We start from the raw sequence: 56,296 nt of genomic DNA, 5'->3' as shown, positions 1-56,296 counted from the left end.
CGGACTTGATCCGGCCCGGGACGAGCTGGCTTCTCGCTCCCGACCGGCACGGCCGCCGCTGCCCCCGGCATCCCCATTCCGCGCGAGCCCGTTCCATGGACTGCCCCCAGGCCGCCGGCCGGGCCCGCCCGACGGCCGCGGCCGACCCAAGGACCACGCAAAGTCCCCACGGGACCGCCCCGGCATATTCGCGCTGGCTCGATCCTTGTGGCTACTGTGTCGCCGCGAAGCCCATGTGGTCTCGTGGAAGAGGACCAGATCCGCACGGCGCACATCGTCGCCGAGGACGAGCACGGAGCCCGATAGCCATGCGAGCACTCTGGTGACGCCGGGGACGGACGGCGAAGACCACCTGCCGATCGGACACCGCGTCACCGGATGGCGAACCCGCCGCGGCATCACGACGACCGAGCTGGCGTCGAACTGCGGGCTCGAGGACCAGCTGATCCGCGACATCGAGGCCGGAGCCGACTGGGTCGACCGGCACCGCATCCTGTACTCCCTTGCGGCCGGGCTCCATCTCGATCCGGTCGACCTGACCGGCCAGCCCTACGAGCCCCACGGGGCGCAGCACGGCGCTGTCCGTGCCGCTGCCTGGCACCTGCGCCGCCATCTTGTCCACGCCGGCCCCCGCACACCGGAACCCTCCTCCCGGGTCCGGGCTGAGCTGCGGACCGGCGTCGAAGAGGTCCGGTCCGCGCAGGCAGCCGGTGACGAGCACGCGCTGGCGTTGCGCCTGCCCGCGCTGCTCGAACTGGCCGACCGGGCAGTGGCCGAGGAGGACGGGCAGTGCGATGCGAGGGCCGCGCGGACGGCCGTCTACGTGGCCGCAGTCGGCCTGCTGCGCCGCCTGGGGTACCGGGACCTGGCGTGGAGTCTTCTCCACCAGGCCGGTCCGGCCGCCGTCGGGGACCAGGTCGCGGCGACCGAGGGGATACGGCTGCTGACGGGCATGGGGCTACCCGGGATGGCTGGCGACCGCGCCGCACAGCACGTCGCCACGACGCCGTCCGTCGAGCTGTTGTGCGCCGCAGCGCTCGCCCACGCGACGGCGGGCCGGCGGCGGCAGGCCGAGGCCCTCCTCGGCGAGGCGGCCGGACGCGCAGGTAGTGAGGCGGAAGCTGCGGACGTCGCGGTGGCGACGGCGGGCAGCGCGATGCAGTTCGGTCTCGTGGACCAGGTCCTGGAGCTGGCCGAGGCCGCCGTCCCGATGCCGCCGGCTCGGCGGGCCGACCTGCTGCTGCTCGGGGCGGCGGCATCGGCCAGAGGAGCCGACGCGAATCGGGCCGCCGAGCGCCTGGCAGCGGCCGAAGAGGCGGCCCCGCTCTACATCCGGCTCGACCCCCTGGCCCGCGAACTCCTCCACGCTCTGCGGCTGCGGGCCGGGGACACGGACGGCGCGGGGTTGCTCGCTCGGATGGCCGGCAGCTTCGGGTTGCGGTGACGCCGCCACTTTCGGGGAATGCCCGCACACGGCGGGCCGACCTGGCCTAACCTGTTGATCTTCTGGACGTGGGGCGGGCGGTCATGGACGAGCAGCAGTTACACCGGGCCGCGGCGATCGGCGCCAATCTGCGGGCCATGCGGCGCCAGCGCGGGGTGAGCCTGAAGAGCCTGGCGCGGCAGACCGGGATCTCCCAGGGGTACCTGTCCATGGTGGAGAACGGGCACCGGCTGCTCGACAGCCAGGTGTTCATCGACTCCATCGCCGACGTCCTGCGCATCTCGCCCGCGGAACTCACCGGCCAGCCGGCCGCGCCGATGGACCCGGCCAGCGGCGCCGCCCACGCGGCGATCCCCGCGCTCAGGCTCGCCCTCATGGGACTCGCCCTCCCGACGGCACACGGGGAGCGGCTTGCCGAGGACCCCTTCCCACTGCTGACGGCCCGCGTCGCCCGCGCCAACAACCTCTACCACGCCTCCGAGTACGCGACGCTCGCCGTCGAACTGCCCGCCCTGCTGTCCGACCTGCGCGCAGCGGCCGACGCCCGGCACGGCTACGCCCGGCGCCGGCTGCTGCAGTTGCTGGCCGGCGCCTACCACCCGGCGTGCGTCCTGCTGCTGAAGTACCTGGGCTACCCCGATCTCGCCTACGTCGCGGTCACCCGCGCCGGCGAGGTGATCGCCGAACTCGAGGACCCGCACTACACGGCCCTGTCGGAGTTCTTCACCGCCCACGTGCTGCTGTCGGTCGGCAGCCCGGAGCAGGCCCTGCTGCGCACGGCCGCCGCCATCGCGTCCCTGGAGGCGCAGTCGGGGGCCGGGCGCGCCCCGCACGCGCTGCTCGGCGAGCTCCACCTGATCTCGGCCACGGCCATCACCCGCGACAAGACCCGGGCCGGCGAGGCCCGGCGCCTGGACGCGGCAACCCACCTCGCCGAGGCCGAGCGGCTCGCCCGGCGGACCGGCGAGACCCGCGACTGGCACCTCAACTTCGGTCTGACCAACGTCGCCATCCACCGCGTGAGCCTGAACACCGCGCTGGGCCGGCACAGCGACGCGGCCGATGCCGGTGAGGGCCTGCACCCCGAGACGATCACCGCTCCCGGGCGCAGGACGGCCTACCACGCCGACCTGGGTCGAGCCCTGGCGCATCTGCGCGGCCGCGAGGGCGACGCGACCCGCCACCTGCTGCTGGCCGAGCAGGCCGGAGCGCAGCGGGTGCGGGTGGATCCGCTGGTGCGGGACTGCGTCACCTACCTCCTGGGGCGGCCGATGACCGCGCACGCCCGCCGCGACCTGCGCGGTCTCGCCCACCGGGTCGGCGCCCTGAACTGAGCTCCCGGCCCCGCTGGTGAGGGGCTGCCAGTCCCGGGTTCTGCGTGGGTTCACAGCGGTGAACCCCGAGCGTGCACGCGCGGCTACGTTCAGTTCCTGCCCCGGACGGGGCCGAAAGGTTAAGGCGCTCTTCCCGCGCGCCTGATCTCCCGGTCTCCTAGGGGTTCGTGACGGCTGCGCCGCGTCTCCGGTCCGCGCGCGTGTCCGGCCTGGCGACCGGGGACCGAAGGGGGAACTCCATGCCTGAGCACACGCTCGACGAAGCGCCGGCGCCGGTGACGGACCTGCGGCGGCGGATCGGTGACCTGTCCCTGCGGCTGCGGACCTCCGGGCCGGTGAAGGCGGCCGAGCCGCGGTTCACCGACTTCGACAAGATCCGGCTGCCCGGCGGTGAGCTGGTCGGCCGCAAGAAGGTCATCATCATGTCCGGCGGCTGCAGCGTGCCGACGTGCACGATGTGCCCCTTCACCAACTTCAACAACTACGGCATCGACGGCGCCGCCTCGGCCGAGAGCCTCCTGGACCAGGTCCGGCGCACCCTGGCGCGGACCGAGGACGAGCCCGACTACGAGGTGCTCTGCCTCTACAACGACGGGTCCTTCTTCGCGCCGCGCGAGATCCCGCGCGACGTCCAGGTGGAGATCGCCCGCCTGGTCGCGGCGGCCGGGGTCAAGCGCCTGGTGGTCGAGTCGCTGCCGCAGTTCGTCACCGAGCAGGTGCTGGCCCCGTTCGTGACCGCGCTGGGCGGTGTGCGGCTGGAGATCGGCATCGGCCTGCAGTCCGCGAACCAGCTGGTGCGCGAGACGCTGGTGAACACCCGCATCTCGCAGAAGTCCTTCGAACGGGCCCTGGCGGTGATGGCAGGCCTGGGGGTGGACCCGAAGATCTACCTGATGGTCAAGCCGCCGTTCCTGACCGACGGCGAGGCGGTCACCGACGTCGTGGAGTCGGTCGACTACCTGACCGGGCTCGGCGTGCGGGGCATGACGCTGTGCCCGACCCGGGTCTCGCCCCACACGGTGGCGTGGGAGCTGTGGCAGGCCGGACAGTACACCCCGCCGAACCTGTGGACGGTCGTGGACGCGGTGCGCCGGGTCCACGAGCGGCTCGCGGTGCGGGTGGCGTGCGTGAACCTGCGCGGCAGCGACTTCGAGTCGGTCTTCCCCGACGCCTGCCCGGCGTGCGCGGACGGGGTGGTGGATGCGCTGATGCGCTTCGGGGAGACCGGTCAGGCCACGGACCTTCCCGCCGACTGCTCCTGCCGGCCGCAGCTGAAGGCGGCCGCGCTCGACCACGGAACCATCGTCGCCCGCGCGGCGCAGCAGCTGAACGTCCTGGAGCGCTCCGGTGTCTGAGCACACCGCGGCGCCGCCCGCCGCGCAGTTACCCCCACGGCACCCGGAGTGGGGTTTCGCCACCGACCCGCTCGGTGTCCTCCAGGAAGGGCACCGTCGCCACGGTCCGGTGTTCCGGATGCCGGTCGACGGCGTGGAGACGGTCCTGGTGGGCACCTGGGGCGGTCTGGGCGAGCTGTTCGCGGCCGAGCGCGGCCGCCTGGAGGTGCTCAACACCGCGCTGGTGCGGGACCTGTTCGGCCGGGCGCTGTTCAACCTCACCGGCGATGCGCACGGGCAGGCCCGGCAGCGGCTGCGACCCGCCCTGTCCGGGCGGGCCCTGCCCGGCTACGTGCCCGCCCTGCTGGAGGCGGCCGAACCCGCGGCGGCCCGCTGGGCCCGGCACGGCACCGGCGATCTGCACCGTGAGGTGCGGGAGATGACCGGCGCGATGAGCGCCCGCGTCCTGCTGGGCATCGGCCCGGGGGAGCAGGACGCGGCACGGTTCGCCGCCGACTTCGAGACGTTCGTCGCGGCGACCGGCGCCCCGCCCGGTACGGCCCGGTTCGCGAGCGCGCGGTACTGGGCCGGTCGCGCCGCCCGGCGCCGGCTGCACGCGCTGTTCGCCCGCCGGGCCGCCGCCGTCCGGCAGGAGGAATCCGCCGGATCGGCCCTCGCCGCCCTGGTGGCCGCGTTCGCCGACGCCCCGGCGCAGGTGGGGCCGCTGGAGGACCATCTGCTGGCGCTGCTGATCGCCGCACGGGAGACGACGGCGAGCCTGGTCACCTGGTGCCTGGTGGAGCTGGCCGGCCACGGCGAGCACGCCCGAGCCGCACAGCAGGAGGCCCGCGCGGCGGCCGGCGCACCGGAGCTGCTGGTGCGCCGCGAAGCCCTGCCGGTGCTGCGGGCGGTCCTCGCCGAGAGCCAGCGCCTGCACGCGCCGAACCTGCTGTCGGTACGGGAGGCGCTCTGCCCCGTGACGCTGGGCGGCCACACGGTCCCGGCGGGGACGCGGGTGGCCTACTCCCCGTCGGCCGGGCACTTCGACCCCGAGGTCTTCCCCCTCCCCGGCGACTTCCGGCCGGAGCGCTTCGGGTCCGGGCAGGCCAACGCGTCCCGGCTGTGGGCGTTCGGCGGCGGCGCGCACGCCTGCCTGGGCCGGCCGCTCGCCGAGCTCATGGCCCTCACCGCCGTAACGGCCGCCCTGGACCAGGGTCTGCCGCAGCTGCCCGCCGGCCCGCCGCACCGGATCCGCTACCGGCCCGCCAAGGCCCCGATCGACCCGCTGCCGTTCGCCCTCGACCGCCAGGAGCCCGCTTCGTGAACCGCACCCCGCCGGACGCGCTCGCCGTCCTGCGTACGGCCGCCGCCCACCACGACACCGGCCTGCGCCGACTGCACCTGGTGCCCAGCGAGAACGGCCTGTCCCTGGCCGCCCGGATCCCGCACCTGATGGACGCCGCCGTCCGCTACGCCTTCCCCGGCGGCGGGGGCGAGAACTGGGGGTGGCCCGGCCGCCAGGACCTCGTCGCCATCGAACAGGCGGCCGCGCAGCGGCTCGGAGCGCAGTTGGGCACCGAGCACGTGAACCTCAAGCCGACCTCCGGGGTGTCGGCGCTGAGCGTCGCGCTGTCCGCGCTGGCGGGCCTTGGCGCGACGGCGTTCAACCTGGCGGAGCGCGACGGAGGCCACGGCTCGACCCGGTTCATCGGCACCCGCCTGGGACTGGCGATGCACGACCTGCCCGTCGACCCGGCCACCAGCACCCTCGACCTGGACGCCCTCGCCGACCTGCTCGCCACCGGGCCCCGGCCCGAGCTGGTGTACCTGGACAGCTTCATGTGCCTGTTCCCCGTGGACCTGAGCGGCCTGCGGGAGGTCGTCGGCCCCGACACGGTGATCCACTACGACGCCTCCCACACCCTGGGCCTGATCGCCGGCGGAGCCTGGCAGAACCCGCTCGCCGAGGGCGCCGACAGCCTCGGCGGCTCAACCCACAAGACCTACCCGGGCCCGCACAAGGGCCTGCTGGCCACCAACGACGCCGGCCTCGCGGCCCGGCTGGACGAGCACGCCTCCCACTTCGTCTCCCACCACCACCCGGCCGACGTCCTCGCCCTGGCCGTCGCCGCCGCCGAGATGGACGCCCGCGGAGCCCAGTACGCGCACGCCACCGTGGCCAACGCCCGCCGACTGGGCGTGGCGCTGGCCGAACGCGGGTTCACGGTGTGCGGGGAGAAGGCCGGGTTCACCGACTGCCACCAGCTGTGGATCGACATCGCCCCGCTGATGGACGCCGAGCAGGCATCCCGCCGCCTGTTCGAGGCCGGGATCGTCGTCAACGCGATCCCGGTGCCGCACCTCACCGCCCCAGCCGGGCTGCGCCTGGGCCTGCAGGAGGTCACCTGGGCCGGGATGCGCGAGGACGGCGTCGACGAGCTGGCCGAGATCCTCACCGCCGTGCTGCGCGACGGCCAGGGCCCGGCCGCCGCCGCGGTGCGCACCCGGGCCCTGGCCGAAGCGCTGCGGCCGGGCGAGGACGCGGGCGAGCAGGTGCTGCGCGTCGCGCTCGCCGCGGCCGGGATCGGAGGCCCGGCGTGATCCCCGGCAAGGGCACCTTCCTCGGGCCCGTCCACACCACCGCCACGTTCGAGATCCATCAGGACTGCCGGCACTTCGCGGGCGGGATGCCGTGCCGGTTCTGGCGGCCGTGCCACGGCTGCCCGCACCACGACCCGGTCTACCACCGGGTGCTGATCGTGATGCTCGGCCTGCTCGGCGACATGCTCATCGCCTCACCCCTGCCCAAGCGGATCCGCGACGACCACCCGAACGCGCACGTCACCTGGCTCGTCGACGAGGCGAACGCCCCGATCCTGCGGATGAACCCCTTCGTCGACGAGGTCCTCGTCCACGACTGGCAGGCCGCCGCCCAACTGCCCTCGCGCCGCTTCGACGCCGTGTACTCCTTCGAGCGCACCCCCTCGGCCGCGGCCCTGGTCGACCGGATCGACGCCGACCACAAGGCCGGCCTCGCCTACGGCGGACCCCACCACACCCTGTACCCGATGGGGGAGGCCGCGCTCCAGTTCTTCCGGCAGAACACCTGGAACGACTACCGCACCACCACCAACACCCAGACGTGGACGGAGCTGTACTTCGCCGTCGCCGGATACCAGTACGCCGGCGAGCCGTACGTCCTCGAGGTCCCGGAAGCGGCGCGGCGGCGGGTGACCGGGCTGCTCGGCGAGCGCACCGGACCGCGGGTGTGCCTGAACCTGGGCGGCTCGCTGAGCACGAAGCTGTGGCCGGCCCGGCACTGGGCCGACCTCGCCGACGCGCTGCTGGAGTACGGCGCGCAGCTGGCGATCCTGGGAGGGCCGACCGACCGGGAGGCCTGCGAGGCGCTGGTGCGGCACCTGCGGATGCGCGGCGCCGACGAATCCCGCGCCGCGTACGCGCCGCTGTCCCTTCAGGAGGCGTCCGCGCTTCCGGGCCTGGTCGACGTAGTCGTCACCGGCGACTCCTTCGGCTTCCACCTCGCGCTCGCCCACGACAAGCCGACCGTGCTGCTCCTGGGCCCCTCCAACGGCGCCGAGGTCATCCCCAAGCACGCCACGAAGGTGACCGCGCTGCGCTCGTCGCTGGCGTGCTCGCCGTGCGCCCACCAGGTCGCCTGCGGCGGCGTCGGCGGCTGCATGGACACCATCGACCCGCCGGCCGTCCTCAAGGCGACCCTCAACCACCTCACCTGACCTGACCTGACCACCGGCTGAACCCGCCGCCCGGCCCCGAGCGCCGGGTAGCGGGCAGCAACAGCGAGAAGGAGCCCACGTTGGCCACCGTGCTGGGCCTTGGCGGCCCGTACTACCACGACGCCTCCGCCTGTCTGGTCGTCGACGGCCAGGTCGTCGCCTTCGCCGAGGAGGAGCGCTTCTCCCGGCGCAAGCACCACAAGGACTCGCGCAGCTGCGCGGTGGCCGCGGCGTACTGCCTGTCCGAGGCCGGGATCACCCTGGCCGAGGTGGACGAGATCGCGATCGCGTTCAACCCCGCATGGCCCGAGCCGAGCGAGACGTGCACCGACGCCGAGCTGATCGCCGAGCTCCTCGACCCCACCCTGTTCGGCCACCACCGGCCCCGGCAGGTCACCGTGATCGAGCACCACCTCGCGCACGCCGCCTCCGCCTTCCACCCCTCCGGCTTCCAGGAGGCCGCCGTCCTGGTGGTCGACGGCTCCGGCGACGGCGTCTCCGCCACCCTCGCCCACGGCACCCCCGGCGGCCTCAAGGTCCTGCGGCAGTTCCCCTTCTCCCAGTCCCTGGGCTGGTTCTACGAGACGGTCGCCGAACACCTCGGGCTGGGCGACTGGACCAGCTCCGGCAAGCTCATGGGCCTGGCCGGCTACGGCAACCCCGACCGCTACCGGCTCGACTTCCTCACCCCCCGCGCCGGCGGCTACCACCTCGACCTGTCCCGCTACGGCATCCGCCCCGACGAGAGCGTCGAGGACCAGTACACCGACCTGCGCTACTACCGCCGCCTGAAGAGCGCGTACGCCACCGCGTACACCGACCTCGGCATCCCGGCCCACCGCCGCGCCCGCACCTACACCGGCGGCCGGATCATTCCCGACACCGGCTTCCGCCCCGAGCACGCCGACCTCGCCGCCTCCGCGCAGCGCCTGCTGGAGCAGTGCCTGACCGAACTGGCCCGCGAAGCCCTCACCGCCACCGGCACCACCCGCCTGTGCATCGCGGGCGGCGTCGGCCTGAACTGCTCCGCCAACGGCCGCCTGGCCGCCCTGCGCGGCGTGGAGGAGCTGTTCGTCCAGCCGGCCGCGGGGGACGCCGGCTGCGCCATCGGCGCGGCGCTCGAGGTCGCGCTGCGCCGCGGCGACCTCACCCTCCCCGGTCCGGCGATGACCACCGCCGCCCTCGGGCCCGCCTTCACCCCGGGTGTCATCCGCACCGTCCTGGACGACTTCGGCCTGCCCTACCGCGACCTGGGCCAGGACCTGCCGACGGCGGCCGCCGGGCAGATCGCGCTCGGGCGCACCATCGGCTGGTTCCAGGGCCACATGGAAGCCGGGCCCCGCGCGCTCGGCCGGCGCAGCATCCTCGCCGACGCCCACACCCCCCAGGCCCGCGACCACATCAACGACCACGTCAAGAACCGCGAGCCCTGGCGCCCCCTGGCCCCGGTCCTGCTGGCCGAGGCCGCACCCGACCTGATCGGCACCGGAACCCCGCACCCGTTCATGATCGTCGCCCGGCCCGCGACCGAGACCGCCCGCCACCTGATCCCGGCCGCCGTGCACACCGACGGCACGCTGCGCCCGCAGACCGTCGCCCGCGACGACACCGATCCCTACGCGGCGCTGCTGGCCTCGTTCGCCGAGCAGACCGGCCGCCCGCCGGCGCTGCTGAACACCTCCTTCAACCACGAGGCCGAGCCGATCGTGTGCACCCCGCGCGACGCGGTCGCCACCTTCGCCGCCGGGCCGCTCGACGCCCTCGCGATCGGCCCGTTTCTCGTCCGCAAGGACCGCCCAAGCTGACTGTCCGACACCGGACGCTCACAGCCGGTACGTTGAGCCCGGCCCTGGCCATCATCCGCAGCAAGCGAAGGACCATCCCGCGATGACCAGCACGACCTCCCCCGCCCCCAGCACCGCCGAGCGGCTGCGCGCCGAGCACGGCCCGGCGCTCACCCTCGGCGACGACTGCGACCTTCCCGACGACCTCAAGGTCGAGATCGACCACGGCGCCCACCTGACGATCGGCGACCGGGTCTCCATCCGGCGCGGATCCACCATCCAGGTCCACCGCGGCGCCACCGTCGCCATCGGCCACGACGTCGCCATAGGAGAGCACACCTTCATCTCCGCCATGACCGGCATCCGCATCGGCGACGGCGCGGCCCTGTCCAACATGGTCGACCTGCACGACCACAACCACCGCGACCGCACCGCCGCGAACGTGCCCACCGGGCAGCTCCTGCCGTGGGCGTCCGGGTTCGAGGCCGCCCCGATCGTCATCGAGGCCGGAGCGATCCTCTCCAACAAGGTCACCGTTACCGCCGGGGTGCGCATCGGGGCCAACGCTCTGGTCGGCGCGAACGCGGTCGTCTCCCACAGCATCGCCCCCGACACCGTCGCCGCCGGCGTCCCGGCCACCCCCCGGCGCACCTTCGACGGCGCCCCCGCGCCGCGCGGGGACCGGCGCACCCTGACCGTCGGCTTCTTCGGGACCTCGATCATGGAGCACCTGGAGGCGGTCAACGCGCAGATGACCGACCAGGCGAACCTGCCCGAGGTCGGCTCCAAGGTCACCGTCGAGGCATGGCACCAGCGCGGCTGGGTCCACCGCCTCGTCCTGTCCCTGCGCGCCGCCCGGCCGCACCTCGGCTTCGACGTCCGCAACTTGGGCGAGGGCGGCGCCACCAGCCGCGACATCGCCGCCATCGTGGAGGCCGACCGGGCCACCACCGGTACCGACTACGACCTGGCGTTCCTCGGCTGCGGGATCAACGACGTGTGGCGCCGCTTCCAGGGTCGGCTGTCGGAGGCGGTCGACCTCGACGAGTACACCCGCCACGTCAACGCGATGCTGGAGCAGCTCGGCGGCTATACCCGCACGATCGTCGTCGTGAGCGAGACGCCGTTCGGGCCCGTCGAGGACCCGGGCACCGTCGTCGCGATGAACACCGAGCTTGCCCGGTACAACGAGGCGGCCCGCGCGGCGGCCGCCGCGCACGGCGCGCTGTTCCTGGACGTGTGGGCCCCCTTCACCGCTGCCGCCCGCCACCTCGCGCCCGCCGACGGCGATGACCGGGGCGGCCTGTGGAGCGACGGGGTGCACCTGACCGAGCTCGGCGACACCGTCCTGCTCCAGCAGGCCGAACGCCTCCTCGCCGAGCACCGGATCGTCGACAAGCTCCTCGACTACCCGCTCCTGGAGCGCGACGCGGCCCTCGCCGCGTACGGCCCGCTGTTCACCCGCTACCGGCCCGCCGCGGCCGGTTCCTGAACCGCCGGGGCGTCCGGCGCTGGTCGGCCACCGCCGGGCGCCCCGGCACCGCCCTGCCTCTCCCGCCCCTCTCCCGCCCGTCTTCTCCTTCGAAGGAGCCGCCCTGTGACCCCGTCGGGCCGCGCACACATACAGGCGCTCACCACCGCACTGCCCCGGCTCGACACCGGCCGCCTGGGGTCCTGGGGCCGCGAACTCGCCGACCGGCTGCCCGCCGGGGCCCGGCTGCTGGTCGCGGGCAACGGCGGCAGCGCGGCCGAGGCCCAGCACCTCACCTCCGAACTCGTCGGCCGCTACCGTGCCGAGCGCGCACCGCTGTCCGCGATCGCGCTGCACGCCGACTCCTCCTCGGTCACCGCCATCACCAACGACTACGGACCCGAGCAGGTCTTCGCCCGCCAGGTCCGCGCCCACGGCCGCCCCGGTGACGTCCTGCTGCTGCTCTCCACCTCCGGCACCAGCCCCAACGTCCTCGCCGCCGCCCAGGCCGGCCGCGAGATGGGCCTCACCGTCTGGGCCCTGACCGGACCGGCCCCCAACCCGCTCGCCGCCGCGGCCGACCAGGCCGTGTGCGTGGACGCCGACCAGGTCGCCACCGTCCAGGAATGCCACCTCGTCGCCGTCCACCTCCTGTGCGCGGCCCTCGACGCCCACCTCACCCAACCCGCCGCCGCACAACCGGAAGGCGGGCGGCGGCTCGTCGTGGTCGGCGACGCGCTGCTGGACCGCGACATCACCGGCACCGCCGACCGGCTCTCCCCCGAAGCCCCCGTACCTGTCGTCGCCGACGCCCGCTCCACCGACCGGCCGGGCGGCGCCGCACTGGCCGCCCTCCTCGCCGCCCGCGAGCCGGGCTGGCACGTCACCCTGGTGTGCGGTCTGGGCCAGGACGGTCCGGGCGTACGAGTCGGCACCCTGCTGGAGGAGGCAGGCGTCGAGGTCATCAACCTCGCCGCCAGCGGCACCACCCCGGTCAAGACCCGCGTCCGGGTAGCCGACCGCACCCTGCTGCGCTTCGACGCCCCCACCGCCCCGCTGCCGCTCGGCCCCCTCCCCGACCCGGTCCACCGACGGCTGGACGAGGCCGCGGCGGTGCTCGTCTGCGACTACGGGCGTGGCATCACCTCCCACGACGAGCTCCGCCAGGCCCTGACCGACGCGGCCGCCGGCCGCCCGCTGGTGTGGGACCCGCACCCCAAGGGCACCCCGCCGGTGCCGGGGACGGCCCTGGCCGTCCCGAACGCAGACGAGGCCCTACTGTTCACCGCGGACACCGGGCCCCGGGGCCTCGCGGGCGACACCGAGCGGGCCGCCCGACTGCTGGCCGCCTGGTCCGTCACTCAGGTCGCCGTCACCCGGGGCCCGCACGGCGCGGTCCTGGTCACCGACCCCGAAGGCCACCCCCAGGTCGTCCCGGCCCGCCCGGCCGCCGGGGACACCTGCGGCGCCGGCGACCAACTCGCCGTCACCGCCGCCCTCCTCCTCGGCACCCGCCGCCTGCCCTCCCACGCCCTGGCCCAAGCGGTCGACGCCGCCACCGCCTACGTCCACGCAGGCGGCCCCGCCTCCCTGACCACCCCGTCGGCCACCGGACGCCCGGGCCCGTTGGACCTGGCCACGCGCGTACGGGCACGCGGCGGGAAGGTCGTCGGCGCGGGCGGCGTCTTCGACCTCCTGCACGCCGGCCACCTCTCCCTCCTGGAACAGGCAAGCCGCCTGGGAGACGCCCTGATCGTGTGCATCAACGCCGACACCTCCGTCCAACGCCTCAAGGGCGACGACCGCCCGGTCGTCGGCGAGCAGGAACGAGCCGCCTTGATCGACGCCCTGGACTGCGTGGACGGTGTCCTCGTCTTCGCCGAGGACACCCCCGAGAAGATCCTGGCCGAGCTGCGCCCCGACATCTGGGTCAAGGGCGGCGACTACGCGGGCCGACGCGTCCCCGAGGCCGGCCTCGTGGAGAGCTGGGGCGGCACCGTCGTCACCGTGCCTTACCTGGACGGCAACTCCACCACCGCCCGCATCGACCGGCTCATCCAGCAGGCAGGAGCCCGATGACCCCCCGATCCCACGTCCTGGTCACCGGCGCGGCCGGCTTCATCGGCCGCCACACCGTCGCCGCACTCCACCACGCCGGACACCAGGTCACCGCCGTCGACCTGCGCCCCGCTCCCACCCACCTCACCGGCACCGCCCGCTGGCTGCGCGGCGACTTCGCCGACCCCGCCCTCCTCGCCGAGATCGCCGCCGGCCGCTACCGCACGGTCGTCCACCAGGCCGGCATCAGCGACACCCGCGCCCCGGCCGGCACCGAGCTGGACGAGACGAACACCACCGGGCCGCTGCGCCTGGCCGACGCCAGCCGCACCGGCCGGGCCCGCCTGATCTACGCCTCCTCCCACGCTGTCTACGGCACCCTCCACCGCCACGACCCGATCGCCGAGGACGCGGACACCGACATCACCCGCTGCTCCGGGCCCCTCAACCCGTACGCGGCATCGAAGCTCGCCCTCGACCGGCAGATGCGCACCCTCCACGCCACCGGCCTCCAGTGGGCGGGGCTGCGCTACACCAACGTCTTCGGCCCCGACGAGACCGACAAGGGCCCGATGGCCTCGATCCTCACCCAGCTCCTGCGCCAAGCCGCCCGCACCGGGCAGATCCGCGTCTTCGGCGACTCTCTGACCGCCGCCCGCGACTACATCCCCGTCGAGAGCGTCACCGCCACCATCGTCCGCCTCGCCGAGCAGCGGGACCTTCCGTCCGCGGTCTACAACCTCGGCGCCGGCACCGCCGTCTCCTTCGCCGACATCGCCCAGTGGTGCGCCCGCCTCCACCACCGGGCGACCGGCCGGCCGCTCATCGTGGAACTCGTGCCGAACCCGGTCGCCGCCGCCTACCAGTACTTCACCTGTGCGGACATGACCGCACTCGACAAGGTCCTACCCGAGCGGCCGACCACCTCGACGGCCTCCGTCGAAGCCCGTGCCGCCGAGCTGTTCGAGACCTTCCGCGGCCGTGCGACCGGCTGAACCGCTGGTCCCCGCCCCGCGCGCCGACGCCGACCGGCCGCTGCGGCGCGCGGTGTTCCTCGACCGCGACGGCACCCTCACCGAGCCCCGCCACTACCCCACCCACCCCGACGACTTGGTCCTCCAACCAGGCATCGGCGCACCACTGCGCTCCCTCCAGCGCGAGGGCTTCGCCCTGATCGTCGTGACCAACCAGAGCGCACTGGCCCGAGGACTGCTCGACGAAGACGGTCTGGCCGCCATGCACGACCGGCTCCGCGCGCTCCTCGACCACCACGGGGTGCACCTCGACGGGATCTACGCCTGCCCCCACCACCCCGAAGGCACGGTGGCCCGCTACCGCAGCACCTGCCAGTGCCGCAAGCCCGAACCCGGCATGCTCCACCAGGCCGCCCACGACTTCGGGATCGACCTCACCCGCTCGTGGACCATCGGCGACTCGCCCTGCGACATCGGAGCCGGCCGCCGGGCCGGGACCCGCACCGCGCTCGTCACCGACCAGCCACTGCACCACGACACTCCGGACGTTCACCGTGCGACGACGCCAGAAGCCCTCTCCCAGGTGCTGCGCCACCACCTCGCCACGCAGCGGAGCCGGTCGTAGCGAGGGATCCGAGACCCGGCCCGCTCGCTCGCGCTGGAGTACGACGGCGCAGGCACACTGGGACAGATCCGTTACCAACGAACACAGGCCCGAGAAGCTGCCCGCACCCGCCCGCGCGTGCCAGCACCTGCCGGTGACCGCGAAACCGCTCTTGGCCGGGCCTAGTGTTCTCGCGCCTACGCGTACTCGGAAAGGTCAACCACCTGGGCAACCTCGGCCCAGGGCCCGGCTGTCAGCAGTTCCAGACCAGCAGCGGTCAGTTCCGCGGTAGACGTGTTCGCGCCCGATGAGACGAGGCCGGCGCAGAGCAGCTCCGGTACGGCCCTCGCGTCGAGGGGATCCGCACCCAACCGTCCGGTGTCGTGCCATCCGTCGCGGCGCCGGACGATCCGGCCCTCACGCACCGCAGCGAGTAACGCCCGGTCCCGCTCGTCAACCGGGCGCACAGACACAGCGCGTACGGCGACGTTGCGACACCCTGGCGCATCGAGCTGTTCGGCCGCGATGCCTCCGGCCCGCAGCAACTGGCGGATCTGATCGTGGTAAAGCCCCTCACTGACCTCGTCGCCTTCGTGATGGACATAGCTGATCCGCCAGCTGTCGGGCCGCTCGTCGGGGACGACGGCGAAGCCGGAGCGCCGATGGACCACGGCTCCGGCGGCGTCACGTCCGGGCTCCTGGCAGGGCGTCAGGCCAGCTGCAGCAAGGACCGTCAAAACCCTGCTCTTCGCCGGGCGGCTGCGGATCATGATGGCGACTTCATCCGGCACTTCGACTCCCGGCTCGGCAGCGCGCGGCCTGGGCGCGCATGTACGAGGTGCCCGCCGATCCATTGGCAGGGCTGCCTTCGACTCTAAGGACTGCCAGCTGCCGACCCGGGGCAGTCATGCCGAGGATGCACCCGATCGAGTGACGGAGGCCCTGTCCTGCTCTGCTGTTGGGATGCCGTCCCTCAGGTGGAGATCTTGCGGTGCCGGCCGGTCCCCGGCCCCAACGGGTTGAATCCGGGCACCGGCACCGCGACGGCCGCGTCCAGCGTGGAGACGGCCCGGCAAGCGGCGGCGTAGTCGTCGGTCATGGAGACGGGCTGCCAGCTGTGTCCGTCCCACTCCTCGACGATCCGGGGAGCCTGTGGATCGACGTGCGCGCCCCGGGCCGGGCCGGCGTGCAGGCTGACGAGGCGGCGCTCGCCGATCGGCCGACGCTTCGCCTCCCGGCGCGCGTACCAGGCGCTCAAGGGCTCCTCGTCGTCTGGCATCCCTGCTCCCAACGTCGCTCACTTCAGCCGGACCGCGCCCCGGACCTTACCCAAGGCCCACCGCCGTCGGCCATCGAGCACCAGTTCCACGGCGGCTCAGCAGACGCCAACACCGTGTCCGGCGGGGCATGTTGTCCCCGACGCGCTGTCGGAAAGCACCACCGGCCCGGACGGGTACCGTGAAGCTCACATCTCGTCAGATCCCCGGGAGCCGGTGTGCCCATCCTTGTCGGTTCGCGGGGCAGCGACCTCGCCCGCACCCAGGTCCGCCAGTACCTGGACCTGCTCGCCCCGCTCTGCCCCGGCGTCGAGTTCAGACGCCGGGTGATCACGGAGGCGGGCGACCGCGACCGCGTCTCACTCCTCGCCGACGTCGCCGGGCGCAGCACGGGAGGCGCGTTCTCCAGCCGCCTGGAGGCGGCCCTGGCCGCCGGCGAGATCGACGTCGCGGTCCACTCCCTGAAGGACCTGCCGACCAGCATGCCGCCCGGCCTGGTGCTGCTCGCCCCGCCGGGGAGGGAGGCGGTGGAGGACGCCTTGTGCGGCTCGACACTGGCCGAGCTGCCCGACGGCGCCCGGGTCGGCACCGGAGCCCCCCGCCGGGCCGCACTGCTGCGGGCGGTGCGACCCGACCTGGAACTGGTGCCGATCCGGGGCAACGTCCCCGGACGGCTGGCGGCACTCAAGGGCCGCAGCCGGGTGCACGCCGTCGTCCTCGCGGTCGCGGGCCTGCGGCGGCTTGGCCTGGAGGAGCACATCGCCGAGGTGCTGCCGCTGGACCGGTTCCCCGCCTCGCCCGGCCAGGGCGCTCTGGGCATCCAGATCCGCAGCGGCCAGCAGGAGTTGCGGACGCTGCTGGAACGGGCGGCCGACCATACGGTCCACGCGGCGGTGCGGGCCGAGCGGAGCATGCTCGCCGAACTCCACGGCGGGTGCAGCGTCCCGGTGGGCGCCTACGTGAGCCAGGAGCCGGGAGGCCGCTTGCGCCTCACCGGGCAGGTCGTGTCCCTGGACGGAGCCGTCCGGCTCACCGCCGCCTCCACCGGCCGTGCCGACGACCCGGAGAAACTCGGCGCAGCGGTCGCACAGGACCTCCTCGACCAGGGGGCGCAGGACATCCTCGCGGCGATCCGCCCTGCAGTCGCCGGCGCACGGTAGGCCACCGAGAGGACGGGCAGACGCGGTCAGCCGGTGTCGGACGCGGAGTCCGCGTGCTCGGTTGCGGCCTGCCGCCGCGGCATCGTGGTGACGAACACCGCGAGGGCCGCGAGCACGATCAGGACGACCAGCACGGTCGACACAGTGCCGTGCGGGCGAATCACCCACGCGGCGACCAGGGCGACGGCCGCGCTGGGCAGCCCGAAGACGAACGCCCAACGCCTCCACCGCGCGGACTGCGAAGGCCCGTGAGCGGAGGATGAGTTCAGGGGCGGGTTGGGCACGAGCTTGTCTCCTGTCGGACGGGCGGCAACACCCCGAACCTAGAGCGCGGGGCGGCCGCTGCGGAATCACTCGAAAGCGTGACATCGGCAGAGCGACAGTAGCGGTCCTACTCTCCTTCTCCGTAGGTTCCGCGGATGGTGCATCGCCTACGCTGGTCGGTCGCCGAGGGCGAACCGGGTAGGGGCGGGAAGAGGAAGAGGGGCACAGTCGTGGGGGAGACGGATATCGACTGGGGGCGGGCCGCCTGCCGGGGGGTGGATCCGGACGAGCTGTTCGTCGACGGTGCCGCGCAGAACAGGGCCAAGAGCGTGTGCGTCGGATGCCCCATCCGCACCGAATGCCTGGCGGACGCGCTCGACCGGCGGGTCGAGTTCGGCATCTGGGGCGGCATGACCGAGAGGGAGCGTCGCGCACTGCTCAAGCGCCGGCCGACGGTGGTCTCGTGGCGGCGCCTGCTGGAGGCCGCCCGGGCCGAACACGCGCAGCGCGGCGGCGCAGAGCCGCTGACGCTCGCCGGCTGACGCCGTTCCCCGCAGCGCGCCTCCGCGCCCGGACGCACGCCCGGTGGCGCTGCGCCGGCCGGGAGCCGGAGGAGGGCACCTTCCAACCCGGGACGGGCGGAAACAGCTGCTTGTTCGCTCGTTCGGGGGACGGCCTTGCGCCGCCCGGCGGGGATTGGCGAGGATGGGTGGACAGGCCGCGCCCACGGTGCGCGGGCCCGCCGGTCATCCCCACCGTTGACCGTCCCCGGGTGAACTGAGCAAACGCTCGAACCGGCACGATGAGCATGATCGACATGATGACGGCGTCCTGACCTGTTGGCTTGGCGTCGCACCGAGGTGGGGCGGTGCGCCACGCGAAGCCTGGTTCAAGGAGCCCCCATGTCCACCAGCACCCGGCCCTCCGCCGACAAGCAGCGGCGCGCCCAGCGCACCCAGCCGACCCGGCTCGCACGCCTCCTGGATGCCGAGACGCAGATCGGCTACCAAAAGGCCGTCCAGGAAGTCGCCGGCGCCAGCCAGGCCGGCCGGCTCCCGGGCCGCCTCGACCACTACGGCCTCGACCTGGCCCTGCGGATCCTGATGCAGCAGGACTACGCGATGTGGAGCCCGCTCGCCGCCGGACACCTGTGGCCGGACGTCTACCAGCCGCTGACGCAGGCACTGCCCGGCACGCGGGCCAAGCTCGCCCTGGCCGCCCTGGAGCGGGCGCACCTCGCCGGCGCGCACGAAGCGGCCCAGGAGGGCGACTTCCACCCAGGCGACGTCCTCGACGCCTACGACGAGGACGACCTCGAGGACACGCAGGCGGACAGCGCCGACGCCCACGACGACGGCCCGGAGCCGGACGCCGAGGAACTCGGGATCGCCCCGGGCCCTCAGAAGGACGCCGAGATCGCCGCACGGTGGTGGCTGGACCGGCTCGCCGAGGACGGCGTGCTGCCCCGCTACCGGATGCCGCACCCCTACCCCGGCCGTACCGAAGTGCCCCTCGACGCCGCGCTGGACACCCTGCGGGCCACCGCGGACGTGGAAGGCTACGAGGACGAGTTGCTCCGCATCGTGGCCGCCGAGTCCCGCGACGTCGACGCCTACGCCCACCTCGGCAGCCTGGCCCTCCAGCGCCACGACGGGGAGTTCGGCGACCTCATCTCCTACGTCGGCCCCACCGCCGCCGACCGCCGCCGCCACCTGAAGGAGGCACTGGCCTGGTACGAGGCCGCCGTCGCCGTCGGCGAGGCGTCCCTCCCGACGATCTTCCACGGCCGGCTGCCCTGGTCCCAGACGGACAACCGGCCGTTCCTCCGCGCCGTCCACGGCCTGGCCCTGACCCTGTGGCGCCTGGGCCGCTTCAACTCCGCCGAACTCGTCCTGGTCAGCCTGCTCTACCTCAACCCCACCGACAACCAAGGCGCGCGCGAGCTGCTGGCCGACGTCCGCGCCCACCGCCGCTGGCACCCCGGCATCACCGAGACCGACGACCAGCGCATCCGCAACGACGTCCTGGTCGTCGCCCGCCGACCGGTCCACACCCGCCCCGACAGCCTGCGCACCCTGATCACCGGCGCCAAGCCGCCCACGCCCGACGCCCTCGCGGGCATCGTCCGCCGCGCCGCCGCCCAGGCCCTGGGTGCCACCTGGGACGGCCGGTCCTCCCACGTCGTCGTCGGCCACCCGCGTACCGGCATCAAGGTGACGATCGTGGCCCGGCACCAGCGCGGCCACAGCCTGACCCCGGACGAGTACTGGTGGGACGCGCACAACGCCGGCAGCGAGATGGACGGCCCCGTCCTGTTCACCCTGGTCACCGACCGCGGCTACATCGCCGTCGCCCAACTCCTGCGCGCCGACCACCTGGCCGCCTACCGCGCTGCTGATCTCCCCCGGCGCGAGCGCACCGCCTTCACCACCACGTTCATCCACGGCGACACCCGGTACGGCACCGACCTGGCCTCGCTGGTCGACCACGCACTCGACGTCCTCCCGGCACAGCCCGTCCGGAAGTGACCACCCCGGCCCGGCCTGGTGCGACACACCGGGCCGGGCAGGCCACAACCGTCGAACCCGGGCAGCCGATCACGCCGAACGAAGGGAGAGCGCCGTACTGCACGACCGGCCACCCCAGCTCCCGCATGTGCGGTGATCTGGCCACGTGCGCCCGTCCGGCACTGCCATCCTGGACTGATGGAGTCCGTTGAATCCGCTCTCACCCGCCTCTGGCCGGCCGTCCTTCGCGCCGAACGCGTCGTCCTGCGCCCGGTCACGGCCCAGGACGCGCCGGCCGTGCGGTCCCTGTTGACCGACACCCGGGTTCGCACCTTCCTGGGCGGCCCGGCCAGCGAGGCGCGCGTCGAGACCCGGCAACGCGATTACCCGGCCACACCCGGCATGTGGGCGGTCGCCCCCGCCGCTGGAGGTGAGGCGGTCGGCCTGGTCAGCATCACCGCCGACAGCCGCAGCGCGCACAGGGCCGAGATCTCCTACCAACTGCTGCCCTCAGCCTGGGGCCAGGGCCTGGGGCGCGAGGCCGTGCGCGCTGCCGTCGACTGGTGGACCGCGGCGGTGCCCGACGGCGGCCCGCTCATCGCGGTCACTCAGGAGCGCAACACCGCTTCAAGGCGCCTGCTGGAGTCGCTGGGCATGACCGTGCTCGACACGCTCCTCGAGTTCGGTGAACGGCAGTGCCTCTACACCCCGGGCGGTGAGGACACCGCGCTGCGCTGGGCCCGGGTGCTGGACGCACGCCGTGAGGACGTCGAACGCCGACGGGGAGCCGAAGCGCGGGCGACCGCCGTCGGCCGCACGTTGCCGGAAGACCTGTCCGTCCTGACCTTTGATCAGATGGCCCGGCGCTGTCCTGCCCGGCATGGCGCCCACGGGCGCATCTGCGCGCACGAGAAGGACCACATCCCCGACCTCCACCTCGGCAGAGCCGCGGACGGGGGCTGGATCGCCTGGCTGGACCGTGCCGAGCCGGAGCCCCCGGCCGGGCACGCGGTGTCGGTAGATCGGGGTACCACTCGGTCATGACCGACGAACTGGGCACCGCGGGCATTCACCGTGCCGGGCTGTGCACACCTGCAAGGGAGGAGGTGTAGTCCCGGACGTGGCTTCCTCGCGCCCGATGCCCAGGCCGGACCCGGGGGAGACGGCAGGCTGTCTCGTCGGACCTGCGCAGCGTGGGTGACCGCCGGCTGGTGCGGTACGTCCCCTGCCCAGCTGCCGGGGGCCCTCGGTCGGTGTCAGTGCCCGCGTGCATAGTTGTCCCTGGCTGACCGTGGCCTGGAGAAGAGAGCGAGCAGGTCGATGACCATCCCGAGGCGTTCCCGTGAGCGAGCGGCCGCAGTGGTGGACCCGGGGCTTCCCGCGTCGGTCGCTTCGACCATTCACCGCCTCGCCCGTCAGCATCCCGAAGTGCTCCGAAACCCGGAGGGGCCGCTGCCCAGGTGGGCCGGTATGGATCTTGCTGAGCTGGCTCGCGGAGCCAGGATTCAAGCGATCGTCGTTGCCGCCATGGTCGTCGTGGTTCCGCTCGTGGTGTGGATGCAGCGCGAGGTGCAGCGGGAACTCGACGGCACCGTGCCGCCCGACATCATGGTGATCATCATGGTGGTGATTATCGGCGCTGCGCTGGCTATCAACTTGCTGCGGGAGTGGAACGGGGCACGCACACCCGGCGGGCGGAAGACCGTCGCCCGGGAACTGGCCGAGGCCCGGGGCCGGTACCTGCTGCGCGGCACCGATCTGACCGACGAAGCCTGGGCGGCCGTCGTGCGGGCGCAGCAGGCGATGAACTTGGTGCTGGCCTCGACGTGGCTGGTGTCACCGGTGGGGACAGTGGACAGGGACGCCTTCGCTCAGGCGATCTGGACGATGGCCCGGACAATGGCGAAGGACCGGAGCGCGGCGGTCGGAGAGACCTTCGCCGCCGCGATCGAGGTGTACGGCCAGCTGATCGACGAGGCCAACAAGATCAACCTGGCCGAGCTTGAGGCCCGCACCCGCCCGCCGGCCGGAACCCGGTCCCCGGCCCTGGCCAAGGCCGTGGAGCGGGCCGACAACGCAGGTTCCCACGCACTGGCGCTGTCCCGGCTCTGACCCCCACCGGCTTGATCGCTCCGGACCGCCGTCCGGCACGCCGAGGCGAGCGCCTCTCCCCGCTTGCATGCGCGCGTCCTCCCGTCGCCAGCACCGACCTCGCCCGTCCCGGCCGGTCGGGCCCCGCGGGCGGGGTCGCGCGAGTTTCCTGAACCTCCCCGGTGAGGGTCTTCCGCAGTGCACGATGTGATCGTGACGAACGGTGACGTGAAAACCCCCGAGGTGCCGCTCAGCAGAGATGCCGCGATGGCTGCCCTCGACGAGGCTGCTCAGTGGTGGGGCTGCGAGGTGCCGGACGATCCCGGGACCAGCGAACTCACCGCTCTCCTTGACGAGCTGGTCGAGCGCCTGCGCGCCGACCGGAGAGACGAGCGGCTACGCAGAGCCGCAGTGGACCTGGCGGGGGTCGCCGAAGCGCTGGGGGCCGCATCCCGGCTCGGCGGCCTGCTGCCCGTCATCTCGCTGTGGCACCTGCGTACTGCCGTGGAGAAGGAAGCGCAGGCCCGCCGCCGCCTCGGGCGGGCAGCCACTCCCCAGCCGGACGGACAGCCGGTGTCCGCGGCGGCGTCCTGAGCGCCGACGGCCCGGTGCACTCCGTCGGCGCCCAGACCGGCGTGCTCCCTGCGTCAGTCCTCATCGCCGACGTCGGCAGGCAGAGCCTGCCGGTGATCGTCGCTCCAGGACACCCTGTTCCACCAGCTCGTGTGCAGCGGGATTCCGCGTCGCGCGTGCCCCGGCGCCTTGTCGCACTGCACCCAGATCTCGGTCTCCGCATCGACGTTGTAGAACATCGCCGAGCACACGCCGTCCATGTGCTCAGGGGTGGGGCCGTAGAGCCCGAGCTGCCCGAGCATGCCGTCGGCGAGCCTCTCCGCTACACCGTCGTCAAGCTGCGTGGAGGCCATGATCAGCTCCACGAGCCGCGCGTACGTCCCTGGGGGTGTGATCGTCGACAGGGCGGTCTTCAACGGGATCATCAAGTCCTCCAACACCGGATCGAGTGGCACCTTCACTCCTCGGTCCCGGCAGGGCCCTTGATCGGCAATAAAATTCAGCAGCACCTGAGTGATGTGCGTCACGTGGGCCGGGCGGGCTGCCGAGACTGTTGGCGCCGGACTTCCGGGGAACCGTCGATCGGGCGTTGTCAGGCTCGGTCGGACCCGGGGCGGGGCTACCGTTCGGCCGCGCGGACGACGCGGAGAGCCGCTCGTGCGTAGTCGGCCGGGGCGGCATCGGGCCGGTGGACCTCGGCCATGGCGGCCAGCAGCGCCAGGTACTGCGGGTCGGCATCGGCCGCGTCCTCGACCAACTCGAACGCGGCGGAGCGCAGTCGGGTGAGGCTCGCATGGGTCTTCTTGCCTGCCGACCCGCCGAGGTCGTGCTCCACCAGGAGGTCGGCGCGGGTATCCCCGACCGTGAGGACGCGTAGCCGCCGGTCGCGGGACCTCATGTCGGGGGCGAGGTCTCGGTAGAGCTGGCCTTTCGTGACGCTGGTAGCCATGAGTCTTCTCTCTGCTTTCGGGACTGCTGCCCTCCGGGCAGCACCATAGGGTCTTGGGCGTACGTGGGACCTTGCGGGGCGGCCTGAGTCCGCGCCCGCTGGCCTGCACCAGTCGGCTTGGGGCGCCTGCGGTCGCAGTGCTGATACTCCCGCTGGTCCTCGCGGTGCTCAGCGGCGGACGGGGCGCCGGGTGCGGGACGGCGTGGCGGCGGACGCCGGCCGGGTGGCCGTGGTGCGGGCGGTCCGGGTCGCCGCCCGGCCGGTGCGGGTCACGGTGGCGTACCTCTTCGACGCCCTGATCTGCGAGACCTTGTCTCGCTCGTCGGCGGCCTGGACGACGGGGAGGCGGCCGGGCTCGCGGAGGGCGTAGAGGGCGCGCACGTAGGCGCGGGTCCGGGCCTCCCAGGCGCGGCCCAGGATGTGGCCGATCCAGGCGGCGGCGACCATGGGGCTGACAGTGTCGGCGATGAGCTGGGTCTTGTTGCGGATGCCTTCGCCGCGGCCGACATGGGTCCAGGGGAAGTCGGCGCGGAAGCCGACGGCTCGGCCCAGGTCGGCGTGGCTGTGGGTGAGGCCGTCGGCCTCGCGCTTCCACCCGTACGCGGTGCCGGTCACCGTCGTGCCCGGCTCGTCGGCGTTGAACGTGCCGCCGCCCTTGGGGCGGCCGGTCAGCGGATTGATCCCGCGCACGCCCCGGGTGTTGACCTTGTGCCCCTTCTCCCAGCCCATGCACGCGGCCCAGGTGGTCCTCGGCATCGGCTTGCTGGGCCGGTAGCTGGTGAAGGGGCGGGTGTAGCGCATGCACACCATGAAGGTGCGGTTCTTCTTCGAGGCGGCCCCGTAGTCGGCGGCTTCGACCAGGCTGAACTCCGCGTACTCCCAGCCGGCTCCGTAGAACTCCGAGGCGATCGCCTCGACGACGTACTCGGCGGCCTTCGACTTCAGGAGGTTCGAGGACTGCTCCATGGCCACCCAGCGGATGTTGTTGTACTTGGCCTGCAGCGCCAGCGGCCAGATGACGGCTTCGGCCATGAGGCCCGTGCGCGCGTCCTTCAGCGCCGCCAGCGGGGCGCGGACCTCGTCCCAGGTGGCTCCGCTGGGCGGGGCGTAGCCCTCCATGCCGTCCCCGGCGTCGTCGACCATGATGAACCCGGCCGCAGCCCCGGCCTGGCTGATCACTTCCTCGACCAGTCCCATGGCTTCCTCCGCGAGCCCGGCCAGCTTCCCGCCGGGCGAAAGCGTCTGGCACGGCGGGGAGAGGATCACCGCGACCACGTAGCGCAGCGCCGGGCTCGCCGGGTCCAGGTCGGTGACCGAGGCGCAGATCCGTCGGAACCCGGCGGCCTGCGCGGTGGCGCACGCGGCTTCGGAGAGGTCGACCCCGACCATGTCGACGGGCTCGCCGAGCACGTGGACGATGCCCTCGCACCAACCACCCGGCCCGGCAAACAAGTTGACCACCCGGATGGGCGCTCCCGGCTTCGGCGCGTAGAGCCATTCCACCGGCCACGGTCCGGCGAGCTTCGCGCGCTCCTGGTCGCTCAGCGACGCGATGTAGGCATCGCGTTCCGCGTCGTCGAGGAGGTCGACGTCGTCCACCGGCAGGCCGAGAGACCTGCTCACCTTCGCCACCGTCACCCGGGCCGCCTCAAGGACCCAGTACGCCATGTGGGCCCGGGCCCAGATGTCGTGGCTCTCCTCCTCCAGCCCCCCGCGGTACTCCCAGCCCTCGTCCTCCACCGACTCGGGCAGCCGCCACCGGCGCGCCTGGCTGATGGCGTCGTACGCCGCGGTGATCTCGTCGGAGTGCGCGTCGGCCAGGGCCAACAGAGCCGCGCGCCTCGCAGCGGCGCGCTCGTGCAGCCGCTCCGCCTCCGCGAGGGGACACGGCGGGGCCACCGCCGCCCCGCCCTCGTTGTCCATGGCCGCCGGGCCGCCGGGGTCGCTGATCGTGTCGGTCGCCCGCCGGGCGCCGGGGGAGGGGAAGTTCATTGTTGCCTCTGTGCTTTCGGCCGGCCCGGGGCGCGGGCGGCGGGAACGGCCCCGGTTCCGGGGCGGCCGGACCGGGACCCGACCGTCAAAACAATAAGTGAACTCGTAGAGTTAAGAAACCGAGTTCGGATGGTTGTGACCCGCGGCTTCGCCTCGCAGCATCCGCTCGACCTCCTGCTCTCCGAACTCTTCGACCAGTGCGGCCACCGGGGCTTCCAGGCCGCCGTTGCAGATCGCACTCGCCTGTTCGTCGGCGTCGTCGTGCACGGCGTCGAAGGCGTCGAGGTCACTCAGCTCGGGACGGGCCCCGTTGTTGTAGGCGCCCGACGCGCCGCGGTGCACCATCTCGTACACGAGCTCGTCGACGTCCGTGTCTGTCAGTCCCAGCTCGCGGGCCAGGCGGACCAGTGCCGCGGTGCCCTGCGCGTCCTGGCCCGGGTGGGGCGGCGTGCCGGGCCCGGAGTGGTCGGTGTGTCGGCGCGAGGTGGTCATGTGGTCCTCCGAGAGCGAGGTGCTCCGCCGGTATCGGCGAGGCGGGGAACTGGAAAGGAATGGGTGTGTTCGACGGCGCAGCCGGGGCCGCCGGGGTGGCTCCGGCCGGCCGGACGGGCAGATGCCGGTCCGGCCGACCGGGGCCCACTACGGCCGGGACCGTTCGGCGTGGTTGTGCTTCCCGTCGGTCCAGGCGAGCTTGTGGACGGGGTACCCGATCGTCCCGCCGACCCAGGAGCCGGCCGGGCCGGGATGGGGCCGCTCGCCGGCGAGCCAGGCGTACAGGTCCCCTGCCAGGTCCCAGAGCCTGCCGAACCGGTCCTCGGCGAACCACTGGGAGTTCCCGCCGCAGCCGAAGCTGTCGCGGTACTCCCATACACACACCAGGCGCAGCCCGGTGGCCGCGCCCAGGACGGCGAAGACGACGTTCACCTCCTCCTCGGTGTACCCGTCGCGGAACCGGCCCTCCAGCCCGCCGTCGGCGACGACCGGGGCCAGCGCCGCGTCGGCGTACGGTGCCGGAGCCGGGCGGCCGTCCAATGCCGACAGCCCGGCCGCCCCTGCGGCAGCCGCGGAGCTGGACGGCTGTGGTGATCCGGCCGGATCTGTCGCTACGCCCAGATCGGCGAGCCGCCTCCGCAGCGTGGTGAGCTGTTCGGTGAGCTGCCGGGTGAGCAGCTGCTGGCCGTCGGCGGAGGGGAGGCCGGTGGCCATGGCCTCCTCGTAGGACGAGGCGAGGGTGTTGCTCAGGTTGTCGGCCGCGCGGTGGGCCTGCCACAGGTCGGTGGGGTCGGTCATCGGGATCACTTTCAGGGGTGCGGGGGCGCCGGCGGTCTTGCGGCCCCGGCGGATGGCGGATGGGGTGGATGGCTCAGTTGGCGTCGGATTCTCCGGCGATGCTGAGGTCGAACCCGAGGGCGTGGAGGCGCTCCTTGATGGTTTCGACGATGTCGCCGCCCTCCAGGTCGGGGTCGGTCATCGCGTCCAGGACGGTGTCCATCCCGACCCGCGGGTCGGGCTCCAGAGCGCTGACGGCGGGGCGGCCGAACTCACCCGCGAGGACGGCCATGACCGTGCCGAGCATCTGGACGAGTTCCCCGACGTGTCGGTCGGCTGCCTCGTCGTGGGTGTCGTAGTCGTTGCCCAGCAGCGCGCCCTCCGGCCCGACGAACGGGGCGATCTCGGCCCGCTGGCGGGCCAGCAGCGAGGCGTGCGCCGTGATCAGGCCGTGGACAACGCCGCGGGACGACCCTCCGGACGCGACCGGGGCCTCGTCCAGACCGTGGCTGTGGCACATCGCCGCGCACTGGAGCCAGCCGGTGAGCTCCTGGACGCGCTCGCTGCGCACGCGGTCCCACTGATCGAAGGGCTGCGCGGAGACGGCGGCGAGCTCGGCAAGGGCTGCGGCGACGGTGGCGGAGTCGGCGTCACCGGGGAGGGCGGTCAGGGCGGTGGCGGTCATCGGATTCCTCGGGGTGGGCGTCGCGCGGTCGGCGCGGACGACGGTTCAGTTGGCGGGTTCGCCGGGGAAGGGGAAGCGGCCGTACGGGTCCAGGAGGACCTCGCCGCGCTCCAGGAAGGCCCGGAAGTCGTGGTGGTGGGTGACGAGTCCGCCGAGCCCCTGGCCGCGGACGGCGTCGGTGCCGACGGCGTAGTGGGGGCGGACGATGATCTCGCCGACGACCAGCTGGTGGCTGCGTCGGCTGCCGTATCGCAGAGGGTGGGCGTCGCCGGTGCCCGGGATGCGGCTGGCACCGACGAAGGTGACCAATCCGGGCCCGGAGTCCTGGATGTACATCCAGGACGGGACGTGGCGGGCGCGGGGGTCGAGCGCGAGGCCGGCCAGGGCGGCATCGGAGGGGCGGTGCTCGTTCATCAGGGCAGTTCCTTGAGGGCAGGTCCGTGCCGGCGCCGCCAGCGCGGCGCCGGCACGGGCGGGCTACTGGTCGGCGCCGGTCACGTGCAGTCCCGAGACGCTGGGCAGCCGCGACAGGATCGTGTAGAACTCCGCCGGCCGGTATCCGGCCTTGCGCTCCTTCTTGCCGAGCCGGAGCTCCAGGTGCACCTCCACGTCGTCGATGTCGTGATCCCGGGTGGCGATGTATCCGGTGTCCAGGCACGAGAACGTCACCGACTCGACACTCGTCATCAGTTCGCCGAGGGCGACCCGGTCGCCCCTACGGGGCAGCGGCAGGTCGCCGGTCTCCCAGGTGAAGCTCGCCTCGTAGTCGACCTCGCCGTCACTGATGCCCAGGCCGAAGCTGACCTCTGCACGCATGGCTGTTCTCCGTCTCCGTCGTTGTTGTGGCCACGGCGCGCTGCGCCGCACAGCCGGGTGGTCGTGCTCCTGGCGGGACTCGAACCCGCGCCGGGTAGACGAGCTGGGAAAACGCGCTTCCCTGCCGGGGGTTCGGGGGTGTCAGCCCCTCGTCGAGGTTCCCCGACCCTGGGGCTTTTGGCTGGCCAGGGCCCGGTCCCGGTGCATCCGCAACCGTCTCGTCATGACGCCGTTCCGTTTTACGGCCGCTCTTCCACTGAGTTACAGGAGCGGGGCGGGCCTGCGCCCTCCCGCAGCAGATACATTACACAGACTCAGAGCCTTAAGCAACATCTCTCGATCGGTTGACGGCTGTGGCCGTCAGCGGGGCTCGCCTGGCTGTGCCGGGCCGGCTTCCCGCCGGTCGCTCCGGGTCTCCGGCGCGTCCTGGTACGGATGCCAGGACGACGCCGCGCGGTGGGGCAGGTGGGCGGCGACGATGGTCGGCCAGTCGGTCTGGTCGTGGTCCTTCGGGGTGGTCGGGTGCGTGATCCAGTTGGTCGCCCCGGTCTCGTCGCTCAGCAGCGCCTCGACCAGGCACTCCCGGCACAGGCCGATCTCGGGAGTCCAGTCCCGGAAGGTCGTGGGCGTCTGGGGGTGCAGTACCGCGTGGCGCTGGGTGGCCTCCAGGATCAGGCGCGGCCAGTCGACGGCGCGCGCCAGCCGCTCCAGGATGGCGGCCATGGCGTCCTCGACCGCCCAGACGTCCTCGGTGGGCATGGTGGTGTAGCGGCGGGTGCGTTCGTCCCAGCGGTGGTTCCCCAGAACGTCCTGCCGGAGGGCCTTGATCACGGCGAGTCGGTTGGGCATGGGAAGTCTCCTCGGCTTCGGTGGGGTGCGGATCGGGCGGGGGTTCCGCCCTGCGGGTTCGAGGCGAACGCCGGCCCGACTGGGCCGGCGCGGGCATTGGCCCGGCCGCGGGGTGCGTCACAGGGGCCAGTACGGCGACCGGGCGGGGGTGGGATACAGCACCGGCCGGCGCTCATGCTCGGCGATTGCCCGCTCGGCGCGCCGGTGGGTGGGCTCTTCGAGGTCTCGCGGGTCGCCGAAGGCGTCACCGCAGGAGATCGTCACCTTGCCGCCGAGCCGCCAAAGCCGCGAATTAACAGCACAGCAAGCCGAGTTGATGGTGTCGATGTCGTTCAGCCACCAGTGGTAGAGGCTCGGGTCGATGCCCTGGAAGCGCAGCGCTGCGGCGGCGGCCCGGACCATGGTGCCGGTGCCGGCGCACGGTTCGAGGAGGACGGAGCCGGGCGCCAGGTGCCCGGTCAGCGTGATCTCGCCGGCGGGGTCCGAGGCGATCGACGGAGTGAAGAACTCGCCGCGCGCCTGCTTCTGGCCGTGGCCGCGCATCCGCTGGACCAGGAGGCCGAGGAGGTCTTCCGATTCGCAGCGGGCGAGGTCGGCGCAGTACTCCAGCAGTCCGGCCCGCACGAGGATGCGCGCGTAGTCGGCCAGGCCGCGGAGGTCGCTCTCGCTCGGATCGGCGAGCCAGGCGTGCAGCGGCCCGGCGGCGTCGCCGAGGACGGGGTCGGACGCCCACAGGCTGTTCCAGCTGGCCCGCAGGGCGTCGGCGAGCTCCGCGTCGTCCAGGGGGATCAGCAGCGGGCCGTAGTCCGGGCCGTCCGAGCGGCTGGGGGAGCACAGGGCGAGCCCGGCCAGCGTGCCGACGGCGATGGCCACCTCGCCCGTGCCGCCCCGGTTCTCCTGCCACCACCCGTGGGCGGCGTCGACGATGGACCGGCCGTGCTCGCGACCGTTCTCGGGGACCATGAAGCGCCGGAAGCCGGCCGGAGGAATGCCGTACAGGGTCATGTCGTACTCCAAGAAGGGGCCCGAGGCCGGGCCCGAGAGCGGGACGGTGGGACCACCCCGCTCATTCCGTATGTGAATTCGTATCGTTAAGAAATCTGGTGGGCGTCTTGAGCGGCCCAGGGTTCACGGGCCCAGAGCGCCTGGATCTCGGCCTGGACCGCCCTCAGGTCGGCGTCGATCTCCTCCAGCGGCCGGGGCGGCGTGTAGACGTAGAAGTGGCGGGTGAAGGGGATCTCGTAGCCGACCCGTGTCTTGGTGCGGTCGATCCAGGCGTCGGGGACGAACTGCAGCACCTCCCGCCGCACGTATTCCTCCGGGTCCTGGCCGAGCGGGACGTTCTCGAAGTCCCGCAGCGCCGGGTCCGGCAGCGGCCCGTCCGCCGAGCCCTGCACCTCGCCCTCCGGATCGCTCACCCCCCACGCCTCACGCAGCGCCCTGGCGAACGCGGCACCCGACGGACACGCCAGTCCGGCCGAGACGACCGCGGCGGTGAGCGCATCGAGGGCATCCGCCTCCGTCGCCCACACCGAGCCGGTCAGCGGGCGCAGCGCCTTGGTGAACGCGACCGCGTCTGCTGCCCGCTGGACCGGCTTCGCCGCCGCCAGCTGGGCGATGGACGCCTCGCTGGCCTCGAAGCGGAGCCGGAGGGGGCGTTCGACCGTGATCCGCCGGTAGCCGAAGTCCTCGTTGCGGAAGACCTTCACCTTCCCGCTCGCCGTACCGCCGGCACCGTCGGGCGCGTGAGCTGGCGGGACCGGAGGTGCTTCGGAGTACAGGCGGGTCAGCTCGGCGATGTGTTCCTCACCGAGTTCCTTGCGCTTGTCGCCCAGCGCCCTGCGCATTTTGCGCCAGTGGTCCCGGGCGTCCAGCAGGACGACACCGCCCTTGCGGTGCGCGGCCTTGCGGTTGGTCAGCACCCACACGTAGGTGGAGATGCCGGTGTTGTAGAAGAGCTGGTCGGGCAGCGCGACGATGCCCTCCAACAGGTCGTTCTCCAGGATCCACTGCCGGATGCGGGACTCCCCGGATCCGGCCTGGCCCGAGAACAGCGGCGAGCCGTTGAAGAGGATCGCGATCCGGCTGCCGCCGTTGCCCGATGCGTCGACCGGCTTCATTTTCGCGATCATGTGCTGGAGGAAGAGCAGCGCGCCGTCGTTGACCCGGGGAAGGCCGGCGCCGAACCGGCCGCGCTCGCCCAGCTCCTGGTGCTCGCGCTCGACGGCGTTCTTGGCCTTGCGCCAGTCGACGCCGAACGGCGGGTTGGCCAACAAGTAGTCGAACACCGCGCCCGCATGGCCGTCCTGCGTCAGGGAGTTGCCGAGGACGATGGCCTCGGGGGCCTGGCCTCTGACCATCATGTCGGACCGGCAGATCGCCCAGGACTCGGGGTTCAGCTCCTGCCCGAACACCTCCACCGGGCTGTCGGGGTCAAGACGCCGCAGCTGTTCCTGCGCGGCGCTGAGCATGCCGCCGGTGCCGCACGCCGGGTCCAGGACCGTCCGGGGCTCCCCCGGCGTGCCCGGCGCCTGCCCGTCGGCCGGAGCGAGAAGGTTCACCATCAGCCGGACGACCTCCGGCGGGGTGAAGTGCTCCCCGGCCGTCTCGTGGGACTGCTCGGCCCACCGCCGGATCAACTCCTCGAAGAGGTAGCCCATCTGGTGGTTCGACACGCCTCCACGCTGCTCCCCGTCCGCGTCCGGTGGCGCCGCGAGCCCGGCGGGCTCCTCGGCTGGCCGCAGATCCAGCTCGGCGAAACGCCCTGCGACATGGTGCAGCAGCCCCGCCGCGGCCAGCCGTTCCACCTGCCGGCCGAAGGCGTACTGTTCCAGCGCCTCGCGCGCCTCCGGCGAGAACTCGCGGCAGTACGCGAGCAGTTGCTCGGCGCAGTCCGAGCCAGCGTCCGCGATGGTGTGCAGCGCGAACGGACTGGTGTTGTAGAAGCCGGCCCTCGTGATCGCCCGCAACCCGCCGTCCGGCGTGCCCTCGGCCGCCGCGGCCAGGACGGCTTCCTTGGTCGGCTCCAGGACACATTCCATGCGCCGCAGCACCAGGAAGGGCAGGATCACCCGGCCGTACTCCGACTGCTTGAAGTCTCCGCGCAGGAGCTCGCTCACCGCCCAGATCCGCGACGACAACTCCGCGTGCGTGGCACTGCTCAACGGGCACCTCTCCAACAAGGACGGCACGGCCGGGCAGGGCCCGGCGCGGCCGGTAGGAACGAAGGGAATATCGGGACCGGTCCGCCGGGCGCCCCGCACCCGGCGGACCAGCACAACCTCAGCCGCACGACTGCCCGCACTTCTCGGGGTCGTGGTAGCCGTCGGCGTACTCGGTGACCTTGTCGCGTACTGCCTGCGGCACCTCGGGCCCGAGCGCCGTCACCGAGCTCCACCACCCGTGGTCGGCCCCGCTGCGGCCCGGGTCGATCGTGTGCACGACGGCCCGAGCGGGGGTGCCGTCCACGTAGACGTGCACCTCCGTGCCGTCGTCGGGGGCGCGGTCCACCACCACGTCGATCCGGCGGCCGACGGGTGGCCCGGCGACCGGCGTCCGAGTCGGATGTTCGGCTGCCCTGACCCAGGCGCCGAAGATCTCGTCGCGTCCGTGAGGCCCCAGGGACTCGAGCAGCACCGCATCGAGGACGCCCAGGTCAACCGTCGCCCACCCCGAGGGAAGGCCCTTGTCCAGGTCATCGGCGCGGCGGTTGAGGAAGTTCAGGACGGAGGACTTGGTCACCCTCGGGTCGTCGGCGGTCAGTTCCAGGCGGCGTGCCATCTCGGCGGCCGCGTCACGCAGTGCGGCGCCGCCCGTGACGGGGGACTGGTGGAGGGGGCTTGCGGGCATCGGGTCGTGCGTCATCAGAAGTCCGATCTCGGTGCGTGCCGGGGCAGCCCCGGCACGGGGAGGGGAGCCCCGGGGCGGGGCTGGCTGGGCTGCGCAGTGGTCAGGCGTCCGGCGCGGCTTCGTCCCGCCGCCAGCGGCGCGATTCGATCCGGCGGGCGATCCGTCGCTCTGCGGCCTTCGCCCGTCCCCGGGCGAAGGTGTAGTAGAAGCAGGTGCATCCTTGGCGGGCCCGGACACACCCGCCCCGGTGTCCCGGGCGGGTGGCGGGGAGCAGCATGCGCACTGGGCCTCCGTGCGGGTTGGGGTGGTGGTAGCGCGGGCGGCGGAGCGCCGGGGACCGGTGCATGGCCGGGCCGGGGGGATCACCCGCGAGCGGCGTCGGCCCGGGCGTCTTCAGCGGTGTAGCCGCAGTCGCATCCCGGGTGGCAGTACGAGCCGGCCGGGGCGAAGCAGCCCTCGCACGGCTCGTCGAGCTCCTGGGGCAGGAACGGTCGACGCCTCGTTCCGTCGACGCTGGGCTGGGGCAAGGACATGGCTACTCCCGTAGGTGACATGGGACCCGGGGGCGGGCCCGGGGCGGTGGAGGTCCGTCGCGGGCCGGTCACCGCTCGATCGGCCCCGAGACGGTGATGGTGGTCGAAGCCGTCGTGGCTCCGTCGAGGGTGGTGCTGGCCCAACGCATCGCGCTGACCTCGGTGATCGGACCGAGTTCGCCGCCGTCGGGGTCTTCCCCGGTGATCAGGAGCTTGACGTCGACATCTCCGGCGCTCTTCCGCGCGTCGGTGAGCCGGGCGATGAGGTCGCGGACCGTCAGCGTGGGCTCGGAGGGCGGCTGCGGGGCGTCCTGGTCCTCGTCGCGCCCTTCGAGCAGCACCCTGATGGGGCCGGTTCCGCGGTGGCCCTGGTCGGTCTTCACGCCGACAACAGGCCCTTCGGCACCCTCCCACTTGCCGGACAGGAACGAGTCGACCGCGACGTCGCCTACACGCTGGTGCTGCTCCTCAAGCCGGGTGAGAAGTTCCGAAATTCGCATCGCTGTGCCCCTTCATGGCGAGGAGATCGACGTGGTGATGAGCGGCGCGCTGCGCCGCGACCAATGCCTAGACCATACGTGAAATCGTAGAGTTAAGCAACTAGAGGGGGAACTGCGCCCCGTCCGAGAGCGAGCACGCCGCATCGCCGGGGAACCGGCCCTCCCGGTCCGGCCACACCGCCTGCCAGACGGGCGGGGTGCTGCTGTAGACGGTGCGGACCAAGACGAACGGCGCCATGCTCTCCGCCTGCCTCAGTCGCAGCGAATAGCCGCCTCCGGCCGCGCCCTCGACCTCCATGGCCTGAGTCGGGGGAGTCTGCTGCTCAAGGAGGCGTGCCGCCAGGGAGTTCAGTACGGAGCAGGATGCCTCGTAGGTGGGCCCGCTGATCGCCAGCTCGTAGCCCTGGCGGAGGTGCAGTCCGACCGTGTACGCGAGAGAGGGCTCGCCGGTATGGGGGTCGGCCGGGATGAAGGGAATGGCGAACCCCTCCTCGTCGATGCGGGTCAGCAGTCGCTCGAGGTAGACGATCATCTGTGTGCGGGTGTCCGCGGGGGTCGGGAGGTCCACTGGTCATCCGTTCGGGAGTGCCGGGGGTTCTCCGGGGGTGCGCCCTGGGCCGGCGGGGTGGGTTGGGATTCGGGGCCTCTGCTGGGGGGCGAGGGTCGCCGAGTTGCCATCACATTATGCCTATTCATAGAATTAAGCAAGAGTGGATGCGGTGCCCAATCCGCCTGTCCCCTTATCGGGCGGGAGGGGTCGAAGGACACTCGGCACGTTCTGCCGAAGATCCAGAACCGCTACGGTCGATCTCACACACCCCGTCAACCCGCAGGGAGCAGGACATGAATGTCCACAACGTCATCGGCGCCGGTGCCACCCTTCACGGCCTCACCATCCAGGCGGGCGGGATCGGCCCCGGCGACGACCGGCCGTCCGCCGCGCTCGACCTCCTGGACACCCCCGGTGCGCCGGCCGCGCTGACCCGCGGCGAGTACGACGCGGTGATTGCCTACCTCGGCGAGCGCACCGACTCAACCGCCCGAGCACTGCGCGACCGGCTGGCAGGCCGCTGACCCGGCTCTCGGGGAGCCGGGCGCGGCGGAGCATCGGCCCGTGCCGTCCACCTTCCGGTCGGCAGCGGCGCTGTTGAAGGCGCTCGGTGTGCCGCCTCGGGCATGCTGCCAAGGAACCGCCGGCACCGGCGGACGGCCCTGCCCGGTCGGCCGGGCGCTTGGCGGTATCGCCGGACGGCGCACCGCGCCCACTGTGTGAGGAGCGCCCGCCCAGCCGTCGCTCGCCGACGGGAGGAGCGGCGGCCCGACCGGCGCGCCACCGGGCACGGTCCGGAGCAGCGGGCGGGCGCTGCCGGTGGACGATGGGCGGCGACGCCGTCAGGGCGGACAATCTGGTGTAGGCGCAGCGCCGCGAACTGCGGGGCGATGGGGTGGCGATCCGTGCTGCGCCCCCAGTCCGCCAGCTGTGGGCACCGGTGCCCTCTCTGCAGCCCCGGGCGCGGTCAGGGGGCGGGGTGCTGCCCCTTCGCCAGCTCGGAGTGCAGGTCCGCCGGGTACAGCGAGGTCTTCAGCACCATCTCCAGCAGCAGCAGGGTGTGGGCGGCCGGCAGGCGGTCGCCGTCGAGGATGGCCAGGATCGTGGGGTGCGTCATGCCCTGCCCGGCCTGCTGCGCGAGTGCGCGGGCGCCCAGTTTGCGGTGCTCCATGGCCGCTGCGAGAGCCAGTGCCACGGCCTGCCCGAGGCGGGCGCCCGGAGGCGCGTCGGGAGCGAGGGGCCCCTCCGGCCAGACGCCGCCGGGCGCGAGGTGCGCCCGGGGGACCACTGCCCATGGCATCGACTCGCACCCCGCTGTGATCTTCGGACTCAACTGACCTGCCCCATTCTCCCGTGCTCCGGCGCGCAGACCGTGCCGATCTTGGTGGTATTTTTTAATACCACCAAGGGAAGGAATGTTCGACCGTGCTGTTCGCGGGCATCGACTGGGCGGACCGCTGGCTCGACATCGCCGTACTCGACAAGGCCGGCCGGCCGCTACTCGAGCAGCGCATCGTCTACGCCACCACCCCCGATCCTGTCGCCACCTACCTGGCGCTTCTCCAGCCGCTCGCCCGCCGCTGGAGATCCACCGTCACCGGGATCGAGGAGACCGGCCTGCCCTTCGCGCGGGCCCTGTCCGCCGCGGACATGAAGGTCGTCCACGTCGACCCGACCAGGGCGGCCCGGCACCGCACCGCCCTGGGCATCCCCAAGAACGACCGCGCCGACGCGCGGATGATCGCCGACCTGGCCCGCCAAGGCGTCGCCCGCCCCGTCGTCGACAGCACTCCGCAGTCGCAGGCGCTCCGAGTGATGACCCATGCCTACCGGGCGGCCGTCCGCGACCGGATGGCGGCCGCTCACGCACTGCGCGCCACCCTCTCCCGGGCCTGGCCGAACGCGATCACCGCCTGGCCCATGACCCGTGGCGGCCTGGGCAGCCCGCAGGCCCTCGCCGTCCTCCTCGCGGCGCCCGGCCCCCGGGCAGCCAGCCGGCTCACCCGCGCCCAGCTGGCCGACCTGCTGCGCGGCGCGGGCCGCACCCGCGGCACCGACCGTGAGGCCGAACGCCTGCAACTCCACTTCCGCCGGCCCGCCATGCTGCTCCACCCCCTGGTCGAGGAAGCCGAAGCCGTGCGGATCACGGACCTGACCGCCACCCTGGCCGCCGCGGCCGACCGGGCGGCCCGCCTCGAAGCGCAGACCGCCGACCACTACGTCCGCCAGCAGCACCACCACATCGTCGCCGGCATCCCCGGCATCGGCACGATCCTCGGCGCGCAGATCATCTCCGAGATCGGTGACCGGCCACACGAGCGCTTCGGCAGCGGCCGCGCCCTGGCCGCCTACGCGGGCGTCGCGCCGGTCACCTGGGCCTCCGGAACCACCGCCCGGGTATCGCTGCGCCGCGCCTCCTCCACCCTGCTGCGCAGCACTCTGCACCTCGCCGCGTTCTCCTGGGCCATGCACTCCCCGGGCGCGTCCGCCTACTACCGCAAGCGACGCGAGGCCGGAGACGCCCACGCGACCGCCCTGCGCAAACTCGGCCGACGGCTCGTCCTGTGCCTCTACCACTGCATGACCACCCAGACCCCCTACGACGACGCTGCCGCCTTCGGCTACACCCCCGGCGAGGCCCCCGCCCTGGGCCGCAAGCCCCCACTCGGCGACGCCGAGATCGTCCACGCCCGGGAACTCCTCCTGGCCCCGGGCAGCACCATCGCTGAAGTCGGCCGGGCGCTCGGGGTCAGCGCCCAGACGATCCGCCGGCACGTACTGGGCGAGCCACGCTCCCGCTGACCGGCACCCGCCCGTCCGAGGACGGCGGTGTCCACCGCACCACGGTGGAGACCCCCGCCCTCGGCCGAGGGCGGACGAGGTGGGTGGGCCGCGGTACGCCCGATTATCTCCGGGCCGCGAGCCCCTACGTGGGAATGGCGACCGCACCGCCCGCCCACCTCACCAAGCTGACGCGCAGGCCGCGTTGAAACCGAACCGAAAGGACGTTCCTTGGACCTCGTCGCCCCGCCGGGAACCTGTTCTGTCCCCCGTCGACAGTCGACCGGTGTCCTGCCGGGTGCCGCGGGACGAGACGGGCAGAAACGCTCTGTGACTGTCAGTGCACGCCGGGACAATGGCGGCCGAACCAAGCCGGGAAGGAGTGCTGGACGGTGATCGAGGTGAGTGACCCGGGACAGCTGCCGGTGGACCTGGGGGCCGCGCTGGCGGCCAGGGCGCGAGGAGCGTGGTCGCAGGAGGCCGCGGTGTGGCTGCTGACCGGCGACGGCGGGATGTGGTTGCCGCGCCTGGAAGCCGGCGACTTCGTGAAGTGGATCGGGGACGACCACGCCATGGCATACGTGGACTGGCCGGAGGTCTGGGCGGTGCTGGACGAGATGCCGGACGCCGACGACCCGGACCCGCTGCGCGCGGGCACCACCACCTCGCAGCTGATGGTCCTCCGGATCGCCGGTGCGCTCGACTTCAACGGCTGCCCGGCAGTTCTGGCGCACCAGCTGCCCGGCCTGAACGAACACGACACCCGGAGAGTGCTGCACGCCATGGCTTGGTCCGCGCGAGGCCGCAGTTACGCCCGGACGCTGGGAGTGCTGACCGCGTGAACCAGTATGCCTACGCCGCACCGTCCCCGATCCGGCTTCCGGACTGGCAGCGCAAGACGCTGCGCTTCTATCGCACCGACACCGCCCGGGCACTGATCGAGACGGCCAAGCTGAAGCAGCGCATGGTCGGGGTTGAGCCGTCCTGGGAGTCACTCACCGAACGTCGGCAGGCCGCCCAGGTCATGGTCGCCGAGGAGGCCGCCCGGCTGTCGGCCGCCGAACTGCGCTGGATCGGACCAGACCTGACCGCCACCGCCCGCGAGTACGCGCTGGCCGACCTCGGCCACGTCTGCATCGACCACGGCTTCCCCGTCCCGCCCGGCGACGAGGAGGACGCCCCGCAGAACCAAGACGGCTTCGCGCTGTTCGCCGAGGCGTACGCGGTGACCGGCGACGGCGGCAAGCTGGTCGCCGCCTCGTGGTCGCGCTGGACCCCCGGCGACCGGGACTGGGAATCCAGGTGGCTGTCCTGGGACCAGTACGGGCGGGACACCGCTCAGACCGAACTGCTACGCGCTGCCGCACGGGACGGCGGCACGTGGGACGGCGGCTGGTGGCTCACCTTCTACTCGCTGTCCGCCCGGCCGGACGGACGCCCACGCGGCAACATCGGCCCGCTGCTGCCGCTGGCCGAGCTCGTCCTCCCGGACGGCTGGGAGTTGCCGGCCAGGGCCCGACTGGAAGGGGACGCCACACCATGGCACTACGCCCGGCCGGTGCTGGCCGCCCTGCGCCTGCTACGTGACCTGCCCCGAGAACGGACCGTCGGCGAGCTCTCCCAACGCGTCGAGCACGTTGAGGAGAGCGCTGCCCGGCAGCGAGCGGACCGGCGGGCCGGAATCACCGGGCCCCGCCGGGTGTCGGTGATCCACGAGGACGCCCCGCTGCCCGGCCCGGTGCAGCGACGTCCGGACCGCCAGGTGGTGCCGCGCGGCCCACTCGAGGTGCGCGTCCCGGTGCAGAAGTACACCCGCTGCCCCAACCGGGCCGAGCACGGCCCCGGTTGCCAGCACCGCGAGGTGAAGGGCTACACCCGCGGCCCCGAGGACGCGCCGCTGTACGACCGCTCGCAGCGTGTTCGGGCCGCTGGCGCTCGGCGCTGGGCGAACGGTGACACCGGAGGGTGATGGTGGCCCCTTCGGCAAAGATTTGCGATGAGCGCAATAGATTGCGTTCATCGCAAATCATGGTGCATGCTGTGCGACGTGAACGTATTCAGCGACATCGCCGCGATCTGCCATCCGATGCCGGGCCCCGGAGAAGTGCCCGATGACCTCCACAGCGACATCTGCCACTCCGTCCACGCCAAGCGGGAGGAGATGATCCAAAACCTCGAAGCCGCCGCCGACGCGGACAGTGAGGAGAACGAACCACTGTTGTCGGCCATCGGCATGGCCCGCTACCGCAAGGAGCAGGCCGAGGCCGAGATCCGCTGGCTGATCGCCTACGGGCGGGAGTTCACCCGCCCGCGCCCCTACGTGCTCGCGGACCTCGCCGCCGCCGCCGGCATGTCCATCTCCGGAATTCGTACCGCCTACGGCCACACCGAGGTCGCGAACGTGGAACAGACCCTGGGCCGCCCGCCCCGCGAGCGGGGCGCGAACCGACCGCACACCCCGGATGGCACGGACAGCGCATCGTGACGGCGCGCCGCTCCAACACCCACAGGGCCAGTGCACGGGCACCGCGTTCCGACGCAGCCGGTACCGCTCCCGCTCGCCGCTCTCAGCTTCACGCGCATGCTTCCCGCCCGCTGACGCCGGCCGACGCGATCCGGCTCAAAGCTGGCCTGACGGGGTGGTTCGGCTCGGATCACTGGCCCCGCTACCTGGCCGCGGACGGGATCGCCTACGGGGAGGCGGCATGGCCCCAGCAATGGCCGGGCGCCTCGCTCAAGGAACGGATGGCGCTCCTCGCCGCGGACGAACCGGAGCCACTGACGGTCTGGCAGAACGCCGACACCGTCTACGCGGACGCACCCATGTGCGACATGGTCACCGCCGCCGCCCAGACCTTCCCCCGTCAGCACGTCCGGCGCGACGAGTTCCTGGCCCCCATCGGCGTCCTCCTCTTCGCCAAGCCCGTCCCGTCGGCCGCCTTCGAATGGTCCCGCCCCGACCAACCGCCCGTCAGTGCCATCACCTGGGCCAGCTGCGACACCGGCATCAACGCCTTCACCTGGATCCGGCAGCCGCCCGGCGCCTACGAGATCAACGGCGTCACGGTGCAACTCACCGCGCTCTACCCCCACCTCGCCTACATCGTGCCGTGGGACGCCCCCGCAGATGCGGGCACACACGGCGTCTCCATGCTGCGAGCCCTCTCCGCGCTCACCAGGCAGCCCCTGACCCGCGAGGACTCCCCGAAGATCCACCAGTCCGTACGCGCCGTCGCCCGCAGCGCCAAGATCCGCCAGGAGAGCTTCCGGCGCATCTCCCTCCGCCGCCCCGAGACCGCCGCTCACGAACTCTCCGCCGCACGCGCCGCTGCCGAAGGCCGCACGCTGGCCGGCCACTGGGTCCGCGGCCACTGGCGCAACCACTACTACGCCAGCGTCGACGAGCATTGGCCCATCTGGATCGAAGGCTTTCCCCGCGGCGACTTCACCCGCCCCTCGCCCGCCGGAGACCGTCTGCTGGTCGCCCACGGAGACCGCGCGGTGTGAGCAGTGATCGGCCCCGACGACGTAATGGACGACAGACGAGGCCGAGGCCGCCCGGGGCGGTGCGCCGGCCGCTGCCGGACGCCCCACGCCAGGCAACCGTCTACCGGGAATGGCGCACGACCACGCGTTGCACCCCTTCCTCCGGACCCGGGTTCGCTGCCCGCGGTCGGCTCCACCACGCCTGAGCCGAACTGGTACGGCCTGGCGGGATCACCACCGGCGCGGCGGCGTGTACGGCTCCCACATCGGGGCCTCGTTCCGGCCGCGCCGCTCACGGTCCCCGGTCACGGCGACGATTCGGTGCACCGGGACCTGGATCGGCCGGTGGCCGTGCTGCGGAGTGAAGGTGAGTATCCGTCGGCGCGCCTCCCATCCGGTCAGCAGGCCGTACAGGCTCACCAGCACCGCGTCGGGGCGCGGCCCGGCCTCGACGTCCAGGCGCACGACCATCCAGGAGAAGTGGTGGTCGGCCAGGTCCTGCAACTGAGCTGCGGCCGGGCCGGTCGCGGTGTCGTCCGGCACCCACGCCCACACCCCGTCGCCGAACGCGTGCCGCCACTGCCTCCGGGCGTCACGTTCGCGCTGCTGCGCCCAGTGGGTATCGGAGATGTCGGGGCGGGCGGCGCGCTGGTCGGCGCGCGCCGCACGGACCTGCGCCGAGGCCTGCGGCCGTTTCCCGTCCGCGGCGACGTCCTCGGGCAGGTACGGGTACACGGTCCTCAGCATCACGCGCGCGGCCGACTCCGCCTCCTGCTCGGTCTCCGCTGCGGCGGTGCCGAGGACGTCGCCGGCGGTCAGCACCGTGACCCGGCCCCAGCGCGGCCGGTCCTCGTGCGCGACGGCGTGCTCGACCGCGTACCGGGGCACCGCCAGCACCACAGCGTGCCGCTTCCGGCTCCGCCCGTACTCCTCCTCGCGGAGCCCGGCAGGCACCACCGGCCCGACCTGCCGGAACTGCGACAGATAGGCGAGGTCGCCCCGGTGGGTCAGCGGCCAGTCGGCCACCATCAGCAACTGCTCGTCCTCGCCGACCGCGCGCTGGGCGGCGAACTCCTCCTCCAGCCGCCCGCACCACCGCTGGACGAACGCGGCCCACAGCTGCCGGTACTCCTGCTGCGCCCACTCGGCCGGGCTGGAGCAGGAGCCGACCGGGGTGAGCGCGGGGGAGGGCAGCGCGGACACGTCGACCACCTGCTGCCGCCCCCACCGCTCGAACAGCGCCCGCCGGGCCAGATCCTGGGCCTGGACGGCGCATCGTCCCTGCTCGCGGGCGTGTGCCCACGACAGGCGGACGCAGTCCCACACCCCGACCTCCGTCCACCGCCGGTCCCCGCCGGCGGCACGCTCAAGCATCCGGGCCTGCTCGTGCACGGCCGTCTCGCGGCTGACCGCGTCCAGCGCCGCGCCGACCGTCACGCTCGCCACCGCCGGCGGCGCCGCCTCCCGGTACGCGGCCAGCTGCTCCTCGGCCTGCTCCAGCACCTGAGACCAGCCGGCCATGGCCTTCCACGCCTGCGCGCCGAACTCGTCGACCGAAAGCACCGGCCGCAGCATCTCCCGCACCCGGGCGTCGTCCCTGCGCGGCGAGCGGTCCAGAGCGACCGCGTACCCGAGCCACGTCCGCGCCCGGGTGTCCTCGCCCAGCGAGCCGACGAACCGGTCCGCCGCCACCGTGAGCGAGCACGCCCGCCACAGGGCGACCACCGCCTCCGGCAGGCGTGCGGGCAGCCGTCCCGCGCAGCGGGCGCAGACCTGGTCCAGCACGTCCAGCAACACCAGGTCCGTCGGTTCGCCCGCCGCCCGCGCGGCATGCTGGCAGTGCTCCGACCACTGCTTCTTCTCGGTGGGGACGTGCCACTTCCCGCCCCCGCCCGAGCGCACCAGGCCGACGGTGGCCTCGATCACCGCAGGGAGAGCCATCCCCAGCCGGTCCAGGTCGGCGCGCGCCAGCACATCAAGGTCATGCCGGGCCATCGGCTCCCAGCTCCTTCAGCTCGTCCTTGTTCTCGTCGCCGTGCCGGCGGCCGTGGAACATCATCGAGGTACCGCCTTCGGGCAGGTACCAGCCGTCCGCGGCCATGTACGGCGGGATGTAGGCCGGGTTGGTGTCGGTGTTCAGGGGCGAGTCGGCGTCGGTGACATCGCGGATCACCCGGCGCTGGACCTCCCGGAAGTCGTAGCCGTCGGGTCCCTCGACCTCCCAGGTGATGTCCCGCAGCGCGGCCCGGCCGTCCTCGGGCCTGTCGGCGATCTCGACCATCGGGTGGGCCTCGATCAGCCCCCCGTACAGGCACAGGACGATCAGGAGCTGGCAGAGGCGGTCGGAGAACTCGCCGAAGCCGTACTCCTGCCCGCAGCCGCATGACGGGTCGTGGGCGTGGACGTCGAACTCCACCTCATAGGGCTTGCCGGTCAGCGCGTAGGCGGGGAGGCGTTGGCCCGGGCCGCTGGGGCACGGGTGGGTGGTGTCGAACAGGTTGATCCAGACCTTGACGGACGTGGCCGCAAAGCCGGTGTACTCCGCTTCCAGGGCCTTCTCCAGGCGCTGGTGGGCCGCGTACGCCTTCTCGTCCACACTCTTCCAGCCCTCGCCGAGCCGGTGCCCGGCCAGGTGCAGGAACCGGTCGGTCAGCAGGGACAGCTCCTCGGCCGTCGGCAGCGTCCCGTCCGCCGTACCGGACGTGTCAGCAGGCGCGGCGGCGGCGTCCTGGTGGCCGGCAGCGGCGTCGTCGTGGTGGGTCGGCCAGACCTGGGTGAGTTCCTCACGTGGTTCGGCGCGGCGGACGAGCGCGAGGTCGGACAGCATCATCCCGAAGAAGGAGTGGCCGTCCCACACGCTCAGCCAGGGCACGTCCACCGGCCCGGTGCTGCGCGGGTGAACGTCCGTGACCTCGACGCAGACCTGCACTGGCTCGGGGAACTGGGCGCCGGGCCCGTACCACAGAGCCAGCACCCGGGGCCGGGAGCCCAGGTACTGCCGGGCCTGGCGCACCGCGTGCCGACTGTGGTCCGAGGGGATCCACCAGCCGTCTCGCGTCCAGGCGTGGTCGGCGTCGACCATCAGGGGGCCGCCCGTGTCGTAGAGCGTTTCGGCGGCCTGTCGGCGTGCCTCGGCCCGCAGCGCCGTGCACGGCTCGCCGGCTGGGGCGGTGCTGCCCAGGCCCTCGGCGTCCGGCCCGGTGACCGGTGGGCCGTCCCAGGCCGGGACGCCCGGCGGGGTGAAGGGGAGCGTGCCCAGGATGACGGCGACCTGGTTCGCCCGGTCGATGCCGTGGCTGATCCGCGTATCCGTGCCGGTGGCGGCCGGGCGCTCGTCGTCGTCCTGCGCTCCGTAGCGGCGCTGCGGGTCGTCGGGTTCCTCGTCCAGGCTGTGCCCGAGCAGCATCGGCAGCAGCTGGTACTTGAGGAGGGCTTCGAGGCCGCTCTCGATGTTCGAGGCGTCCCCGGTGACCGTGAACGGCTTCATCGTCTGTCCGAGGCCGTCGCTGAGGGAGTGGACGAGGTGGTAGGGGGTGCGGTGGCGGTCCCGTTCGAAGGCCTGCGTGGTCAGGGCCACCGCGAAGGCGATCGAGGCCGGCCAGAGCGCGTCCCTCCAGCGCACGCCCACCTCGCGGCACAGGGCCTTCGCCTCGGTGCTGGCGGTGGGGTCGTGGCGGTTGACGGCGTCGACGAGCGCGGCCAGGTTCGCGCCGGCGCCCAGGCGCCGGAACATCGGGTGGCGGTCGGCGGGCGGCGGCAGCCAGATCCAGGAGCGGGTCAGCGGCTCACCCCAGCGTTCCATCACGAACGGCCACCCGCCGCGCTCGCGCAGCGCGCGGTCGAGGCGGGCGCGCAGGTTCGCTCCGCACGTCAGTGCGAGGACGGCCGCGACCGCGTCCCAGCCCGCCGGGGCGGACAGGTCCTCGTGCAGGAGACGGTCGAGTTGGACGGCGAGGTACGGAAGGTCGGTGCGGTAGGGCTGGTCGCCGTCGAAGACGCACGCGGGGCAAACCGGCGCGGCGCCGGGCGAGTTCTTGAGGAGGTGGTGCTCGGGGTAGCGGTCGCCGCAGATCGGGCACGAAGTGGTGGAGAGCTCCTCCATGCCCCGCACCCTGGCCAGCCGGGTCCGGCCCAGTCCGGAGTCCAGGCGCCGCGCGGTGACGCGGACCGGCTCGGTGGAGCAGTCGGCGAGGCCGTCCTCGAAGTCATCCACGGTGGCGTTCCCGGCCGGGCACATCGCCATCAGATAGAGCGGCTTGGCCAGATCGCTCTGCTCGGGGTCGTCCGGGTCACGCTCATCGGCGCCGTCGTCCTCGTCATCGGCGCGTCCCACCGACAGGCTCAGCCCGGCCACGGGCCCGGCGTGCGCGGTAAGCCCGAAGCACTCCAGGTCGGTCTCATCGTCCGCACCCCAGCCCAGGCGGCGGAACTCCTCGACCAAGGCATTCAAGTAGTCCTTCGCGAGCAACAGGCCCGGATCCGGCTCAACGGTGCCCTGCTCGGCGAGGAGGCGTACCGCCTCGGCACGGCCGGCCTCGTCCAGAACTGCGGGCAGCAGTCCCTTCTCGGCGGCGTCGACGACGCGCTGTAGAGCGTGCTGATAGCCCATCCGCGTCTGCGCGTTGAGGGCCTTGGCGATCTGCTGGCGGTTGGTGGGGTGCGTGCTGTGCTTCGGTGACACGAGGGCTCCTGCGCGCTCAGGGCCGTGCCGTCCCACCACGACACACGCCAGAGCGCGTACAGGGGCGGTCACAAGATGTTGGAAGCGCCAAGCATCGCCACTGCATCACCCTCCAGCGGCAGCTGGATTCGCCACGGCCCGGAGGTGGGTCCGGGCAAGGCACGTCACGGTGAGGTGCGTTTGCCCTGATGGTATCGGTCAGCCGGCCGTCCAAGGACGCGGAACGCCAAGTCCGCCGGGGACGGCCCGCAGGCTGGCCGAGCGCGCTTACCGCCGCCTCGGCGGAGGCCACCGGGAGCTGGCGTTCGAGTGTGGTGGGCCCGCGCGGGTGGGTATGCTCGGGACGCCGCGTCCCAGGGGGCGTGTTCTCGCCGGCTTGACCCACCGTTGGCCGTGCGAGTGAACCGAGCCGGTGCTCGGCCCCGGAGAGCAGATGCAGTGTCCGCGCCCGGCCTGTCGGTCCCGGCGCATCGAGGTGGGCGGTGCGGTATCGCGGGGCCGAGTCCAGGAGAGCGCTGTGTCCAACTCCCCCCGTACATCCCCCACGCACTTTTCCCGGATCGCCCGGCGGCTCGACGACGAGACCGGCATGGGTTACCAGAAGGCCCTCGCCGAGGTCCGGAACCACGCGGACAAGATCATGAGCTTGGGCGGACGGATGGACGCCGCAGGCCGCGACATGGCGCTGCGCCTCCTGCTGCACCAGGACGTCGAGTTCTGGGGTCCTGGCGTGGGCGCACACCCCTGGCCGCACTCCTACCACCCGGTGTCGATGACGTGGTCACCGACCCGCCCGTGCGAGGAGGCGTTCCAGGCAGCCGCCCGGGCCGGCGGCCAGGGGCAGCCGGCGCCGACCGGCGACGAGTTCGACCCGTCCTACCTTGCCGCGGCAGGAGTCGAGCCTCTGGACTACCACGGCGCCCCGGACGACGAGGGATGGGACGAGGACGCCGAGGAGGAGGCTGAGCCGCTCCGCTGGGAGGCGGTCGACGAGCCGGACCGGTGGCAGCGGCACGTGCTGACCCAAGGAGTACGCGCGGTCTTCCGGCTGCCAGACGCGCACAGCCTTCAGCCCTCCGAGCGCGCGGAGCTGCTGGACCTGCCCGCACCCGCGGCGGCGGCCCGACTGGAGGACCTGATCGCGCAGCGCCCGGAGGCCGTGGAGGCCTATGTCCTACGGGCAGAACAGGTCCTCGCACAGGCCCGGGACCGAGGCGAGGAGCCGGATCGGGCCGCGCTTACGCAGGCCCGCAGATGGCACGAGTGCGCGGTGGCCGTCGCCGAAGTCCCACTGCAGTTCCCCCTGTACGACGGCCGGGAGGCAGGCCCGACGATGCCGTGGGGTGTGGAGGCCAACCGCCCGCTGCTGCGGGCGCTGTACGGGCTGGCCGGCGTCGCGTACAGGCAGAACCGCTGGAACGCCGCCGAGATGATCCTCTTCCGACTCCTCTACCTCGACCCGCAGGACCAGCAGGACGCCGGACCGCTGCTGAGCCAGGTCCGCGCGGCCGCGGGACTCCGGCCGGCCGACCACACCACCCTGACGAACTCCGGCCCGAGGAAGGACGCCCGATGACGACAGTGACCGAAGACAGGTTGCGCACGATGCTCGCCGAGCACAGCGGCCTGGACCGGGACAGCCTGTGGTACCCCGTCTACGCGGTGCCGCGCGACTTCGGCCTGGCATGGCCGCTGACGGCCAGGCAGGCCGACGACGTGCTGAAGGAGCTGCTGGACGGGCTCCGCCGTGTGCTGCCGACACCTCGAGCAGAACCCGGGCCGGACGGCGAGAGCGGCGCGGGCGAGCGCTACGTGTACCTGTCGGAGATCACCGACCGCTACGAGCACTGCGACACCCGACGGATCCTTGAGCGGCTCCACGACCGCGGGATCACCCCGGCACGCCCCGACTTCGGCGGCGAGGACTGGCGGATGCCCGCCCCGTACACCGGAGAAGGCGACCCACCGGTCGACCGGGCCCTCGCCCTGCGCGAGCGCACCGGCGACACAGCCGCCTACCGGGCCGCGCTGCTCGCCGCAGTGCGTGAGGACCCGCGGCAGATCGACTGCTGGGCACACCTGGGCAACGACGCCCTCGACCGCGCCGACTCGGACGCGACAGCACTGACTGAGGCCCTCGGCTACTACCAGACAGCCGTCGCCGTGGCCGAGCTGTCGCTGCCTCCGGCGTTCACCGGCGTCCTCGCCTGGTCGCAACTGGACAACCGGCCGTTCCACAGGGCTCTGCACGGGCTCGGACTCGCGTGGTGGCGACTGGCAGAGACACCGAAGGCAGCCGCAGTCATGAGCAACAGCCTGCGGACCAACCCCAATGACAACCAGGGCGTGCGTCACCTGATCAGCAAGGTGAACAAGGGCACACCATGGAGCCGGACCGCGGAGAACTGACAGAACCCCCGCACCCCGGCCCCCCAACCGCGCGCACGACGTCGCCGCGGCCGCAGCCATGCCCGGCCTCGGCACCCTCGTGAGGCACCCTCGGGCCATCACTGACCGTGCAGAGCTTGCCCAAGTCGCTGGTGGCCGATCACTCCCAACCGCCGTGAATTCCGGCGTGCTGCTGACACTCTGCTGCAGTACCTGGCACCGGCATCCAGTACGTGGGTCTGCCGACCGAAGACGGACCGGGCGCCACGCACCGCCGGATAGGGTCGAAGGACCAAGGCAAGGAGGAGTAGGTGGGTGACCGGCAACTGTTCAAGCTGCAGCAGGCCCGGGACAAGAACGGCCTCGTGGTGTCAGCCCGCCAGATCGGGATGAAGCCCGAGCCGTTCACCCGGCCGCTGCGCTGCCCGTACTGCGAGCACGAGGTCACCGCCCAGCCCGAGCAGCCTCGCGTCTCCACCAAGGGCAAGCCCTTCACCCGCGGCGCCCACTTCGCCCTGGCCAAGGAGAAGGAGAAGGGCCGTACCGCCGAACACCTGCCGGGTTGCCCGCTGCGCTCCGACCACACCGTGCACGCCATCGCCCGACGCTCGCACGGCCTGGCCGAACTGCGGGCCGGCGGCCTGCAACTGCGCCTGGTCCTCGCTGCCACCACGGACACCAAGGCCCCGCTCCAGCCACCAGTCGGATCTCCGCTCCTCGCGCCTCCCGCCGACCCCGTCAACCTCAAGATCCACACCGTCGAACCCGCCCTCCCCCCGGCCGTCACGAGCGCCGCCCGGATCGCTCAGCTCCTGGCCCTGTACGGCAACGACCCCGAAAACGTGGGCCGTTTCACCGTCAAACACCCGGGCCTGCGAACCCCGGTGGCCTGGAACGACTTCTGCTTCGGCCCCGACCCCGACCATCTGGCCCACCTCTACCAGCGGCTGGCCGCCGACGCGATCCACCACCCTGTCGCGGTCCTCGGGGAGGTCACCCAGATCAAGACGACCGACAGCGCCACCTCCTGCAAGATCGCGGCTCGCGTCCCCACCGGGCTGCCCGGTCCCCTTGCTCACGCCGAGGTCTACTTGCGCGCCGACGCCCACCATCGTGCGCTCCTCGAACCCCTCACTGAAGGCACCCGCGTGCTGGCCCTTGCCGCGCCCGACGTCGCGTGGAAGCTGTGGAAGCCGAACTCCAGCCGACTGGGCCACCAGGCCGTGCTCTGGCCCCAGGCCCACTGGCAGATCGCCTACTGGAACATCGACGACGCCGGGCTGCCCACCACACCCCGGTCCCCCAACCCGCTGGACAGCCCCGTTCAGCCCCGCGCCCGCCAGCGGCCGGCTCGCCGCGGCACCACCCCGCCGCGGGCGGCCCGCCGCGCCACAGCCCCGCAGCGGCTCACGCCGACACCCGTTCAGGAGGCGCCGCCCCCGGTCAAGGCCACGCCCTCGCCGGCGGATCCCGCCACCGCCCCAGCGCCCCCAGCGCAGCCCGAGCGCCCGATCGTCCCACCCGCCGCCCCGTCCGAACCCCCGCCGCCGCCGGCCGAGCCCGCACGCCGACAGGGTTTCTTCGCGCGCTGGCGCCGACGATGACCACGACAGCCAGCCGGACGAAAGTCGCTGCCGGTATCGCGTCCTGAGCGTCGACGGGCCGGTGGCCAACCATGCCTGACGATCACCGGAGATCCCGAGGAGGGGCGGACCAGTGACTACCCCGCCCAGCGACGCGCGGTGCGACGGCCGCTGAGATCATGGAGACCGGCTCGCTAAAGACGCCCCGACGGGCGCCAGGAGGAGGGGATTCGGTGGACGACGACAGCCTGACGGTGCGCGCCGTGGTGTTCGACTACAAGGCGGTGCTGCGCACTTCCACCCGCGCGCACGACGGCGTCGCCGAGCTGCTGGACTGGCTGGCCGAGCGCGACGTCGCCTGGGTGCTGTTGTCCAGCGACCCGATGGACGCCGTCGGCGCCTGCGCCGCCGCCGACCTGCCGCAGCCCGCCCTGCACCTGTGCCGCGACGACATCCCCGGCCGGCCCGCGCGCGGCAGCGGCGCCTGGCTCACCAGCGTCGCCGAGGCCCTGGACCTGGACCTCACCCAGCTCATGCTGGTCGGCACCACGGAGTGGGACTGGTACACCGGCATCCAGGCCGGTGTCGTGTACGTCCACGCCCGCTGGGCCAAGGCCAACAAGAAGCCGATCACCTCGCTGCTGGCCGACTCTCCCGACGAGGTGCGCGAACTGCTCGAGCACTACCTCCTGCACGAGCCCAGCTGGGCCTACGCCCTCGACGACGAGGACGGCCGCTTCCGCCTTCGCTCCCTGCTCCCGCCGAACGTCTCCTTCCCCAAGGGCGGCGGCCGCACCTTCACCCTCCAGGACGTCTTCACCCGCTCCCACAGCATCGCCCTCGGAGAGCAGGACGCGCGCGACGTCCTCATGCTGAGCCTGCTCCTGTCCGCCTACCTGGAGGGCAACCTCCCCGGCCGCAGCCTGTTCTGCGTCTACCCCAGCAGCAGGCCCGGCCGGGTCAGCGCCCAGCTCGAAGGGTTCCTGGAGAGGGCGAAGGTCGTGGTCGGCTCGTACTACCGGGAAGACCTCCTCGAACGCGTCGTCGCGGCCCCCGACACCAGCCTGGAGCGCTACCGGGCCAGCAGGGGAGAAGGCACGGGGGTGGACATCTCGATCGCCGCCCAGGCCCGCACCGTACGGATCAACCCCAACTACCGGCGCAAGGTGCGCGGCAAGTCGGTGATCGTCTTCGACGACTTCACCACCGAGGGCAAGTCGATCGAGTGGGCCCGGATCCTCCTGGAGGAGGCCGGGGCGGCCGAGGTGATTGCCCTGACCGTCGGGAAGTACCCCAAGGCCCACACCGCCTACACGCTGCGCCGCGGCGTGAAGATCGACCCCTTCGACACCAACGATCTCGACCTCGCGGACTTCACGGCCACCAGCTGCCCCGGCGGCGTGGACGACGGACCGTCCCGGTCGCTGCGGCGAGCCATGCTGGAGTACCTCGACACCGCCCAGTACCAAGATCAATAGCAGCTGGGGACCGAGAAACTCGCTGGGCCCGGTCGGCCGGCTCGACGCACCGGCCGGCGCCCCCCGGGGGTCGGTTGTCGTACCCGTGCGCCATGATGGAGGTGGCCCAAGCACACCGCACCATCCTTCGAACATCCTCGGGCCGCGAGTAGAAGGACTCTTCTCATGACCGACCTCACTCTCACCGATCAGCAGCGCGATCTGCTCGCCCTGTGCGCCGCCCGCGTCGGCGAGCACCTGATCGACTGGAACCTGATCGCGCGCAACGCCCAGACGCCTGACGACCTCGCGGCCCTCCTCGACGGGCGACTGCGTGAGGACGGCACCACGACCGTCCAGCGCAACCGGCCCCTGCTCCAGGTGGCCATCAAGGACCTCGACCCCTTCCGCGCGTGGGTCGACAAGGAGATCGAAGCCGCCTGTAAGGCCGGGGCGCAGCTGGTCACGGTCCTGGACCCCGACTACCCGGCGAACCTGCGCCTGGTCCCCAACCTGCCGCCGTTCCTCTTCTACCGCGGCCAGCTCAGTGACCGCGATGCCCGCTCCATCGCCGTCGTCGGCACCCGCCAGGCATCCGAGGACGGACTGCGCCGTGCCGCCCGCATGGCCCGCGAGCTCGTCGAGCACGACGTCGTCATCATCAGCGGCCTCGCCAAGGGCATCGACCGCGCCGCCCACGACGCCACCCTGCGCGCCGGCGGCCGCACCGTCGCTGTCATGGGCACCGGCATCGCCGCGCCCGTCTACCCGGCCGAGAACCGCCCCCTGGCCGACGCGATCCTTGAGCACGGGGGAGCGCTGCTGAGCCAGTTCTGGCCGACCTCGCCCCCGGCCCGGTGGACCTTCCCCAAGCGCAACGTCGTCACCTCCGGCACCACGCTCGGCAGCGTCGTCATCGAAGCCTCCAGCACCTCTGGCGCGAAGATGCAGGCCCGCATCGCCGCCGAGCACGGCAAGAAGGTGTTCCTGATCCGTTCCCTGGCCACGAGCGAGCCCTGGGCCGAGAAAATGATCAAGGAAGGGCGGGCCATCCAGGTCTCCCACACCAGCGACATCCTGGACCGCCTCGGCACCGCCGAGAGCGTCCAGCGCGCCAGCGAGCAGCGGCAGCAGCTCGCCCTGGCCGGCCTGTGACCACGCCCCTTCCCCAACCGGCAGGCTTCCCCAACTGCGGCATCTGCGCCTACAGCCTCACTGGCGCCGCCCACCTCTGCTCAGCCTGCGCCCAGAAGACCCTCCAGCCGATCGCCGAGCCGCACTGCCCGGTCTGCTCCCAGGCCGTCGCTCCCGGGCAGCCGTGTGTCAACCGCCTGTGCCGGCTGCCGCTCGCCGAACGCGGCTTCTCCTGTGTGGACGCGGTCGCCGTCTACTCAGGGGCGCTGCGCGACAAGATCCACAAGCTGAAGTACGACGGGGCGCACGGCTGGGCCTTGATCTTCGGCCGTCTTCTGGTCGGCTGGATGGAGACACACCGCGACCGGATGGACGGCGTCGACTTCGTCATCGGCAACCCCACCCACGCCGGCCGCGTCCCGATCCAGCACATCGAGCGGATCATGGACGCGGCATACAACGAGGACCTCACCCACGCCTTCCCCCTCAGCCCGCCGGGGTCCCCACTCCTGGTCAAGACAGCGGAGACCCCCCGGTCCGCGCGCGGCACGCTGGAGGACAAGCGCCAGGCCGGCATCGCTCACGCCGCCGCCCTGACCTGGACGGGAGACCGCGCCGCGATCGAGGGCGCCACTATCCTGCTCGTCGACGACGTCCTCACCTCCGGCTCCCAGCTCCAGCACGTTTCACTGCGCCTGCTCGCCTCCGGCGCCGCCGAGGTCCGCGGACTGGTTCTCGCCCGCGTGCCCTGGGGCAACTGATCACTGCCAAACCTGCTGGCTACGCTGGTGCCACGTCCGCACCAGGGCCAGCTCGTCCTGCTGAGAGGAACCCCATGGAGAAGCCCATCATCGTCGTCCGAGACGAGTGCGGGGAACTGATGGAGGCCATCGAGGACAGGACCGCCCCGGAAGCCGACGCCGCTCACCACGGCATCGGCAGGGAGGAGATCCTGACGGGCCTCCTCCGCCAGACCCGCAAGGGAATGCCGTCCCGTCCCGTCACCGGCTAGAGCAACCCGCACCTGGCGGGTACCCACCACCCTGCCTCCTGTTCGCCCCCCGGCCGCCAGCACTTGCCCCCGACAGTCCGTCAGGCCGGCCGACCGACCCACGCCTCGTGCGTCGCCGCGACGAAGTCGTTCTCTCGAAGGCGGCCCCGCAGAATCCCGACGCGGGTCCGCCCCTCCAGCACCTGCAGACCGCTTGCCGACGAGTCCAGCAGCCTCCGGTCGAGCAGCAGCGGCGGACGCTTCCAGGTCCCGCGGTCCCGCCACATCTCCGCGACGCCGACGTGGATGCCCGAGTTGCGCACGCTGACGTAGTGGCCCGGGTGGAGGGCGAACTGCTCGATGCAGCCCGCCTCGGACGGACCGGTCGGCATCGTGCTCAGTTCCTCGGCCGTGACCGCTTCGAGCGTCCACACGATCGTGGCGAGGTCGACGTTCCCGTAGTCACGCTCGAAGGGACCGTGATCACCGTGGTCGTAGAGGAACTGCTCAACGACGTCGGCTGGCCATTGGAGCGAGGCGATCATGGGATCGGCGCGGAAGGTGTCAAAGCTCAGGCCGAGGCCGTAGTCGGCTCGGCGGCGGCGCATCAGTTCGCGGAGGTCGGTCAGTTTCACGGCTCTACCGTAGGACGTGTATCCCCGGCCTCGATCCGTGCCGCCGCCGACACCCGCTCTGGGTTTCGGTGATCGTCAGGGCGTCTGAACGAGCGGGGTCAAGACGCCGAGCCGATGTGCTTCCGGCTCGGCATGCGGGACACCGTCAGCGCCCAGGAACAGATAGAAGTACTGCGTCGTCAGCGGCCTCGGGGCCGAGGTTCCGCCCTTGGCGGTACCACTCAGGGCCTCTGCAGAGTAGAAGTGTGGCAGCCAGCCAGGGCCCACGATCGCCTCGACCCATGCCTTCGCCTCCTCCAGATCAACGGGCAGGCGAGTACGGAGCTTTTTGTGATGCGAGGCGAACGAGAGCGTCAGCACAGCCCCCTCCCGGCCGGACCCCTCAAGGAGCATGGCCTGATCGGTGACGTCCCCCACAACGCTGAGAACAGCATGCTGGTCGGTCACCGAGCGCACCGGCCCGAAGCGGCGCGGCACCACTCGCCCCTCCGACCGCAGCTGCTCCAGCACGGCCTCGGGCAGCACGGAGGCCAGACCGCTATCGGCCGGTTCCGTAGAGAACAGGCTCCGGCGAAAGAGGCGGAGCTCTTCCTCATGCTTGCGGAGAACCGTACGAATATCGACACACATAGTGCATACGGTACAAGTTACCTGCACTGGATCGTCCTGTGTCCGGCTCCGCCTCGCGGCCCGGCCGCCGTGCGCACTGCGGTTCCTGTCAACCGCCGGCCCGACGTGGGCGTTCGGGTGCCGTGACCCCGGGCCAACCCGGTTCCGCCGACACTGCTGGTGCTCCTCGGAGAGCGGGAGCAGCCAGGTGCCCGGGCCCGGGACTACCTCACCGGCCTGAGCACCGCGCTCCCGGCGTTGGTACCGGCTATCCCGCACATCGCTGACATGTGGAGCGGCCCTGGGCTGCAGAGCGAAGCTGTGGCGTTCGAGCGGGTTGCCGAGTCTCTGCTCAGCTGAAGCACTGCCCCCGCTCTCCGTCCCGTCCCGGCCGGTGGGCGGTCCGCCGGGCCTGCGGCCGCCGGTGGGGGTGATCTCTTCGCCCTGGCCGGGCCGCCCTCCGCCGACCGGCGCCGGGAGATGATGAGGGCCTGAGCAACGCACGAAGGGCGAAACGGCATGACGGAAGCGGCTTCAGTGGACTTGATCCATCTGGCTGACAAGCACAGTAGCGCCATCGTGCGCATCAGAGGTCGGATGGCTCCAGGCCGTCCACTCGGGCACGACATGCTCATTGCCGAGATTGTCGCCTCCGCGTACTGGGGGATCGACATCCGACTGCAGCTCTTCCTCGACCATGACGACCTTGACACTTTGCAGCGGGGCCTGTCCGAGGTCGGTGACGGCATTGAGGCGAGCATCGGCGGAAACAAGCGGGCGAGGCTCGCGGTTCGGCTTGAGGACGGCGGCGTGACGGTGGTGATCGAGGAGCCGGGCCGTCTTTCGGCCCGCATCGGCGTACAACCGCGCGGGGATTGGCTGGCCAAGCAGTACCGGCAGTTGGAGCAGGTCCGGCGGACCTGGCCGCGAGAGGTCGTCGAGACGGCTCCCGGCGAGTTCGCGTGGGCCTCGACGCCAGAGAGCTGATTTCTCCCTCACCGTCCGCGCCCGCCTGCCCTCCCCGGCCTCCGGCCGCCTTCGGCCCGGCCGTCCTGCCCGTGCCCTCCCCGGCCGTCCGGGCTCCGGCCGTGCCTGCTGTCGCACCTGGCTGTGTGGTCTTGGGTGGGGGTTGTAGGTCGCGTTCGTTGTCCGTGGGCGCTTGTATGTCGTGCCGGCGGGTCACCCCACGCGCAATGTTCAAGATCTTTTCGGGGTGGAGGGCCGCTCCGCCGAGGCCGCCGCGCTCCAGGCCCGCCCGGCCGGTCGTCGCCCCGGCGGCCGGCCCGGCCGGACTCCCGCCGCCTAGGCGGTCCTGTACCGAGTGATGCGGAGCGAAGTACTCGGCTCCTCTCTGGTAGCAGTGTGAAGCAGAGGCTGAGTCCGGGAATCAACCTCTTTCGCTACATGTGTAGAATTTTGGCTATGAAGACTCCATTCCGCGTCACGGCCGCCACACTGGACGTGCTGGAAGCACTTCTTGGCTCGCGCGAGGAACTGCATGGCTTCGCTGTCGTCCGGGCTGCGGGCCGGCCTAGCGGCACCGTCTACCCGATCCTGGGGCGTATGGAGGAAGCCGGTTGGTTGGAGAGCCGTTGGGAATTGGAGCACCCCCAGCTAGGCCGTCCGCGTCGGCGTTTCTATGCCCTGTCGGCCGTCGGCATCGCTGCTGCTGAGGCCATCGTTCTTGAGCAAAGAGGGAAGTTGCCGAAGCCTGGGGGCAGTCAGTAGGCCGCCCGCCTCCGCCCGCCCCGCCCCGGCCCCGTGCCCGCCTCCGGCCGCCTCCGCCGCCTCGCCGCCCGCCGGGCCGTCCGCCGGCCCGTCCGCCTCCGGCCCGCGCCCGCCGGTCCCCGGCCCGGCGGCCCGCCCCGGCCCTCGCCGCCCGTCCGCGCGTCCGCCCCTGGCCTGCCCGCCCGTCCGCCTCCGGCCGCC

Annotated in this window: 56 protein-coding genes; 32 read left to right on the top strand and 24 right to left on the bottom strand. The window is 72.5% G+C overall.

Features of this window, described 5'->3' with window-relative positions:
* Positions 1-322: 322 nt before the first annotated feature.
* From ACZ6K0_RS40545 to ACZ6K0_RS40495, 11 genes are all read left to right on the top strand, one after another.
* Positions 323-1,444, top strand: a complete 1,122-nt coding sequence (locus ACZ6K0_RS40545) for a helix-turn-helix domain-containing protein (protein WP_469235227.1) — start codon at positions 323-325, stop codon at positions 1,442-1,444.
* Positions 1,445-1,512: 68 nt separating this feature from the next.
* On the top strand, positions 1,513-2,778 hold the full coding sequence (locus ACZ6K0_RS40540; protein WP_469235228.1) for a helix-turn-helix domain-containing protein: 1,266 nt from the start codon (positions 1,513-1,515) through the stop codon (positions 2,776-2,778).
* Positions 2,779-3,017: 239 nt separating this feature from the next.
* Positions 3,018-4,133, top strand: a complete 1,116-nt coding sequence (locus ACZ6K0_RS40535) for an archaeosine biosynthesis radical SAM protein RaSEA (protein WP_469235232.1) — start codon at positions 3,018-3,020, stop codon at positions 4,131-4,133.
* The gene (locus ACZ6K0_RS40530) at positions 4,126-5,436 is read left to right on the top strand and encodes a cytochrome P450 (RefSeq protein ID WP_469235234.1); all 1,311 of its coding nucleotides are present in this window, start codon (positions 4,126-4,128) and stop codon (positions 5,434-5,436) included. The genes ACZ6K0_RS40535 and ACZ6K0_RS40530 overlap by 8 nt, the downstream gene beginning before the upstream one ends.
* On the top strand, positions 5,433-6,713 hold the full coding sequence (locus tag ACZ6K0_RS40525) for a PLP-dependent aminotransferase family protein (RefSeq protein ID WP_469235236.1): 1,281 nt from the start codon (positions 5,433-5,435) through the stop codon (positions 6,711-6,713). The genes ACZ6K0_RS40530 and ACZ6K0_RS40525 overlap by 4 nt, the downstream gene beginning before the upstream one ends.
* A complete protein-coding gene (locus tag ACZ6K0_RS40520; protein ID WP_469235238.1) occupies positions 6,710-7,867 on the top strand; it encodes a glycosyltransferase family 9 protein in 1,158 nt (385 codons plus the stop codon). Before ACZ6K0_RS40525 ends, ACZ6K0_RS40520 begins: the two co-directional genes overlap by 4 nt.
* A gap of 89 nt (positions 7,868-7,956) precedes the next feature.
* Complete coding sequence (locus ACZ6K0_RS40515; RefSeq protein ID WP_469235340.1) at positions 7,957-9,672, top strand: carbamoyltransferase family protein; 1,716 nt, start codon at positions 7,957-7,959, stop codon at positions 9,670-9,672.
* 82 nt (positions 9,673-9,754) lie between these two features.
* Positions 9,755-11,143, top strand: coding sequence for a GDSL-type esterase/lipase family protein (locus tag ACZ6K0_RS40510; protein WP_469235240.1), 1,389 nt, complete (start codon positions 9,755-9,757; stop codon positions 11,141-11,143).
* A gap of 105 nt (positions 11,144-11,248) precedes the next feature.
* On the top strand, positions 11,249-13,201 hold the full coding sequence (locus tag ACZ6K0_RS40505) for a PfkB family carbohydrate kinase (protein WP_469235242.1): 1,953 nt from the start codon (positions 11,249-11,251) through the stop codon (positions 13,199-13,201).
* Positions 13,198-14,175 (top strand): NAD-dependent epimerase/dehydratase family protein, encoded by a 978-nt coding sequence (locus ACZ6K0_RS40500; RefSeq protein ID WP_469235244.1) that lies wholly within the window; start codon positions 13,198-13,200, stop codon positions 14,173-14,175. Before ACZ6K0_RS40505 ends, ACZ6K0_RS40500 begins: the two co-directional genes overlap by 4 nt.
* On the top strand, positions 14,162-14,779 hold the full coding sequence (locus tag ACZ6K0_RS40495) for a D-glycero-alpha-D-manno-heptose-1,7-bisphosphate 7-phosphatase (protein WP_469235246.1): 618 nt from the start codon (positions 14,162-14,164) through the stop codon (positions 14,777-14,779). The genes ACZ6K0_RS40500 and ACZ6K0_RS40495 overlap by 14 nt, the downstream gene beginning before the upstream one ends.
* Before the next feature lie 176 nt (positions 14,780-14,955).
* Here ACZ6K0_RS40495 and ACZ6K0_RS40490 read toward each other — a convergent pair whose 3' ends face one another.
* Together ACZ6K0_RS40490 and ACZ6K0_RS40485 are read right to left on the bottom strand one after the other, a co-directional pair.
* On the bottom strand, positions 14,956-15,549 hold the full coding sequence (locus tag ACZ6K0_RS40490) for a hypothetical protein (protein ID WP_469235248.1): 594 nt from the start codon (positions 15,547-15,549) through the stop codon (positions 14,956-14,958).
* 182 nt (positions 15,550-15,731) lie between these two features.
* Positions 15,732-16,037, bottom strand: a complete 306-nt coding sequence (locus tag ACZ6K0_RS40485) for a DUF6087 family protein (protein ID WP_469235250.1) — start codon at positions 16,035-16,037, stop codon at positions 15,732-15,734.
* Between the two features lie 216 nt (positions 16,038-16,253).
* Between ACZ6K0_RS40485 and hemC the strand changes: the two genes are divergently transcribed.
* On the top strand, positions 16,254-17,195 hold the full coding sequence (hemC, locus tag ACZ6K0_RS40480; RefSeq protein ID WP_469235252.1) for a hydroxymethylbilane synthase: 942 nt from the start codon (positions 16,254-16,256) through the stop codon (positions 17,193-17,195).
* A 26-nt stretch (positions 17,196-17,221) separates the two neighbouring features.
* On the opposite strand, the gene ACZ6K0_RS40475 is transcribed toward hemC, so the two are convergent.
* Complete coding sequence (locus ACZ6K0_RS40475) at positions 17,222-17,479, bottom strand: hypothetical protein (RefSeq protein WP_469235254.1); 258 nt, start codon at positions 17,477-17,479, stop codon at positions 17,222-17,224.
* Positions 17,480-17,689: 210 nt separating this feature from the next.
* Between ACZ6K0_RS40475 and ACZ6K0_RS40470 the strand changes: the two genes are divergently transcribed.
* The 5 genes from ACZ6K0_RS40470 (at position 17,690) to ACZ6K0_RS40450 (ending at position 22,651) form a co-directional block, all read left to right on the top strand.
* Entirely contained in the window at positions 17,690-18,001 is a 312-nt protein-coding gene (locus tag ACZ6K0_RS40470; RefSeq protein WP_469235257.1) for a WhiB family transcriptional regulator, read from the top strand.
* 360 nt (positions 18,002-18,361) lie between these two features.
* Positions 18,362-19,987: a hypothetical protein gene (locus ACZ6K0_RS40465; protein WP_469235259.1), complete on the top strand. Its 1,626-nt coding sequence runs from the start codon at positions 18,362-18,364 to the stop codon at positions 19,985-19,987.
* 177 nt (positions 19,988-20,164) lie between these two features.
* Positions 20,165-21,010 carry a GNAT family N-acetyltransferase gene (locus tag ACZ6K0_RS40460; RefSeq protein WP_469235261.1) on the top strand — a complete coding sequence of 282 codons (846 nt, stop codon included), beginning with the start codon at positions 20,165-20,167 and terminating at the stop codon, positions 21,008-21,010.
* Positions 21,011-21,436: 426 nt separating this feature from the next.
* On the top strand, positions 21,437-22,078 hold the full coding sequence (locus tag ACZ6K0_RS40455) for a hypothetical protein (protein ID WP_469235263.1): 642 nt from the start codon (positions 21,437-21,439) through the stop codon (positions 22,076-22,078).
* A 192-nt stretch (positions 22,079-22,270) separates the two neighbouring features.
* Positions 22,271-22,651 carry a hypothetical protein gene (locus ACZ6K0_RS40450; RefSeq protein WP_469235265.1) on the top strand — a complete coding sequence of 127 codons (381 nt, stop codon included), beginning with the start codon at positions 22,271-22,273 and terminating at the stop codon, positions 22,649-22,651.
* A 53-nt stretch (positions 22,652-22,704) separates the two neighbouring features.
* Here the strand turns inward: ACZ6K0_RS40450 and ACZ6K0_RS40445 are convergent, their stop codons facing one another.
* From ACZ6K0_RS40445 to ACZ6K0_RS40370, 16 genes are all read right to left on the bottom strand, one after another.
* A complete protein-coding gene (locus ACZ6K0_RS40445) occupies positions 22,705-23,085 on the bottom strand; it encodes a hypothetical protein (RefSeq protein ID WP_469235267.1) in 381 nt (126 codons plus the stop codon).
* A gap of 164 nt (positions 23,086-23,249) precedes the next feature.
* Entirely contained in the window at positions 23,250-23,579 is a 330-nt protein-coding gene (locus tag ACZ6K0_RS40440; protein ID WP_469235269.1) for a DUF6354 family protein, read from the bottom strand.
* A 168-nt stretch (positions 23,580-23,747) separates the two neighbouring features.
* Positions 23,748-25,571, bottom strand: a complete 1,824-nt coding sequence (locus ACZ6K0_RS40435; RefSeq protein ID WP_469235271.1) for a DNA cytosine methyltransferase — start codon at positions 25,569-25,571, stop codon at positions 23,748-23,750.
* A 111-nt stretch (positions 25,572-25,682) separates the two neighbouring features.
* Complete coding sequence (locus ACZ6K0_RS40430) at positions 25,683-26,063, bottom strand: hypothetical protein (protein WP_469235273.1); 381 nt, start codon at positions 26,061-26,063, stop codon at positions 25,683-25,685.
* 147 nt (positions 26,064-26,210) lie between these two features.
* Positions 26,211-26,861 (bottom strand): hypothetical protein, encoded by a 651-nt coding sequence (locus tag ACZ6K0_RS40425; RefSeq protein ID WP_469235275.1) that lies wholly within the window; start codon positions 26,859-26,861, stop codon positions 26,211-26,213.
* 73 nt (positions 26,862-26,934) lie between these two features.
* Entirely contained in the window at positions 26,935-27,525 is a 591-nt protein-coding gene (locus tag ACZ6K0_RS40420; RefSeq protein WP_469235276.1) for a hypothetical protein, read from the bottom strand.
* 45 nt (positions 27,526-27,570) lie between these two features.
* Complete coding sequence (locus tag ACZ6K0_RS40415) at positions 27,571-27,939, bottom strand: hypothetical protein (RefSeq protein ID WP_469235278.1); 369 nt, start codon at positions 27,937-27,939, stop codon at positions 27,571-27,573.
* Between the two features lie 63 nt (positions 27,940-28,002).
* Positions 28,003-28,341: a hypothetical protein gene (locus ACZ6K0_RS40410; RefSeq protein ID WP_469235280.1), complete on the bottom strand. Its 339-nt coding sequence runs from the start codon at positions 28,339-28,341 to the stop codon at positions 28,003-28,005.
* A gap of 360 nt (positions 28,342-28,701) precedes the next feature.
* Positions 28,702-29,190 carry a hypothetical protein gene (locus ACZ6K0_RS40405; protein WP_469235282.1) on the bottom strand — a complete coding sequence of 163 codons (489 nt, stop codon included), beginning with the start codon at positions 29,188-29,190 and terminating at the stop codon, positions 28,702-28,704.
* Positions 29,191-29,307: 117 nt separating this feature from the next.
* A complete protein-coding gene (locus ACZ6K0_RS40400) occupies positions 29,308-30,195 on the bottom strand; it encodes a hypothetical protein (RefSeq protein ID WP_469235284.1) in 888 nt (295 codons plus the stop codon).
* An 86-nt stretch (positions 30,196-30,281) separates the two neighbouring features.
* Positions 30,282-32,354 carry a type I restriction-modification system subunit M gene (locus ACZ6K0_RS40395; protein ID WP_469235286.1) on the bottom strand — a complete coding sequence of 691 codons (2,073 nt, stop codon included), beginning with the start codon at positions 32,352-32,354 and terminating at the stop codon, positions 30,282-30,284.
* Between the two features lie 118 nt (positions 32,355-32,472).
* Complete coding sequence (locus ACZ6K0_RS40390; protein ID WP_388010918.1) at positions 32,473-33,039, bottom strand: hypothetical protein; 567 nt, start codon at positions 33,037-33,039, stop codon at positions 32,473-32,475.
* A gap of 100 nt (positions 33,040-33,139) precedes the next feature.
* Positions 33,140-33,316, bottom strand: a complete 177-nt coding sequence (locus ACZ6K0_RS40385) for a hypothetical protein (RefSeq protein WP_469235288.1) — start codon at positions 33,314-33,316, stop codon at positions 33,140-33,142.
* Positions 33,317-33,401: 85 nt separating this feature from the next.
* Complete coding sequence (locus ACZ6K0_RS40380; protein ID WP_400807055.1) at positions 33,402-33,572, bottom strand: hypothetical protein; 171 nt, start codon at positions 33,570-33,572, stop codon at positions 33,402-33,404.
* A 68-nt stretch (positions 33,573-33,640) separates the two neighbouring features.
* Complete coding sequence (locus ACZ6K0_RS40375) at positions 33,641-34,072, bottom strand: hypothetical protein (RefSeq protein ID WP_469235291.1); 432 nt, start codon at positions 34,070-34,072, stop codon at positions 33,641-33,643.
* A 100-nt stretch (positions 34,073-34,172) separates the two neighbouring features.
* Complete coding sequence (locus tag ACZ6K0_RS40370) at positions 34,173-34,640, bottom strand: DUF4262 domain-containing protein (protein WP_469235292.1); 468 nt, start codon at positions 34,638-34,640, stop codon at positions 34,173-34,175.
* A 275-nt stretch (positions 34,641-34,915) separates the two neighbouring features.
* On the opposite strand from ACZ6K0_RS40370, the gene ACZ6K0_RS40365 reads away from it, so the two are divergent.
* On the top strand, positions 34,916-35,146 hold the full coding sequence (locus ACZ6K0_RS40365) for a hypothetical protein (protein WP_469235294.1): 231 nt from the start codon (positions 34,916-34,918) through the stop codon (positions 35,144-35,146).
* Positions 35,147-35,589: 443 nt separating this feature from the next.
* Here ACZ6K0_RS40365 and ACZ6K0_RS40360 read toward each other — a convergent pair whose 3' ends face one another.
* Positions 35,590-35,922, bottom strand: a complete 333-nt coding sequence (locus ACZ6K0_RS40360; RefSeq protein ID WP_469235295.1) for a hypothetical protein — start codon at positions 35,920-35,922, stop codon at positions 35,590-35,592.
* Positions 35,923-36,047: 125 nt separating this feature from the next.
* On the opposite strand from ACZ6K0_RS40360, the gene ACZ6K0_RS40355 reads away from it, so the two are divergent.
* The 5 genes from ACZ6K0_RS40355 to ACZ6K0_RS40335 all read left to right on the top strand — a co-directional run bounded on the left by ACZ6K0_RS40355 (position 36,048) and on the right by ACZ6K0_RS40335 (position 40,910).
* On the top strand, positions 36,048-37,424 hold the full coding sequence (locus ACZ6K0_RS40355) for an IS110 family RNA-guided transposase (protein ID WP_469235297.1): 1,377 nt from the start codon (positions 36,048-36,050) through the stop codon (positions 37,422-37,424).
* A gap of 371 nt (positions 37,425-37,795) precedes the next feature.
* Positions 37,796-38,245, top strand: a complete 450-nt coding sequence (locus ACZ6K0_RS40350) for a hypothetical protein (RefSeq protein WP_469235299.1) — start codon at positions 37,796-37,798, stop codon at positions 38,243-38,245.
* Complete coding sequence (locus ACZ6K0_RS40345; RefSeq protein ID WP_469235300.1) at positions 38,242-39,372, top strand: hypothetical protein; 1,131 nt, start codon at positions 38,242-38,244, stop codon at positions 39,370-39,372. The genes ACZ6K0_RS40350 and ACZ6K0_RS40345 overlap by 4 nt, the downstream gene beginning before the upstream one ends.
* Positions 39,373-39,450: 78 nt before the next feature.
* The gene (locus ACZ6K0_RS40340; protein WP_469235302.1) at positions 39,451-39,888 is read left to right on the top strand and encodes a hypothetical protein; all 438 of its coding nucleotides are present in this window, start codon (positions 39,451-39,453) and stop codon (positions 39,886-39,888) included.
* A 260-nt stretch (positions 39,889-40,148) separates the two neighbouring features.
* Entirely contained in the window at positions 40,149-40,910 is a 762-nt protein-coding gene (locus tag ACZ6K0_RS40335) for a hypothetical protein (RefSeq protein WP_469235304.1), read from the top strand.
* Between the two features lie 210 nt (positions 40,911-41,120).
* On the opposite strand, the gene ACZ6K0_RS40330 is transcribed toward ACZ6K0_RS40335, so the two are convergent.
* Both ACZ6K0_RS40330 and ACZ6K0_RS40325 read right to left on the bottom strand, forming a co-directional pair.
* Positions 41,121-42,884 (bottom strand): hypothetical protein, encoded by a 1,764-nt coding sequence (locus ACZ6K0_RS40330; RefSeq protein WP_469235306.1) that lies wholly within the window; start codon positions 42,882-42,884, stop codon positions 41,121-41,123.
* A complete protein-coding gene (locus ACZ6K0_RS40325) occupies positions 42,871-45,570 on the bottom strand; it encodes a hypothetical protein (RefSeq protein WP_469235308.1) in 2,700 nt (899 codons plus the stop codon). The genes ACZ6K0_RS40330 and ACZ6K0_RS40325 overlap by 14 nt, the downstream gene beginning before the upstream one ends.
* Before the next feature lie 517 nt (positions 45,571-46,087).
* On the opposite strand from ACZ6K0_RS40325, the gene ACZ6K0_RS40320 reads away from it, so the two are divergent.
* From ACZ6K0_RS40320 to ACZ6K0_RS40290, 7 genes are all read left to right on the top strand, one after another.
* A complete protein-coding gene (locus tag ACZ6K0_RS40320) occupies positions 46,088-47,146 on the top strand; it encodes a hypothetical protein (protein ID WP_469235309.1) in 1,059 nt (352 codons plus the stop codon).
* The gene (locus ACZ6K0_RS40315; protein ID WP_469235311.1) at positions 47,143-47,979 is read left to right on the top strand and encodes a hypothetical protein; all 837 of its coding nucleotides are present in this window, start codon (positions 47,143-47,145) and stop codon (positions 47,977-47,979) included. Before ACZ6K0_RS40320 ends, ACZ6K0_RS40315 begins: the two co-directional genes overlap by 4 nt.
* Before the next feature lie 290 nt (positions 47,980-48,269).
* Positions 48,270-49,562, top strand: coding sequence for a hypothetical protein (locus tag ACZ6K0_RS40310; protein ID WP_469235313.1), 1,293 nt, complete (start codon positions 48,270-48,272; stop codon positions 49,560-49,562).
* Between the two features lie 212 nt (positions 49,563-49,774).
* Entirely contained in the window at positions 49,775-51,019 is a 1,245-nt protein-coding gene (locus tag ACZ6K0_RS40305; protein WP_469235315.1) for a hypothetical protein, read from the top strand.
* 165 nt (positions 51,020-51,184) lie between these two features.
* A complete protein-coding gene (locus ACZ6K0_RS40300; protein ID WP_469235317.1) occupies positions 51,185-52,153 on the top strand; it encodes a DNA-processing protein DprA in 969 nt (322 codons plus the stop codon).
* On the top strand, positions 52,150-52,893 hold the full coding sequence (locus ACZ6K0_RS40295; protein WP_469235319.1) for a ComF family protein: 744 nt from the start codon (positions 52,150-52,152) through the stop codon (positions 52,891-52,893). The genes ACZ6K0_RS40300 and ACZ6K0_RS40295 overlap by 4 nt, the downstream gene beginning before the upstream one ends.
* Before the next feature lie 74 nt (positions 52,894-52,967).
* Complete coding sequence (locus ACZ6K0_RS40290) at positions 52,968-53,144, top strand: hypothetical protein (protein WP_469235321.1); 177 nt, start codon at positions 52,968-52,970, stop codon at positions 53,142-53,144.
* Positions 53,145-53,224: 80 nt separating this feature from the next.
* Here the strand turns inward: ACZ6K0_RS40290 and ACZ6K0_RS40285 are convergent, their stop codons facing one another.
* Both ACZ6K0_RS40285 and ACZ6K0_RS40280 read right to left on the bottom strand, forming a co-directional pair.
* A complete protein-coding gene (locus ACZ6K0_RS40285; protein ID WP_469235323.1) occupies positions 53,225-53,758 on the bottom strand; it encodes a hypothetical protein in 534 nt (177 codons plus the stop codon).
* Positions 53,759-53,833: 75 nt separating this feature from the next.
* Positions 53,834-54,388 carry a hypothetical protein gene (locus tag ACZ6K0_RS40280; RefSeq protein WP_469235325.1) on the bottom strand — a complete coding sequence of 185 codons (555 nt, stop codon included), beginning with the start codon at positions 54,386-54,388 and terminating at the stop codon, positions 53,834-53,836.
* A gap of 498 nt (positions 54,389-54,886) precedes the next feature.
* Between ACZ6K0_RS40280 and ACZ6K0_RS40275 the strand changes: the two genes are divergently transcribed.
* Together ACZ6K0_RS40275 and ACZ6K0_RS40270 are read left to right on the top strand one after the other, a co-directional pair.
* Positions 54,887-55,354 carry a DUF5959 family protein gene (locus ACZ6K0_RS40275; protein ID WP_469235326.1) on the top strand — a complete coding sequence of 156 codons (468 nt, stop codon included), beginning with the start codon at positions 54,887-54,889 and terminating at the stop codon, positions 55,352-55,354.
* A 435-nt stretch (positions 55,355-55,789) separates the two neighbouring features.
* Complete coding sequence (locus ACZ6K0_RS40270) at positions 55,790-56,095, top strand: PadR family transcriptional regulator (RefSeq protein WP_469235328.1); 306 nt, start codon at positions 55,790-55,792, stop codon at positions 56,093-56,095.
* Positions 56,096-56,296: the final 201 nt, after the last annotated feature.

This window comes from Streptomyces sp. NPDC042346 (genome assembly GCF_055581845.1).
This window is presented reverse-complemented; position numbering and strand designations above follow the sequence as displayed.

What these genes read in the sequence shown, in the direction of transcription:
- ACZ6K0_RS40535 (WP_469235232.1), top strand. Translation starts at nt 3,018, where the DNA reads ATGCCTGAGCACACGCTCGACGAAGCGCCGGCGCCGGTGACGGACCTG.
- ACZ6K0_RS40510 (WP_469235240.1), top strand. Translation starts at nt 9,755, where the DNA reads ATGACCAGCACGACCTCCCCCGCCCCCAGCACCGCCGAGCGGCTGCGC.
- ACZ6K0_RS40500 (WP_469235244.1), top strand. Translation starts at nt 13,198, where the DNA reads ATGACCCCCCGATCCCACGTCCTGGTCACCGGCGCGGCCGGCTTCATC.
- ACZ6K0_RS40485 (WP_469235250.1), bottom strand. Translation starts at nt 16,037, where the DNA reads ATGCCAGACGACGAGGAGCCCTTGAGCGCCTGGTACGCGCGCCGGGAG.
- ACZ6K0_RS40465 (WP_469235259.1), top strand. Translation starts at nt 18,362, where the DNA reads ATGTCCACCAGCACCCGGCCCTCCGCCGACAAGCAGCGGCGCGCCCAG.
- ACZ6K0_RS40460 (WP_469235261.1), top strand. Translation starts at nt 20,165, where the DNA reads ATGGAGTCCGTTGAATCCGCTCTCACCCGCCTCTGGCCGGCCGTCCTT.
- ACZ6K0_RS40455 (WP_469235263.1), top strand. Translation starts at nt 21,437, where the DNA reads ATGGATCTTGCTGAGCTGGCTCGCGGAGCCAGGATTCAAGCGATCGTC.
- ACZ6K0_RS40440 (WP_469235269.1), bottom strand. Translation starts at nt 23,579, where the DNA reads ATGGCTACCAGCGTCACGAAAGGCCAGCTCTACCGAGACCTCGCCCCC.
- ACZ6K0_RS40435 (WP_469235271.1), bottom strand. Translation starts at nt 25,571, where the DNA reads ATGAACTTCCCCTCCCCCGGCGCCCGGCGGGCGACCGACACGATCAGC.
- ACZ6K0_RS40430 (WP_469235273.1), bottom strand. Translation starts at nt 26,063, where the DNA reads ATGACCACCTCGCGCCGACACACCGACCACTCCGGGCCCGGCACGCCG.
- ACZ6K0_RS40425 (WP_469235275.1), bottom strand. Translation starts at nt 26,861, where the DNA reads ATGACCGACCCCACCGACCTGTGGCAGGCCCACCGCGCGGCCGACAAC.
- ACZ6K0_RS40420 (WP_469235276.1), bottom strand. Translation starts at nt 27,525, where the DNA reads ATGACCGCCACCGCCCTGACCGCCCTCCCCGGTGACGCCGACTCCGCC.
- ACZ6K0_RS40415 (WP_469235278.1), bottom strand. Translation starts at nt 27,939, where the DNA reads ATGAACGAGCACCGCCCCTCCGATGCCGCCCTGGCCGGCCTCGCGCTC.
- ACZ6K0_RS40410 (WP_469235280.1), bottom strand. Translation starts at nt 28,341, where the DNA reads ATGCGTGCAGAGGTCAGCTTCGGCCTGGGCATCAGTGACGGCGAGGTC.
- ACZ6K0_RS40405 (WP_469235282.1), bottom strand. Translation starts at nt 29,190, where the DNA reads ATGCCCAACCGACTCGCCGTGATCAAGGCCCTCCGGCAGGACGTTCTG.
- ACZ6K0_RS40400 (WP_469235284.1), bottom strand. Translation starts at nt 30,195, where the DNA reads ATGACCCTGTACGGCATTCCTCCGGCCGGCTTCCGGCGCTTCATGGTC.
- ACZ6K0_RS40390 (WP_388010918.1), bottom strand. Translation starts at nt 33,039, where the DNA reads ATGCCCGCAAGCCCCCTCCACCAGTCCCCCGTCACGGGCGGCGCCGCA.
- ACZ6K0_RS40385 (WP_469235288.1), bottom strand. Translation starts at nt 33,316, where the DNA reads ATGCTGCTCCCCGCCACCCGCCCGGGACACCGGGGCGGGTGTGTCCGG.
- ACZ6K0_RS40380 (WP_400807055.1), bottom strand. Translation starts at nt 33,572, where the DNA reads ATGTCCTTGCCCCAGCCCAGCGTCGACGGAACGAGGCGTCGACCGTTC.
- ACZ6K0_RS40375 (WP_469235291.1), bottom strand. Translation starts at nt 34,072, where the DNA reads ATGCGAATTTCGGAACTTCTCACCCGGCTTGAGGAGCAGCACCAGCGT.
- ACZ6K0_RS40365 (WP_469235294.1), top strand. Translation starts at nt 34,916, where the DNA reads ATGAATGTCCACAACGTCATCGGCGCCGGTGCCACCCTTCACGGCCTC.
- ACZ6K0_RS40360 (WP_469235295.1), bottom strand. Translation starts at nt 35,922, where the DNA reads ATGCCATGGGCAGTGGTCCCCCGGGCGCACCTCGCGCCCGGCGGCGTC.
- ACZ6K0_RS40335 (WP_469235304.1), top strand. Translation starts at nt 40,149, where the DNA reads ATGGCGCTCCTCGCCGCGGACGAACCGGAGCCACTGACGGTCTGGCAG.
- ACZ6K0_RS40330 (WP_469235306.1), bottom strand. Translation starts at nt 42,884, where the DNA reads ATGGCCCGGCATGACCTTGATGTGCTGGCGCGCGCCGACCTGGACCGG.
- ACZ6K0_RS40315 (WP_469235311.1), top strand. Translation starts at nt 47,143, where the DNA reads ATGACGACAGTGACCGAAGACAGGTTGCGCACGATGCTCGCCGAGCAC.
- ACZ6K0_RS40300 (WP_469235317.1), top strand. Translation starts at nt 51,185, where the DNA reads ATGACCGACCTCACTCTCACCGATCAGCAGCGCGATCTGCTCGCCCTG.
- ACZ6K0_RS40290 (WP_469235321.1), top strand. Translation starts at nt 52,968, where the DNA reads ATGGAGAAGCCCATCATCGTCGTCCGAGACGAGTGCGGGGAACTGATG.
- ACZ6K0_RS40280 (WP_469235325.1), bottom strand. Translation starts at nt 54,388, where the DNA reads ATGTGTGTCGATATTCGTACGGTTCTCCGCAAGCATGAGGAAGAGCTC.
- ACZ6K0_RS40275 (WP_469235326.1), top strand. Translation starts at nt 54,887, where the DNA reads ATGACGGAAGCGGCTTCAGTGGACTTGATCCATCTGGCTGACAAGCAC.
- ACZ6K0_RS40270 (WP_469235328.1), top strand. Translation starts at nt 55,790, where the DNA reads ATGAAGACTCCATTCCGCGTCACGGCCGCCACACTGGACGTGCTGGAA.